The following is a 57,671-nucleotide window of genomic DNA, read 5'->3' as shown; positions in this document are numbered from 1 at the left end:
TCCTTAGAGGGAGCTTTTTTAAATAAAGACTGAATCTTGCTACTAAAGAATTTAAACATTGATTAGAGCAAAGTTAGTTGAAGTAAAAAGAATGATACAAGATAAAAAGGAAAATTTAAAGGACTATTTATGCACCTTCATGAGTATCAAGCTAAAGATTTACTCGTATCTTACAAGATCCCTACTCCTCCCTACCGAGTACTATCTTCTCTTTCAGAGAGTGAGGACGTTATTCAGGAAATGGGTATAAGCTCTGGGGTAGTTAAGGTACAAGTGCATGCGGGAGGAAGAGGAAAGAATGGAGGAGTTCGGATTGCCCGCTCTGTGACAGAAATTCAAGATGCTATTCGACAATTGCTAGGGATGCGTTTTGTTAGCGATCAAACTTCTGGGGAGGCTCTGCCCGTAGAGAAAGTTTTAATTACACCTTTAGTTGATATTGCCACTGAGTATTACATCGCTATCTATGTAGATAGAAAACATCGTTGCCCAGCCATCATATTGTCCAAAGCAGGTGGAATTGATATTGAAGAGGTTGCAATCAAATCTCCAGAGCAATTATTAACTGTTTTTCTCTCTCCTTATGCGCGTATATATAATTATCAAATGCGAAGAATTCTTAAGTTCATGCGTTGGGAGGGAGAGCTAGGGAAACAAGGGACGCAGTTAATTCACAAGTTAATCCAGTGTTTTTATGATAACGATGCTTTTTTGTTAGAAATTAATCCTCTAGTCCTAACTACAGAGGGAAATCTTTTTGTTTTAGACGCTAAAATGACCATTGATGACAATGCTTTATACCGTCATCCTAAATTAGAAGTCTTGTATGATCCTTCTCAAGAAAATATTCGAGATGTTCTTGCCAAACAGATGGGCCTTTCTTACATCTCTCTAGATGGGAACGTTGGTTGTTTGGTTAATGGTGCGGGGTTGGCAATGAGTACATTAGACATTCTGAAAATTCATGGAGGGTCAGCTGCTAATTTCTTGGATATTGGAGGGAGTGCTTCAGAAGAACAAATTCAGAAAGCAATTTCTTTAGTGCTATCAGATGAAAATGTTAGAGTCCTGTTTATTAATATTTTTGGAGGAATTATGAATTGCTCTGAGATCGCCTCGGGGCTTGTGGCTGTGATGCAAGAAAGAGAAAATAGCTTGCCTACAGTTGTACGCTTAGAAGGAACAAATTCGGAGCAAGGAAAAGAAATTCTACGGCGCTCAGGGATTTCTTGCCAATTCACGGATTCTCTGGATGAAGGTGCAAAATTAGCCGTAGCATTGAGTAAATACATTTAGGAAGTTTTATGTTTTGTTCGTTAAGTAAAAATGTCCCTATAATTACTCAAGGTATTACAGGAAAAGCTGGTTCTTTTCATACCGAACAATGCTTAGCTTATGGATCAAATTTTGTTGGTGGAGTCACTCCCGGGAAGGGAGGAACTGTGCATTTGAATCTACCAATTTATGATTCTGTTTTGGAGGCAAAACGAGCAACTAATTGTCAGGCAACTCTCATCTTTGTTCCTCCTGCCTATGCTGCAGAAGCGATTCTTGAAGCTGAGGAAGCGAAAATTCCTCTTATTGTATGTATTACGGAAGGGATTCCTGTTAAAGATATGCTTGAAGTAAGTAATGTCATGCGTAGGAGTTCATCAAGACTTATTGGGCCGAATTGCCCAGGTATTATTAAACCTGGCGCCTATAAAATTGGTATTATGCCCGGGTATATCCATCTTCCAGGAAATGTGGGAGTTGTTTCAAGATCGGGGACTTTAACTTATGAGGCAGTTTGGCAACTCACTCAAAGGAGTATAGGGCAAAGCCTATGCTTAGGAATAGGTGGGGATCCTTTGAATGGAACGTCATTTATTGATGTTCTTGAGGAGTTTCAACATGATCCTCAAACAGATCTTATTTTGATGATTGGGGAAATTGGAGGAAGTGCCGAGGAAGAAGCTGCAGAATGGATTCAAAAGCATTGCACCAAGCCTGTTGTCGCTTTCATTGCAGGAGAAACAGCTCCTAAAGGAAAGCGTATGGGACATGCGGGAGCTATTATTTCTGGAAATCGTGGTGATGCACGAAGCAAAAAACAAGCATTAAGGAGTGCTGGGGTTACAGTAGTAGAATCCCCAGCTTGTATTGGAGAGACAGTAGAAGAAGTTTTGCGTTCCTCTCATAATTGTAGTTGATAGATTCTAGACTTGTCAGTGTAAATTATTCGCATTTAGAGGATTTTATTAGCATGGTTGTGAGAAAATAGCTGCTGTTATTTTCAAATTTTTAAGAGAAAAATCATTGTAGTAATCTCTGCCTGCAATATAATTTACTTTTCATCATTGTTCTAAAAAAGTTTATAAAATAGTAGATTTGAATTTGAAACTCTCTGAATGCAAAGAATTCAGATCTCGTACACGTGAAGGTTCCATGGTTGTACAAGTAGTCAGGAGCTTATCGTAGGTAGGGAAGAAAAGTATGATAAAGAAGCCATTATATATAGTATTAGCTGTAATAAGTTGTTTAAGTATTTCTCCTTCTCCTCTAGGATTTGCTGCTGGGAAAAAGGATAGCCGTGTATCTGAAGTGCCTCAAGAAATGCTTTTAAAAGAGATTTCTGGAGGATTTTCTAGAGTTGCTGAACAAGCAACTCCAGGAGTTGTGTATATTGAAAGTTTTCCCAAAAGTAGTCGTTCTGTACAGCCTACTCCTGGGCGCAAGGGACCTTATGACAATCCTTTTGATTATTTTAATGACGAATTTTTTAATCGATTTTTTGGTTTGCCTTCGCAAAAAGAACGCCCTATATCTAAAGAAGCCGTGCGAGGAACGGGTTTTATTGTATCTTCAGATGGGTATGTAGTAACGAATAACCATGTGGTTGAAGATACAGGGAAAATTCATGTTACTCTACACAATGGTCAAAAGTATTCTGCTAAAGTTGTAGGACTCGATCCTAAAACAGATTTAGCTGTGATTAAAATTAATGCAAAAAATCTTCCCTACTTAAATTTCGGGAATTCTGATGATTTGAAGGTAGGTGATTGGGCCATTGCTATTGGTAACCCTTTTGGATTGCAGGCTACGGTGACAGTGGGTGTGATTAGCGCTAAGGGGAGAAATCAGTTGCATATTGCTGATTTTGAAGATTTTATTCAGACAGACGCTGCAATTAATCCAGGAAATTCAGGAGGACCTCTCCTAAACATTGATGGAAAGGTTATAGGAGTCAATACAGCTATTGTAAGTGGTAGTGGTGGTTACATAGGCATTGGTTTCGCTATTCCTAGCGTAATGGCTAAGAGAATAATTGATCAGTTAATTAGTGATGGTCAGGTAATTCGAGGCTTTTTAGGTGTTACCCTTCAACCTATAGATGCAGAGTTAGCAGCTTGTTATAAGTTAGAGAAAGTTTATGGAGCTTTAGTTACGGATGTAGTTAAAGGTTCTCCTGCTTATAAAGCAGGATTGAAACAAGAGGATGTAATCATCGCTTATAATGGTAAAGAGGTTGAATCTCTTAGTGCTTTCCGTAATGCTATTTCTCTCACAGATCCAGATACTCGTGTTTTGCTTAAGGTTGTACGTGAAGGAAGGATTATTGAAATTCCTGTAGTGATTTCTCAAGCTCCTCAAGAAGATGGAGTGGCCTCGTTACAACGACTAGGCATTCGTGTACAAAATTTAAATGCGGAAACAGCAAAGAAATTAGGGATCTCTCCCGATACGAAGGGTGTTCTGATTGTAGCTGTAGAAGCTGGGTCGCCAGCAAGCTCTGCAGGGATTGCTCCAGGGCAAATCATTCTTGCTGTAAATAGACAGAAAGTATTTTCTGTAGAGGAACTAAGCACTGTGTTAAAAGATCAGCATAATGAAAATATCCTACTTATGGTGTCTCAGGGAGAAGTCATTCGCTTTATTGTTTTAAAACCAGACGAATAACCTAGTTTGTATATTCTTAGTTTACGCTAAGAATAGCGCCTCAGATATTGGGCGTTTTTTCTCAATCTATTGCGAAGAAAACGGCAATAAAGAATTCTATTATATGGTTGCTTTTTTACGGATAGTAAGCAAGGTGTTGGAAACACTAGGAAGATCTGTTGTCTGCTATCCAGATGGTTCTTTAAGTTCATGGTATTGTGCTGTTAAGTAGGATTATTATATTCTTTTTCATTCAATAATCCATGTGAGATGGAAGATCAGCAGATATAGAAAAAATGAGAAAGTTCTGTGAAAATGTATTTGTAATAACTTTCAAAAGATTGTAGGTTATTGTTCATAACTTTCCTAGGAGTTATTGAAAATAATACCTAAGTTAAATTAACTTTGTTTTGCTAGAAGTTAAAGGCACAAGCATACCATTAATCTTATCGATTTAAAAATAGTAGGAAGACCTGACGGTATATTAAGGGATTTAGGTCAATGAAGGTTGGAGATACCTATAGAAATTTTGTCATTAAGTTAAGCAAAGAACTCCCTGAAATCGAGAGTAAATTACTTGAGATTGAACATAGGCCTTCAGGTGCTTCTATCATGATGATCATTAATAATGATGATGAGAATGTGTTTAATATTTGCTTTAGAACATGCCCTCAAACGTCAAATGGAGTAGCGCATGTTTTAGAGCATATGGTCTTATGCGGATCAAAAAATTATCCTGTCCGTGATCCCTTTTTTTCTATGACGCGGCGTAGCTTAAATACATTCATGAATGCATTTACAGGAGCAGATTTTACTTGTTACCCCGCAGCATCGCAAATTCCTGAGGATTTTTATAATTTACTTAGTGTGTATATTGATGCTGTTTTTTACCCCTTACTTACAGAAAATAGCTTTTTACAAGAAGGTTGGAGGTACGAATTTACTTCTGAAAATACTTTGACGCATACGGGAATTGTATTTAATGAAATGAAAGGGGCAATGATGTCGGGCGAAGCACGATTATCAGAAGCATTAAATTCTGCATTGTTCCCTTCAGTTACTTATGGAGTAAATTCAGGAGGCAATCCTAAAGACATTCTTACGTTGTCTCATGACAGTATCATTTCTTTTCATCAGAGCCAGTATACCCTAGGGCGCTGCTTGTTTTATTTCTATGGCAATATTAAGCCTTCACGACATCTTGATTTCTTGGAAGAAAAGTTACTTAGACATGTAGGAAAATTAGAAAAACAAACAGTTTTGGTCCCTTTACAGAAGAGATTTAAGGAGCCAGTAAGAAACATTTTGAAATATCCTTCAGATAACCATAATCAGGATAAAGTACTTTTTGGTTTGTCTTGGCTAACCTGTTCTATATTGGATCAGCAGGAGTTACTAGCTCTGTATGTATTGGATATTGTTCTCATGGGTACAGATGCTGCACCCTTAAAATCTCGATTGTTGAAATCTGGATTTTGTAAACAGGCGGATATGGGGATTGATGGGGAGATCCGAGAAGTTCCTGTAACGATTGTATGTAAGGGCTGTTCCCATGGAGGAGCACAAAAGTTAGAATCTTGGATTTTTGCTTGTTTAGAAGAGATAATTCGAGAGGGAATTCCTCAACATCTTGTTGATGCTGCCGTTCATCAGTTAGAGTTAAATCGTAAAGAAATTTCAGGATATTCTTTACCCTATGGGTTGTCCCTATTTTTCCGCTCTGGTTTATTAAAACAGCACGGAGGAAATGCTGAGGATGGGTTGCGTATTCATAGTTTATTTACAGAACTTCGTGAGAAGTTACAGGATCCTAAATATCTTGAGAAATTGATTCGAAAATACTTTTTGGATAATCCTCATTTTTCTCGAGTTATTCTTCTTCCCGATGCAGATCTTTTATCTATTGAAAATCAAGAAGAACAAGCTTCATTGAAGGAAGTGGAGAGTAACTTATCTCCTGAAGCAAGAGAAAATATTTATCGTGCTTCTAAAATGTTAGAAGAATATCAGCATCAAAATGAGGATCTTGATAGAATCCTTCCTAATTTTTCTTTAGATAAAGTTTCTCATTCAGGGAAAGAGTATAATTTAGTTAAAGAGACTATTGCTCACGGAGAAGCTCTTCATCACGAATGTTTCACAAATGATTTAATTTTTGTGGAACTTGTTATGAGCACTCCTCCTCTGTCTGTTGAAGAACTTCCTTGGTTACGTCTACTTGTTTTTCTCATGCCACAATTAGGGTCGGGAGCGCGATCTTATAGAGAAAACTTGGAATTTCTTCTTGAACATACAGGGGGAGTAGATGTTTCTTACGAATTTTCTCCCCATGCAAATAATAATACCGTATTGTCTCCTTCAGTAAGCATTCGAGGGAAGTCTTTAGAATTTAAAGCAAGTCAGCTATTTCATGTTTTGGGGGATATGTTAACCCACATAGATTTTACTGATATTGCAAGAATTAAAGAATTGCTGATGCAACACAATGAGGCTTTAACTAATAGTGTGCGTAACAGTCCTATGGGTTATGCTATTAGTACAGCTTGTATGGACAAATCTTTAACAGCATCGATGTCCTATTTAGCTTCTGGATTGCCCTATGTAAAGAAAATCCATGAGATTACAGTAAATTTTGATAGAAATGTTGATGAGATTATTGCTATTTTACAAGCTTTGTATAAAAAATGTTTCTTTGGTAAACGCCAGTTAATTATTAGCGGAAGTCAAAGTAATTATCAGCATCTAAAGCAACATGAGTTTTACGGAATTCTAGATGCAGAAGTAGCACAAGTGGCTTCTTGGGAAAATCCTGTTATTGATTATACGTTAGCTTCTCAAGGATTTTCGATACCTGTGCGTGCAGCATTTAATGCATTGGCCTTTCCTATTGGAGATCTAGCTTATGATCATCCTCATGCTTCTGCATTAACTGTAGCCGCAGAAATCTTGGATAATACTGTTTTGCATACCAAAATCCGAGAACAGGGTGGAGCTTATGGTTCTGGAGCTTCTGTTAACCTTGGTAAAGGAGCATTTTATTGTTATAGTTATCGTGATCCAGAAATTTTCCATAGCTATCAGGTATTTTTACATGGCATTCAGGAAATTGCTCAAGGAAACTTTTCTGATTCGGATATTCATGAAGGCATTTTAGGGATCATCCAAAACTTAGATTCTCCCATTGCTCCAGGAAGTCGTGCTTCTACAGGGTATTATAGATTACGCTGTGGTAAGGTTCCTGCTTTAAGACAAGCATTTCGTAGGTCAATTCTTAATGTTACTAAAGAACAAATCTGCACAGTAATGACACAGTACTTAAAAGATGCTGCGAATAAGGCGACATTCATTTCTTTCGCAGGAGAAGAGATGCTTCGTGCAAATATAGCAAACTTTGATCAAGAGTTTCCTATAGTCCCTGCAGTATAAACTTTACAAATTCTCTTTTAATGTAGGTATTTCAGAAGATGAATTTTCTTGTTCCAAACCAGGCAAGAAAGGCTGGATAGGATTATGAATAGTTGAGGGATCCTCAATTTTGTGTAAAGAAGAAGAGACTTCTAAATCTTCAAACTTTCTTAATGTGGGAAGTACTCGATGTTGTAAGCTAGAAGACAAATCGTTATAGCTTTGAACAGTAAGATTTAGGTGTTTGCCAAGCTTGTGAAAATGATTAAAAACATTATATAAGCGATGATGGAGCTCCTTACCCAATCGTCCTATTTCTTGAATTTGTTTGTGTAGGTTTTCTTGTTTCCATGTATGAGCGATTGTTTTAAGCAAAGCCAATAATGTTAAAGGGCTTGAGAGAATAACGTTGGAAGAAGCTGCAATATCAATCAGTTCAGGAGCGATACGCAAAGCATCGTTAAAAATACTTTCTCCAGGAAGGAAAAGAATAACAAATTCAGGAGAGTAATGAAATTTATTCCAATAGCTTTTTGATTTTAAGGTTTTAATATGTTCTTTAATTTTTTTAATAAGATCAGATCTATCTGCATTTTCTTCAGAAAAATATGTTTCGGAAAACGGAGCTTTAGCATCAATAATTACACAACGATCCTGAGGAAGGCGAACAATCATATCCGCACGTACAAGGCCTTGAGGATCGCTAGCTTGTATTTCATAATCGCAGTATTTAATCATTCCTGAAAGTTCTAAAATTCTTTCGAGTTGTATTTCTCCCCAACGACCACGAGTGCCTGGATGTTTTAAAATATTTGTAAGAGCTTGTGTTTCTTTTTCTAATTTTTTTTCTACAGAAAGTAAGTGGGCTATTTGTTCTTTTAATGTACCGCGATCTTCAGCGTGCTGCGTTTCAAAGGTTTCTAAATTTTGTTTAAAAGCAAGTAAGGTAGCTTGAACTGGTGATAACAAAGATTCTATAGTTTTTGATTTCTCAGAAAAATACATCTGGCTTTCCATTTTCATCTCTTTAACAAGAGAATGACAAGTTACAGAAAATTTGTTACTCAAGTTCTCTAGTAATTGGTCTGATTGACGACAGCGCTCTAATGAGTTCTTTAGAAAATTATTCTCCTGCTCGAGTTTACTTTGTTTTTTCAGGTAGTGTCTTGCTCGTTTACGATAAAAAAGTGTTGCTAGAAAGAACCCCAAGAATAAAGAAAAACCACAATAAGGAATAACCTGTTCAGAAGAGGTATTGGGTAATGTAAAACATTGTGATGGTTCTTTACTAGAAATAGCATGCATTTTTGATGACTTGGGGGAGACTTTTCTTACAGAGTTTGAGGTTGAATCAGAGTGAATTGATATGGGACAATCCTTCAATTTATCTTTACAAGACAAGGTGATCATGACCGCTTCGTCTTTCTGTGGTAAGCAATAGCAAAAATAGGAAAGATTGCACAAACGTACAACCAAGAAACTAAAAAAAATACTTCAATGAAGTGATCTACAAGACCTAAGAAAAGTAGGCAAGCAACGAGTCCTGTAGTTGCTACAAGTGTAAATGAGGATACTTTGAAACGTAAATTTTTAATTCCAGGGAACTTCCAAGGAGAAATCATAAGACTGCCGGAAAAAAGTAAACTTAAAGGAATTAAAATAATGCGTACTTGCTTGGGTAATATAGTTGAAAAATTGGAAGCAAGTAACAAAGATAAAGAAACAACACAAGCTGCTGCAGCAGGAATGGGTAGACCGATAAAACAAGAAACTCGCGTTGTATCTGAAGACTTTTTAGAAAATAAATTATAGCGGACTAAGCGTAACACTCCGCAAAGAGAGTAGATAATGGATGTAATCAAGAGCAGTAATGAATAAAAACCTTCTGTAGGCACTCCATCAAGACTACGAATGGCAATTAATGGTGGCGCTATACCAAATGTAATGGCATCAGAAAGAGAATCAAATTGTGCTCCGAATGCACTTTCTGCTTTCATAATGCGCGCGATAGCCCCGTCGGAAAAATCCGCTATCATAGCACTAATTAATAAAAGAGATAATCCCTGCAGGCGGTGCAAAAGCTCAACAGAGGAAGAAGTTTTTAAGATGCTTTTGAAGATAATAAATAGCCCACAACATAAACCAAATGCAGTAATAGCATTAGGAGTAACTGCAAGACGCTTACCTCGAATATCGGATTCTAATTCTACCATGAGAAATGCGGAATTTTAACTATCGCTTTAGCATAATATATTCATCTAAAATCAACAAGTTTTTGGCAAAAAGATCGTTAGAAAATTACTTAGAAAATTACAGAGAAGAAAGCCTCTAGGCCTTACATTTTTTCTGGAGAAAGAGGTGACTTTTCAATTGCATGAAACAGAATCTATTCCTATATATAGTATACAGGCGCATAATGTTTCACTACATATTGGGTTTTTTGAAAAAATATCTTTGAGGAGCAGGGGGGGCTTTGTGTTTTTCTTAGGTGTTTAGTTAGGACTTTTTTATTCCGAAAATATGTAGGAAATGAGTCGCTATTTGTTTGATTTGGATATACATGTTGGCATCGAAACTCGTGGTTAGGGGGGCATATGGTCGAAACAAATGAGAAGCATTATACTATCGTGAAGCGTAATGGAATGTTTGTTCCCTTTAATCAGGAGCGCATATTTCAGGCTTTAGAAGCTGCTTTTCGTGATACGCGTGATTTGAAAGATGGTTCTCCTTTGCCTAAAGATCTTGAGGCCTCTATTTCTACCATTACTCGTCAAGTGGTAAATGAGGTCGTGAAAAAAATTCGTGAGGGTCAAGTAGTTACTGTTGAGCGTATTCAAGACATGGTTGAGAATCAGCTGTATATCAATGGCTTACAGGATATTGCTAGGGATTATATTATCTATCGGGACCAACATAAAAAACAGCGCGAGGGATCTTGGAGTCGAACTTCCGTAGTACGTCGAGATGGACATGCCGTGCGCTTCAATCCGATGAAAATTTCTGCAGCTTTGGAAAAAGCTTTCCGTGCTACAAAACAAATTGTTTCTATATCTCAACAAGAAGTTCTTTCAGAAATTAATATTTTAACAAATAAAATTGTTGAAGAAATCTTAGCAGTGAGCTCTACAGACAAAAGCATTGATATCGAGGTTATTCAGGATATTGTTGAAAAACAACTAATGGTTGCTGGCTATTATGAAGTTGCAAAAAATTATATTTTGTATAGAGAAGCCCGAGCAAGAATTCGCAGTCGTCATGAAGAAATACCTGCAGAAAGACAGCAGAAGGAAATACAAGAGGAAGAGTCTTATGAGGTTGTTCGGGTTGATGGTACACGCTATTGCATGAATAAGGCCCAATTAACAGAAAAGCTATTGTGGGCATGCCAAAGATTCTCAGATACAACAGATCCTCATTTGCTTGCCGAAATGGCATTTGCTAATTTTTATTCAGGAATGAAAGAATCTGAAGTTGTTTTAGCTTGTATCATGGCAGCTAGAGCCAACATTGAAAAAGAACCTCATTATGCTTTTGTCGCTGCAGCCTTACTTATGAATGTTGTGTACGAAGAAACATTGAACAAAAGTGCTACAGATCCTGATCTTATTGCATCGCAAAAACAGTGGTTTAAGGAGTATATTCTTCATGGCGAGCAGTATAGGTTGAATCCGCAGTTAAAAGAATATGATCTTGATGCTTTAGCAGAGGCTTTGGATATTTCTAGAGATCAGCAGTTTTCCTACATGGGGGTACAAAATCTCTACGACCGTTATTTTAATCAACACGAAGGACGTAGATTAGAAACAGCACAAATTTTTTGGATGCGTGTCTCTATGGGATTAGCATTAAACGAAGGTGAAAATAAAACTGCATGGGCAATTACTTTTTATAATCTTCTTTCTACATTTCGTTATATACCAGCAACACCTACGTTGTTTAATTCAGGAATGCTTCATTCGCAATTGAGTTCTTGTTATTTATCTACCATACAAGATGATCTAGCGCATATTTATAAAGTGATTGCTGACAATGCTATGCTTTCTAAATGGGCAGGAGGTATTGGAAATGATTGGACAGGAGTTCGTGCTACAGGAGCTCTAATTAAGGGAACTAATGGGAAAAGTCAGGGGGTTATTCCCTTTATTAAAGTTGCTAATGATACAGCAATTGCTGTGAATCAAGGTGGTAAACGTAAAGGGGCTATGTGTGTTTATCTAGAAATCTGGCATCTGGATTATGAAGATTTCTTGGAATTAAGAAAGAACACAGGCGATGAGCGTCGCCGTACCCACGATATTAATACAGCCAGTTGGATCCCAGACTTGTTCTTTAAACGTTTACAGCAGAAGGGCACATGGACGTTATTTAGTCCCGATGATGTTCCTGGGCTACATGAGTCTTATGGTAGGGAATTTGAACGGCTGTATGAAGAATATGAAAGAAAAGTTGATGCGGGGGAAATTAAATTATACAAAAAAGTTGCTGCAGAAGATTTATGGAGAAAAATGCTGAGCATGCTTTATGAAACAGGTCATCCTTGGATGACATTTAAAGATCCTTCAAACATTCGTTCCGCTCAAGATCATGTAGGTGTTGTTCGTTGCTCCAATTTATGTACCGAAATTTTGTTGAATAGTTCACAAACAGAGACAGCTGTCTGCAATCTAGGATCTATTAATTTAGTAGAGCATATTCTTGACGGCGCTATTGACGAAGAAAAACTCAGCGATACTATCTCTGTAGCTATTCGTATTTTAGATAATATTATCGACTTGAATTTCTACCCCACTGTAGAGGCAGCGAATGCAAATTTACAGCATAGAGCAATTGGTTTGGGAGTTATGGGCTTCCAAGATGCTTTGTATAAATTGAATATTAGCTATGCTTCCCAAGAGGCTGTGGAATTTGCTGATCGTAGTTCAGAGTTGATTGCTTACTATGCTATTCTCTCTTCAAGTTTATTAGCAAAAGAGCGCGGCCCTTATAGCTCGTATAAAGGATCAAAGTGGGATCGTGGGTACTTGCCCTTAGATACTATAGAATTGCTCAAAGAATATCGTGGAGAAGAATATCTAGATATGGATACTTCTTCGTATAAGGATTGGACTCCTGTAAGAGAATCTATCAAGGCTTATGGAATGAGAAATAGCCACACCATGGCAATTGCTCCCACAGCAACTATTTCCAATATTATTGGGGTAACGCAATCTATAGAACCTACATATAAGCATCTATTTGTAAAATCGAACCTTTCTGGAGAATTTACAGTACCCAATGTGTATTTAATTCAAAAGCTCAAGGAATTGGGACTTTGGGATGAGGATATGTTAGATGATTTAAAATATTTTGATGGTTCTTTACTGGAAATAGAACGCATTCCTGATGACTTGAAGAAGGTTTTTCTTACAGCATTTGAAGTTGAACCAGAATGGATCATAGAATGTGCTTCTCGAAGGCAAAAATGGATCGATATGGGCCAATCTCTCAATTTATATTTATCAGAACCTAATGGTAAAAAATTATCATCAATGTATCTTACTGCCTGGAAGAAAGGATTGAAGACAACTTATTATTTAAGATCTTCAGCAGCAACTTCTGTAGAAAAGTCGTTTACCGATATCAATAAGCGGGGAATTCAACCGAGATGGATGAAAAATAAGTCTGCTTCCACAGGTATTGTTGTAGAACGAATTAAAGAAATGCCAACTTGCTCTCTCGAGGAGGGGTGTGAGTCTTGTCAGTAACGAAAAAAGAGGAAGAATTATGGAAGCAGATGTTTTTGAAGGGAAGTTGAAACGTGTTCAGCTAGATAGTAAACGTTTAGTCAATTGTAATCAGGTAGATGTTAATCAATTAGTTCCTATTAAGTACAAGTGGGCTTGGGAGCACTACTTAAATGGATGCGCAAATAATTGGCTACCTACTGAAGTTCCTATGGCTAGAGATATTGCTTTATGGAAGTCAGAGGAGCTTTCAGAGGACGAGCGTCGGGTAATTCTTTTAAATCTAGGGTTCTTCAGTACAGCAGAAAGCTTAGTGGGTAATAATATTGTTTTAGCTATTTTTAAACATATTACGAATCCCGAAGCACGTCAGTATTTGTTGAGACAAGCTTTTGAAGAAGCCGTGCATACACATACGTTTCTTTATATTTGCGAGTCTTTGGGGCTTGAAGAATCTGAAGTATTCAATGCGTATAATGAACGAGCAAGTATTAAGGCAAAAGATGATTTTCAAATGTCTTTAACTGAAGATATACTTAACCCGAATTTTTCTACAGAATCTCTTGAGGGCTTGCGTAAGTTTGTTAAAAATTTAGTGGGTTATTATATCATTATGGAAGGGATCTTTTTCTATAGTGGTTTTGTCATGATCCTTTCTTTCCATCGTCAGAATAAGATGACGGGCATAGGAGAACAATACCAATATATTTTAAGAGATGAAACCATCCATTTAAATTTTGGTATTGATCTTATTAACGGAATCAAAGAAGAAAATCCTGAAATCTGGACACAAGAATTACAACGTGAAATTGTTGATTTGATTCAAAGGGCTGTGGAATTGGAAATTGAGTATGCCCAGGATTGTTTACCTCGGGGGATTTTAGGATTAAAATCTTCCATGTTTATTGACTATGTTCGTCATATTGCTGATCGTCGTTTAGAAAGAATAGGTTTGAAGCCTATTTATAATTCAAAAAACCCTTTCCCTTGGATGAGTGAAACTATAGACTTGAATAAGGAAAAAAACTTTTTTGAAACTCGTGTTACGGAATACCAAACTTCGGGAAGCTTGCTTTGGTAAGGGGCATTTAAACGTGTATTTCTAATTCTTTTTTCGATTTTTAGGGTTTTCTAAAATATGTTTTTTCTAGAGCAGTTATCCTAGATAAGAAAAGCTTACAGAAAAACTGAACGAGGTTTTATAATTCTTTGAGATAAAATCTGACTTCCTTGAAATTCAGTATAGATCTTGTTTAATGAAACCTCGAGATTTACAATTTCCTTTTCTGTGGAAAGAACGTTGTCCTAAGATTCAGGATTGTGTTCTTTATGTTCCTGAGTATTATTTTGAGCATAAGCACTTTCTCATGCCTTCATGGCATGACTTTTTTGGAAATTCCCATCCGATGATTTGTGAACTTTGCTCTGGGAATGGTGATTGGGTAATTTCTCAAGCCCTGTCCTCACCACAGACAAACTGGATTGCTGTTGAAAAACGATTTGATCGAGTCAGGAAGATTTGGTCAAAAATGAAAAATTTCCAAGTAAATAACTTAAGGATAGTCCATGGTACAGCGCAAACATTTTTGCATTATTATGTAGGTGATGCGAGTTTACAACGTATTGTAGTAAATTTCCCCGATCCTTGGCCAAAGATGCGTCATCGGAAGCATCGTTTGTTTCAAACAGAGTTTTTACAGGATGTTTTTAGAGTGCTACAAAATCAGGGTAGCCTAGCTCTTGCTACGGATAGTAAAACATATCTCATTGAAGCTATAAATATGATGCAGCGCCATTTCACTTCTTTAATCCAGGAGCCGTATTATCAATCCGTAAATGATTATGGAGGATCTTGGTTTGAAAAGTTATGGAGATCCAAAGGTCGAGAAATCTTCTACACAGAATTTGTAAAAGACTTGGGATATAGCTGACTTGAACAGCTGACCTTCACGATGTCAACGTGACGCTCTAACCAACTGAGCTAATACCCCAATAGTATTGAGACTACTATGTTATTGAGAAAAGAGTATCTTTGCAATAGGCATTCTATATGTTTCGAGAAATAAGTAGATGTCAAGGTAACGTTGTTCGCCTTGCCCATATAATTTTTCAAGAAATTCTTATTCCTGGAGATTGTGTTGTTGATGCTACTTGTGGCAATGGTCAGGATTGTTTGTTTCTAGCACGCTTGTTGCAAGGAAAGGGGAAAGTTGTTGCCTATGATGTGCAACAAGAAGCTCTGGACAGGGCTAAGTGCTTATGTGCGGCATCATTATCAGAAGAAGAATACAAAACTATAGAATTTAAAAAACAATCACATGAATATATTAATGAAGTGGGGGCGCGACTTTTTCATTATAATTTAGGTTATCTTCCTCGCGGAGATAAGTGTATTACTACCCTAAAAGAAACTACCATCGCTAGTATTCAAAAAGCTTTAACTTTAGTCGCAAACCAGGGAGTAATTACCGTAGTATGTTACCCAGGGCACAGAGAAGGAGAAAAGGAAATGACCGCATTAGAAACGTTGGGTAAGGAGCTCGATGTCCAGAAATGGGAAGTGGGGACATTTTATGTTATAAATAGGAATAAAGCTCCTCGATTATTAGTATTTCGCTCTCTTTAAGGAAGACGATAGGGAATAATACGAATTTCTTTTTCTAAATTGATTCCTTGAGATTGTAATTTATTTTGTACAATTTGAATCAGTTGTTTCACCTCGTAAGCAGTAGCTCGACCTGTGTTTACAATAAAGTTGGCATGTTTAGGTGAGATTTGGGCGTCTCCAAAGGAAAAGCCTTTAAAACCTGCTTCATCAATTAATTTTCCTGCAGAATTTCCTTCTGGATTACGGAAGATACAGCCTGCAGAGGGTAGTTGATATGGTTGAGATGCGAGCCGATGCTGTAATAGTTGTTTTGCTATTTGCAAGGCAGACGAATTTCGAGTGACCCTAAAGGTAGCGGATAAAATAAATTCTTTGCAGTAGTGAAATCGTGAGGAGCGGTAGCTAAAATCAAGTTGGTCTGCTGTATAGGAAATGATGTTTCCTTGAGAATCAATAGCCTCAACACTTTCAATAACTGAAGCAACATCTTGTTCCCCTACACCTGCATTCATGAATACTGCACCACCGACAGATCCAGGAATACCTAAAGCAAATTCTAGGCCGGAGTACCTACAGGAGGAAAGAGTTTTCCCAAGATAGGAAAAAGACATACCAGAATATACCTTCACAGTGGTTTCAGAAAGAAATTCTTTGCCTTGGATATTATTAAACAGGATAAAACCATCGAACCCTTTGTCATCAAATAAACAGTTTGATCCTTTGCCTATAATGACAAAGGGATAATTATGACTATAAAGGAAACGAATTACTTCTTGAGCTTCACTTACAGATTGAATTTCTTTAAAGTAATTTGCTGGTCCTCCAATGCGAAACGTGGAGTATTTGCTTAACCAAACACCACGACGCACAAAAAAGGGAAATTGCATAATAGTAGATTTTTTCACGTCGTGTGTTCTCATTGAAGTGCTTAAGACAGGATATAAATTAAAATCAATAGATTAACCACATATTAGCCTTTCTGGATTTTCTATAGTAGGTAGGGATAAACGAAAAATGTCATTTAATACTGCATAAATAAGAGAGCAGGCTTCTATATAGCTAAATTTTTTGATGAGTCGAGTGGCTTCAGTAATTAAAATAGCAGAATTAATGGGTTGATCATTATAAAAATGTTCGAATAGTGTTAAACGTAACACGTTTTTTTCTATTAAAGCTAATTTACTAAACGAAGTTGTTTTAATGGTTTGAGAAATTAATGTGTCGAATTCTGGTGCTTTGGCAAGGATTTCTTTAGAGATGTTTAAAGCAAGAAGGACATGCTTTTGCGTTATCGCAGTTTCAGACATGACTAGAGGGACCAGGACAGCTTCTTCTAATGTAGAATCTATACTCAAAGCGTATAATATTTGCAGTACGACTTCTCGCATTTTCCTTTTGGGGAGAGGACGAGGGAGCTTAATGCAAGCCTTTGAAGACGCCGGAGCTAACGTAGGCATGGGGACACACCAAACAAGTAAATAAACAGTTCTTTTGATAAACTATAAAGTGCCCCTATCAGCTTGCTATTACTTAGCGTAGCCAAAGGTGCGAAGACATTAAAGAAACCATTCTATAGTTAAGAAAGTTTTCATCGCAATAAAAATTATGATTATTAGTGTGTTATAATACATTTATACTGATATTGATATAGAGACTTCAATGTACAATAATTTTTTAATCAAAAGATGATTTACCTCAACTCTGGGTGAGAAATAGAATAGACAAATTTTGGACAGTTAGGATTTCAATTGCTTTTCTTTTGAAGATTCCCTAAGATCTTATGCTTGCTTGTCTGGGTGAGTTGGGGCTATTCCCATAAAGCTTCTCAAAAGATGAGTACCGGATTCTGATCATTGTAGGGTCATATTAACGAGTAATCGGGATAGAGTGTGGTATTAAATTTAAAAATTAATAGACAAATACGGACACCTAGAGTTCGCCTAATAGGTTCTGGTGGCGAACAGTTAGGCATATTAAGTCTTAAAGAGGCTTTAGATTTAGCCCGAGAAGCGGGTTTAGACCTCGTGGAAGTTGCTTCTAATAGCGAGCCTCCCGTATGTAAGATTATGGATTACGGTAAGTACCGCTATGATGTAACGAAAAAGGAAAAAGGGAGTAAAAAGGCTCAGCATCAGGTACGTATTAAAGAAATCAAGCTAAAACCTAATATTGATGATAACGATTTCTTTACTAAATTAAAGCAAGCACGAACTTTTATAGAAAAAGGGAACAAAGTAAAGATCACCTGTATGTTTCGAGGTCGTGAACTCGCGTATCCCGAACACGGGCACAAGGTTGTACAAAAAATGAGTCAGGGATTAGAAGATGTTGGATTCATAGAATCGGAACCTAAATTAAATGGTCGTTCTTTAATCTGTATTGTAGCTCCCGGAACAGTGAAAACCAAAAAAAAGCAGGAAAAATTACATGCCCAAGATGAAAAGCAATAGGTCTGTTGCGGCGCGTTTTAAACTGACCGGTTCAGGTCAATTAAAGAGATGTCGCCCAGGGAAAAGACACAAGCTGTCAAAGAAGTCTTCACAAGAAAAACGTAATCTATCTAAGCACCCCTTAGTAGATAAGGGACAGTTAGGTACGTATAAGCGTATGATGCTTGTTTAACGTAAAGGATTTATTATGGTAAGAGCAACAGGTTCAGTAGCCTCTAGACGTCGTCGTAAGCGTATATTAAAACAGGCTAAAGGTTTTTGGGGAGATAGAAGGGGGCACTTTCGTCAGAGTAAATCTTCTGTAATGAGAGCCATGGCCTTCAATTATATGCATAGGAAGGATCGTAAAGGCGATTTTCGTAGTCTTTGGATAGTCCGTCTAAATGTAGCAGCAAGAATTCATGGTTTATCTTATAGCCGTTTAATTTGCGGCTTAAAGTATGCAGGGGTAAGCTTAAATAGAAAAATGCTCTCAGAAATGGCTATTCATAATCCTCAGGGTTTTGCTGAAGTAGCAAATCAAGCTAAAAAAGCTTTAGAGACGGCTGTTTAGGAGAGAAGTCTCATGACAATTCAAGAGGAGCTTGCAGCTACTAAGCAGCAATTTTGTACTGAATTAGATCAAGTACACTCTTCGAAAGATCTTTTCGATCTTAAAGTACGTTATTTAGGGAAGAAAGGAGTTTTTCGAGGTTTTGCTGAAAAGTTACGCGATTGTCCTATAGAAGGAAAAGCACAATTAGGCGCTTCTATAAATGCTTGTAAGACTTATATTGAAGAGTCAATTCAAAATAAAAGTCACAGTATTCTTCTTTCTGAAGAACGTGAAGGGTTTTTAAAAGACAAAATAGATGTAACTCTACCGGGAGAGCCTTTTTGTTCAGGTGGCAGGCATGTTATTAAGAAAGTCTTAGATGATATTGTCGATATCTTTGTGTGTCTAGGATTCTGTGTTCGAGAAGCTCCTCATATTGAAAGTGAAGAAAATAATTTTTCATTGCTTAATTTTGAGGAAGATCATCCTGCGCGCCAGATGCACGATACATTTTATTTGGATCCTGCTACACTATTACGTACACACACTTCTAATGTGCAAGTTCATGAACTCAAGAAACAAAAGCCACCTATAAAAGTTGTCGCTCCCGGCCTGTGCTTTCGTAATGAAGATGTTTCATCGCGGTCTCATGTCATTTTTCATCAGGTAGAAGCGTTTTATCTTGATTGTCATGTAACTCTTTCTGACTTGACAGCCATGCTTACGGAGTTTTACCCCGCTTTTTTTGAAAGGAAAGTAGAATTGCGTCTGCGACATAGTTATTTTCCTTTTGTGGAACCGGGTATAGAGGTAGATGTTTCTTGTGAGTGTCAGAGCAAGGGATGTTCTTTATGCAAACATAGTGGTTGGTTAGAAGTAGCCGGTGCTGGTATGATACATCCTGAGGTTCTACGTAACACTGGGGTAGATCCAGAAAAGTATTCAGGTTATGCTGTTGGTATGGGGATTGAAAGATTAGCCATGTTAAAACACGGTATTTCTGATATTCGTTTGTTTTGTGAAAATGATCTCAGGTTTTTACAGCAATTTTCTTAAGGAAGAATGGCAGAGCGGTTTAATGCACCTGTCTTGAAAACAGGAGGCCTGAAAGGGTCCGGGGGTTCGAATCCCTCTTCTTCCGTTTCTTTTATAAATCAGTGGTTTAAGTTTACGTCTAAAAGTTATTCCCTTCTTTTTATTTCTTTTCTTTTTTTTTGTTTTTTAACTTGCTTAATTTAAGTTTTTAATTGCTTTTTTGTTTTAAAATGAATTGATTGTTAATTTATTTTTGTAATAAATTATAAAAACGATCGAGTGATAATTAATTTAGTTTTTTGATCCTTTTTGAGGAACTATGAGAAAATCTAATTATAATTTCGAGACAGCACTAGAGCATTTGGAAAGACTAAAAAAGATTTCTTATAGCTCCCTACCCACGCATATTTCTCATTCGCAAAATAGTATTACTTTAGGCAAGGGTAGTAATATTGATCAGATGAAGCAATCTCTTAAGAATATAGAGAGTTATCTTAAGAGAGCGGGAGATCTACCTAGAAGTGAAGCTAATAAAGCTTTGCAAGAATCTCATTTTCTTATTTCTGGTGTTCAAAATGTATTTTCATTTTTGGAAAACAGAGAACAGCACCTTTACCAAAGTTTAGTTCATGATTATTCTGAATTGAATAAGGTTTATAGTAAGACTCAAGAAGATCTTAGCCATAAACTTGTTGATGAACATACTAGTGATGAGACTTCAAGGCCAGAAGTAAATGAATCAAGTGAGGAAAGATTTTTAAATAACCTGGTAGAGGTGAAGCAAGACCGTTCGTATGAGCTGTTTTATATGTCTGATGAGGAAAATAAACGGTTTTATACGGATACACTCACTCAGATTATCTGTAAGCAGGGAAAGCTACATGAAACAGCATATGAAGGTGATCCATTAATAAAAACAGTTTTATGGCACAGTGAAGAGGTACATCATATAGTTTCTTCCTTGGTATTTACCAATGATATGCCGATGAGAATTTTTTATAAAAGCGCATTGAGTAATTTAGAAATAGAAGCAGTAGAGAAAACACATAATGCTGTTATGGCTCTATTTTTCTCTAGGTATAAAGAAACTATAGTAATAAACAATCCTACTAAGGATAACATAAGCTATTTTCATGATTTCTTATATTTTCTTAGACAAGCATGGAAGGCTTTAAGTAGCACAACCACTCAAGAAGAGTTAATAGAAAAACAGTCACATCAATTAGTTTCTGCATTAAGTAATGGGCTATTTGAAAGTAAGCTTATGTTTACAGAAGCTGCTCGCTATTTGTATTTTCATATACAAGTACACCCCAAAGAAGAAAATAGAAAGTCATTGTTATCTGGTCAGTACATTAAGGAAATGTACGACGATTTATACCGCTTTTTATCTAAATATCCCAATGGTCCTTTATTTAAAGCGATCGATAGGTTGTTAGAACCACGTGCTATAGCTTTTGATCCTATTATTTTAGGAATGCTCCCTAGCTGGGAAGGAACACTAAAACTAGGAGATAAATCAATACGTATTATTCGTTCTCCTAGCCCAATAACCCAGGGATCTATACTTTATGCAACTTGTAATGAGGAGTTTTTGGGTTTCTTAACTGCTAAGGAGTACCTCCAAGAGACAACATTAGTATTAAATATTCAAAACCGTACATCTCGAAAAGATCGCGCACGCAGTCGTGTTATAGAGGAAAGTATAGAGGGAATTTCTCGCACTTATGTATTTTCATTCCCTGAGCCGGAAGAATTGTTAAAAAGTTTAGAAAATATTCATGGAGAGCAAGAAACCTTTTTTGAAATTTTCTCTACATTAAAAGAAGAATTCCATAATTCAGGTTCTTTATCACTATTCTCTATTCCCAAAATAGTTCAAGAGGATATGCATCAGTTTCTTGATTATAGTTTAGACATATTAAAGGACACCCTATTTTCTAAGAAAAAAATTCTCTTTAAAAAAGATAAGCTTCTCTTACTCCATATGGTGGCATATCTTACAGTTTTTAAGTTAATAGAGCTTATTAATCCTAATAACCTCCTAGTTATATCTAAGGATGGATTAGATTATGCTTCCGTATTCATAGCCGGATTTTCTTTCTTCTCTAATGGGAATGACTGGGATGAGCATAAATTAAAATTGCTTTTAGTTAAAATTCTTACCCCTACTTTAGTTGCTAGAGATCGTTTGGTTTTTGTCCAACATATTGAACTGTTAAGTAAATTTGTAAATTGTTTAAGAAAAAACAGACAAAATTTAAGTAACTTAAAGCAGTTTTTCGAGTATGACCTAGAAAAATGGGATTTCTCTGATTATTTAAGTGAAATTACTGAAGTTTCACATAAGCAAGACCAGTAAATATAGCAAGAACCACTAGAGGAAATACCATCACAGGTAATGTAGGTAATACGCTACTATTGGCAAGAACGATACCCGCTTTTAGAAATACAAAAAAAGTATTGATGGAGCTTAAAGGTACAATATACGCAAGTGAGACTTTAGGTATACGACTAAATCTTAAGCAAAGATATGCAGAAAGAATCATAGATGAAATACAGGCTAAGGGGGAGATAAGCATATAGTAAAATAGCGATAATAAAGACAAAATGCGTTGAGGAATCTGTGTAGATAACCCGAGCCCCGTAGCATTCCAAGGGATAGCTCGAAAAGATTCTGAAAATCGATTTTTTCTTCCAGCTGTAAAAATCTTAGAAAAAGGATTTTCATAAAACCCAAATTCAATTTCGGGGAATTCTTTCATATCTGAGAATTCGCTAAGTTCCATTCCTCCAGATTCTGTTCCGGCAAAGCGGATAACGTCCAAACCAATGGGTAAAGAAGGAGTAGTAAAAGCAAGTTTTTCCATGGTGTAAATAGTATGAGGATTTTTAATCCAAAAGACTTTATTAAGAGTAAAAGTTTTAAGATCAATGGAAGAGTAAAGGAGGATGGTCTGGTCTTTAAGGTAAAGAGCAGGGATTTTGTCTTGAGCTTTATCGAGGGTACCTCGATCTATATGTTCTTTGGTTGTTGAGATTTTTTCGCATATGGGGTGTAGCCATTGAAAATTTCCATATAGAAGTAAAGTGATAAAAAAGCTTGAGTGGATTAGCGGAGCTGTTAATGCTTTTAAGGATAATCCAGAAGCCTGTAGTACAAGTACCTCTCGCTTGTTTTGCATGGAGAATAGGGTCATGGTTGTTGCGACAGCAACAAGTTGAGGAATCAGAAATTCTGCTTTTAAAGAAATTTGAGCAAGATAGTATAAAATTGAAAGTTTTAAAGAGGCTCCTGAAGCAAGAGTGTGCGTATTGCCTTTAATCGCATGTAAAGCATAATGGATAGAGGCATAAAAAATAAATGTGAGTAAAATAAGAGATAGTAAAGACAGCCAGAATCTCGTTAATAAATAGCGTTTCCAAATGTACATGGCTTATGCGTAACCTCGGTTTTCTCGATAGGCACGAATAGTGAATACAACCCAAGAAATTAGCTGAGGTATAATAAATAACATAAGTGCAGAAAAGAGAGAATTGGTGTTTTTTCCAACAATGAGTAGGACTAGATCTATTATAGGAAATAGGCAATACCGAAGTATGGATTTTCGAAATCGAGGTTTATACGTACCTAAAACCATTCCGGAGTATGTTAGGGTAATACATAATAATCCGATACCAATTCTTCTTAGTGTCTCGGGTAAATGAGCATAGTTACATGATTGTTTGACAAGCTGTTTCCACGGTAAGTAATCCGTTCGTGTTTTCATATAGGATTTCCCAGCAAATAATGTAGAGGTAATCTTAGGAATGAGCATTTCATCTAAGGTTTCGATATAATACTCTTTAGTATTTGTACCATCTTGTGTTGTTGCTAAGTTATCTGGAAGCTTTGAAATCATAATAATTTCTTTAGCTGTAACACTGTCGTTAGCAACGTTAGGGATAATAGTTTTAATAATGCCTACGTTAGCAATTTCTTCATCTCTTTTTAGAGCAATAATCACATTATCGAATTTACTTTTTGCACAATGATCTACAGCAATGAAGATACGGTTATTTTCTTTCTTTTGTAGGGTTTGTAGTAAAAGAGTTGGCGAAGTCATTGCCATGTGAGCAATTTCTTTACATGATTGGAATCGGCAGATAGAGGCCAGTTCGGAGCATGTATAAAAATTTATACAACAAATAGCACAAGAAACCATCAGAATAGGGAAAGTGATGATTCCTTGAGAAGCCCCCGAAGCTTTAAGGAAAGTGATTTGATTATTGTCAGATAGTCGGCGAAAAAGGGAAAAAGAGGAAATAAAGCAAGAAATAGGAAGAATAAAGGGTAGCAAATAGGGGATCTGGTACGCAGTGAGCCTTAAGACTGTAGAATAAGGAACATCTTTTGCTATATAACTAACAATTTCTTGAAGGGAGCTAATAATAGAAATACAAATTAAGCTCAATGTGCAGAAGATCGCAGTTTTTAAATAACGGAAAATTAATACTTTCCATAAAATGGGCATGATCTACCTAATTAGAAATCCTTTAAAGTTACAGAGTTACGAAGTGTGGCAACATCATAGGTATGTCGATAATCTGAATTTATTGTGCAAAGCAAAAATTTGTACGGACTATTGAGTTATGTTATCTCGCCTACTCAGAAATGATAAGCAATTAGAAGTTTTTTTTTCTTCTTTAGATATGAAAAAAAACTATTTATTAGCTTTGTCAGGAGGAAGTGATTCATTGTTTCTTTTATATCTCCTTAAGTCTCGAGGAGTAGCGTTTGTTGCTGTGCATATCGATTATGGTTGGAGAGAAACTTCGTTTATTGAGGCTAGAGAATTAGAAGCGAAGTGCTTACAAGCCCGTGTTCCCTTTATTCTGGACCGCGCTCCTTCTGGGGAGATGTCTCGGAATGCTGAGAATTCAGCTCGTCAATATCGCTATGCTGTTTTCCATAGGCTGTGTTTAGAAAAAGATTTATCGGGAATATTTTTAGCTCATCATGCTACAGATCAAGCGGAAACTGTGATGAAACGGTTATTTGAAGGAGCGCATCTCAGTAATTTAAGGGGCATGGCTCCTCGAGCATTTTATCAAGGAATTCCTCTTTTACGGCCTCTGCTGCATATTCCCAAGTATGTGTTATCAAATACTCTAGATTCTGCTAACATTTCCTATGTTCAAGATATCACGAATACTGATGAACGTTATCTTCGTGCACGCATGCGTAAAAAGATCTTTCCCTGGCTAGAAGATGTTTTCGGGAAGAAGATTACGCAACCATTACTTACTCTGGCTCAGGATTCATCAGAACTTTGTCAATATATTCAAAAGCAAGCACAACCTTTTCTTGAAAATATAAGTCAAAAAAATGCAAGTTGGTCTCTTAAAGTACCTAAAGAATTATTAGAGCATGTTTTTCTTGCTAAATGGGTGCTTAAAGAATTTTTTTCCAAAGCAGATATTGTTGCTTCAAGACATACTTTGCAAACAGTTTATGAGCATTTAGTTCGTGGATTTTCAGTACAAATGCGATTGCGTAAGAAAAGATTGATCGTGAAAGCAGGGGTAGTAATGATAGAGTAGAAAGTATATACTGGATGCCTACACGTGATTAAGGATGAGTGAGTATTAGCTTATGATCGTGTAGAATTTTATATTTATAATTGGGTTTTATAAACAAAATAATAAAAAAATTTGATATATTTAGTAATTACTTGTCAGATTGATTAGCTTAGTTGTGTAGTTTATGTCTAAAGATAAAAAAATGAAGCCCGAATCGAAGAAAAATTTTCCTACGGTCTTTTTTTTCCTTTTATTTGGTGTGATTTTTGGTGTTGTTGCTATTCAAAATTTCTTGGTTGCCAAGAAGGCTCGGGTGAATTTTAGCCATCAGTTAGAGCATTTAGTTAACTTGAAGTTAATTTACCCTGAAGATAGTCGTAAAGTTGCTTTAAATGATAATTTAGTTTCATTTAGCGGACGTTTTTATGAATCTGCACCAGCTGAAAGTCAGGTCCGCTATCACTATCTAGAGCTGATCAATCAAAGGCATCAACTCAACTTTGATCTTCATGAGACAAATAAAAATTTAGCACATCTTGCGAAGGAAGTCGAAAATTCTATTAATTGGTTTTCCGCTATTTCAGGATCACCAATTCCTGAAACAGGATATTTAATTTCTCCTAGCGTAGAGTGGGGGGAATTTTCCTTGCCAGCTTTTATAGTCCACGGAGAAAGTAATGGACAAATTATCAATTTACGCGCTTTAGAAAAACGTTTCTCTACTCTACCTTCATCTCATTATGACAGTTTACGTACTTTTGGTTCAGATTTATATGAGCTTATAGGAAAATATTTATCTCCCGCATTAGGGATTGGTTCCGATGCCTTAAAGCGTGAGTTAAAGGATTTATATCAGCAAGTTGAGTCTTCTTTGACTCAGGCCATGGATACTGAGCAGTTGCGTACATTGTACCAGAAAGTGTTAGGTTCTTTACTTAGGGTTTCTTCTTCTTTGTCTTTGCCAGAAAGTGGGAATCAGTTTGAGCAATTACGTTCGGTCCGCTTGTATCGTGAAGAACGTAGTAAATATGAGAAGCTTATAGAAGATAGCCATATTAATCAGGCGCAGCTAGATAAGATTCGTGGAGAATTGAACCAAGTTATTTGGTACTTTAATAATCAGGAGTTATCTTCTAGAGCCTTGGAGAAGCAAGATCCTGATGTATTTGCTCATTGGTATGCAGGAGCTAAGCAAGAATGGGAAGGGTTTACTCATAATCGTTCCTTAACATTTAAGGCTCCTGATCAACCTAGAAACTTAGTACTAGAAAAGACCTTTAAGAGTGAAGAGCCTTCTCCTCATTATATAGGATATGTATTTACATTCTTGCCCATTGTTCTTGTTCTTGCTTTTGTTTATTTTGTTTTTTCCCGCCAAGTACGGGGTATGAATGGTTCCGCAATGTCATTTGGAAAGTCTCCGGCACGTTTGTTGATGAAGGGACAAAATAAAGTAACTTTTGCTGATGTTGCTGGTATTGAAGAAGCAAAAGAAGAGTTAATAGAAATTGTTGATTTTCTTAAGAATCCAGCGAAGTTCACAAGTTTAGGAGGAAGAATTCCTAAAGGCGTGTTATTAATAGGTCCTCCTGGGACTGGGAAAACTTTGATTGCCAAGGCAGTTTCTGGAGAAGCTGACCGACCCTTTTTCTCTATAGCGGGTTCTGATTTTGTAGAGATGTTTGTGGGGGTAGGAGCTAGTCGTATTCGCGATATGTTTGATCAAGCTAAGAGAAATGCTCCTTGTATCATATTTATTGATGAAATAGATGCTGTAGGACGGCATCGCGGGGCAGGTATTGGTGGTGGACATGATGAACGTGAGCAAACTTTAAACCAATTACTTGTTGAAATGGATGGTTTTGGAACGAATGAGGGAGTAATTCTCATGGCAGCGACTAACCGTCCTGATGTATTGGATAAGGCATTGTTACGTCCTGGGCGTTTTGATCGTCGTGTGGTTATGAATCTCCCAGACATTAAGGGAAGATTTGAAATTTTATCTGTTCATGCGAAAAGAATTAAACTTGATCCCACAGTAGATCTTATGGCAGTAGCGCGTAGTACTCCAGGGGCTTCGGGTGCAGATTTAGAGAATTTGTTAAATGAAGCAGCTCTTCTTGCTGCGCGTAAAGATCGTACCGCAGTAACTGCTGTAGATGTTGCTGAAGCTCGTGATAAAGTTCTCTACGGTAAGGAGCGCCGTAGTTTAGAGATGGATGCTGAAGAGAGACGAACAACTGCTTATCATGAATCAGGACATGCTGTTGTTGGTTTGTGTGTCCAGTATTCAGATCCTGTAGATAAGGTCACAATTATTCCTCGAGGTCTTTCTTTAGGTGCTACGCACTTTCTTCCAGAAAAGAATAAGTTAAGTTATTGGAAGAAGGAACTTTTTGATCAACTAGCTGTTCTTATGGGTGGGCGTGCCGCTGAAGAAATATTTTTAGGAGATGTTTCTAGTGGGGCACAACAAGACATTGCTCAGGCTACAAAACTTGTACGTAGTATGATTTGTGAATGGGGAATGAGTGATCAACTAGGTACCGTAGCTTATGATGAGCGTTCCGATATGTCTACAGGTTATGGAACTTATCATGAAAAAAATTATTCTGAAGAAACAGCGAAGTCAATAGATGGAGAACTAAGGTCTTTATTAGACGCTGCCTATCAGAGGGCTTTAACTCTAATTAAAGAACACCGAGATGAAGTCGAGCTCATGACTCAGATGCTTATTGAGTTTGAAACTCTGGATGCTAAAGATGTTAAAGAAATTATGGATCATACTTGGGATCCTGAAAAGAAGAGAGCGCGACTAAAAGAAGAAGGGATGATGTTTAAGAAAACATCAGATGACCTACCTCCACCTCCTCCTCAAGAAGATATCGTGGATAGTACTTTAAAGCTAAATAATCATCCTACAAGTTAAACTGCTATCTGTCGCCTTGTTTTTCTTTGGGGGAGTGCAAAAGCCCCCCCTCTCAAAGCAAGTACCACCTATTTATTCACAAGCAGTTTTTCATATTTTATGGTAGTTTTAGCTTATAGGTTTTTAGAAAAACTAGTCGCAGAGAGTTGCTTTATGACTAAGTTTATATTGACCTTTGTCATTAATACTTAAAAGCTTTACAGTTAACGTATCACCTTGTTTTACGAAATCGCTAATGTTTTCCACGCGTTGTTTAGAAAACTCAGAAATATGACATAACCCTTCTTTTCCGGGTAAGATTTCGACAAAAGCCCCAAAAGGCACGACAGAAGTTACACGACCTTCATAGATTTTCCCTATTTCTACTTCGCCGACTAAACCTTCAATAATAGACTTTGCTTTCTCTATAGCTTCTAGTGAAGAGGCTGAAATACTTACAACTCCTGCATCATTGATATCAATTTGTACTCCTGTTTCATCAATAATTTGGCGGATTTGTTTTCCTCCAGGTCCAATAACAGTCGCGATTTTATTGAGTTTAATCTGCATGGTTTCAATACGGGGAGCGTACTGAGATAAGTCTGTTTTAGGGGCCGCTAGAGCTTGTTTCATAATATCTAAGATATGTTGACGGCCTTCTTTCGCTTGAGCTAAAGCAGATGCCAAAATAGCAAAGGTTATTCCCTCTACTTTAATATCCATCTGAAATGCAGTAATTCCTGTAGAGTTACCCGCTACCTTAAAGTCCATATCTCCGAGGTGGTCTTCTAATCCTGAGATATCGGAGAGGATGACAGCACGATCTTGATCCAAAATAAGACCCATAGCAATACCAGCTATGGGAGTTTTAATAGGAACTCCAGCATCCATTAAAGCTAGACATCCACCACATACGGAAGCCATAGAAGAGGAGCCATTAGATTCTGTAATATTTGATTCTATACGGATTGTATAAGGGAATTTCATAGAATCAGGAAGAGCGTGACTTAAAGCTTTCTCAGCTAATTTACCGTGGCCAATTTCTCTTCGTCCTGGAGAACCGATTCTTCCCACTTCTCCCACAGAAAAAGGGGGGAAGAAATACTGTAAATAAAATTTAGACTGTCCTTCACCATTTAAATCTTCATAACGCTGAGCCATCGCTTCATTACCTAAAGTACATACAGCGACAGTTTGCGTCTCACCTCGAGTAAATAAACAGCTCCCGTGTGTTCTAGGAAGGAAGGCTGTTTCAATAGTGATAGGACGAATTTCCTTTAGAGTGCGCCCATCAGCACGGATTCCTTGTTTAAAGATTCTCGAGCGTATGTAATTGGACTTTGCCTGTTTATAAGCTGATTTAATGTTAAAAGGCGTATAGATAGCATCTTCTTTTTGAAGTTTTTCTATAAGTGATGTCTCTAGCTCTTGGGAGGCTGCCTCAAATGCTTTTTTTTCTTTTATTGTTAAGAGCTTGACTAGCTGCTCTTCTGATAAGAGATCATGCACAGAAGACTGTACTTCTTCTGGTAAGGGGAGAATATATTGAGTATTTTTTTCTTTCCCTACTTGCGTTTGCCATTGTTGTAGTGCACGGCAAATAGTTATAATGTGCTTATGGCCATATTCTATAGCTGCAAGAACTTCATCTTCCGTAAGGAAATCACAATGTCCCTCAATCATTAAGATTGCGTTCTCCGTTCCAGACAACACAAGGTCAATGGTAGAGACATCCATTTCTGCTTTTGTAGGGTTAACAATCCAAGTATTATCTACACGACCAACACGAACACCGGCCACAATGTTAGTTTGAGGAATATTGGAAATAGCTAGGGCTGCGGAAACGCCACAAATGGCCAGAGGATCTGGAGAGTTGACACCATCATAAGACCATACATAGGATAAAATTTGTATATCCTGCATTAGCCTATTGGGAAGAGAAGGACGCATAGAGCGGTCTATAAGCCGAGAAATTAAAATTTCTTTTTCTGTCGGTCTGCCTTCGCGCTTAATAAAACCTCCAAGAGTTTTTCCTACAGCTGAAAAACGTTCTTGGTAGTCTACACGAAAAGGCAAAAAGTCAACGGCTTCTTCTAAAGGGGCTGCACAGACAGAAGAAAAAACCCAAGTTTCTTGCATATGAACAAGAACGGCGCCATTAGCCTGGCGAGCGATTTTCCCTGTTTCAAATACTAATGTTTTACCCTCCTCAAGAGGAATAGAAATCGTTTCAAATGCCATGCAGGTTTCCTCTACTTAGATCATTTATCAAGAGAATAAATAAAACTACTTTCTTAAATTCAATCTAGTAATTAAATTTTTATATCTTTCCGTATCCGTAGAGTTTAGGTATTCCAAAAGCTTTCTCCTTTGCCCTACCAATTTGAGCAACGCCAATCGAGAATTTTGGTCTTTAGGAGATCTCTTTAAATGCTCTTTGAGTTCTGCAATGTGTTCAGTTAATATAGCAATTTGCACATCCGCTGAACCAGTATCTTTTTCGTGCAGTTGAAACTTTTTTGTAATTTCTTCTTTAATTCCCTTATCCAAAGACATGGGATGTCTCCTTAAAATAATTGCCAAAAAAATCAATTATACTTGAGAAGACTGTTAATGTACATCTTTTGTATAGACAATTGATTTTTTTTAAATTGATAGGTGGAGGTTTTTACGTTTTTTTTGATCATAAACACGTTTAAAAAGTAATATCAGGTTATTTTTAACGTAGTAAGCGATGTTTTATAATTTAATTTAAAATAAATTGAAAATTTGTGTTGCATAGCCCATGGATATAGAAAAAGACATATATTTTATGAATCAAGCTCTGAAAGAGGCTAGAAAGGCATATGATCAGGACGAGGTTCCTGTGGGATGTGTGATTGTTCAGGGAAATACGATCATTGCTCGAGGACATAATGCTGTCGAAAGGCTTCAAGATCCGACAGCTCATGCAGAAATTTTATGTATAGGTGCTGCAGCACAATATCAGAATAATTGGCGATTATTAGATACTGTGCTTTATTGTACTCTAGAACCTTGTGTCATGTGTGCTGGAGCTATTCAGCTAGCAAGAATTTCTAGGGTTGTTTGGGGAGCGCCCGATATACGTTTGGGAGCGGGGGGAAGTTGGATAAATGTTTTTAATGAGCAGCATCCATTTCATAAAGTGACTTATCATTCTGGAATTTGTTGTGAAGAATCAGAACGACTAATGAAACAATTTTTCAAAAATAAGCGTGATATGAAAAATGAAGAAAAAAATCTTTGAAATACTAGATCAGCTCTATGAAAATCAAAAATCTCGTTTGCAAAATGTAGGAGAATCTATCCTTCCTAATGTAACTTCTGATGATCTTTTACAGCCTATGGATTTTGCTGACTTAGAAGAACACCCTATTTTTCGTTTCGAAGAGGGGGTACTTTCTGGACTTGGTGAAGCTAGAGCTGCAATTTTCGCGTTATTTTCTGAAGAGAGCTAGAAAGTGTATTCGATAAGGATTGGGAATTTTTTCTTTATAGCAAAATATAATTCCGAGCAGCATTGAAAAAATGGAACCAAAAAGCAGGGGGAATGCTCCCGAAAGTACCAGCATGAAGAAATAGAAAAAACTTAAAATAGCAAAGGCCCATTTTCTTGATATAGTAATTGGCAGCGTAGGAAATACAAGATGTTTTTCGGGATCAAGAAATACCCAGATAAGAAGTAGAAAACTAATGAGACATTCAGGACCAAATAAGGCATGTGAACTATGAAAAAGCTTTAAAATTACCCATGTGGCAATTCCTGTCAGTAGAGTTTGCGTCACTACGAGGAATAAAAAAGTCGAAGATCCTAATTTTCGAATAATCTGGTGAGTTGCTTTATATAAGAAAATAAAGCAAAGAACATTCCTCATAAGTAACCGCTGAGTAATTTCTAGACACCTATCACTATAAATTCTTAATGAATCCGCAGTAACTAGAGGGTAGGTAATCCATTGCCAAAATTGATGTTTTTGGATGCCTTCCGTAGAAAGAGCTAAAGTTTCAAGAAGTCCAGGGACGGCAAATATTTTTTTTAAAACATAAGAAATAAGAGGTGATAGGCAGGAGGTGATTAAAATAAATAAAGGAAACTGCTTAAGCACACGAGTAAGTAGTGGGCTTTTGTCTTGTTTGTCGGGGAAGATAACCCTCATAGAGGTTGGTCCTGACTATTGCCTTTTCTAATCATGTTTCATATTAGATCATCAATTGTTTTAGTAGAAGTTATTCTATTCAGATGGAGATGTCGTTAGGTTTGCTTTAATAGTATATTCTACTAATGCGCTTAGAATGGCCGAGGTTGCTTGTAGTAATTTCATAGATGTTGTGGAAGTAGCGTTTACTGATTTTTGATTTGCTTGTGCTCTCTGCTGAGCAGTAGAAAGTTCTTGTTGAATTAGTTGGCGGTTTGCAGAAATTTGTTGGTTAGAGGTTTGGTAGGATTGAATTTCTGTTTGGTTTTTATATTCGGGTTTATCGGGGTTGAAGTTGTCGGCTTGTTGTAAATCAGGAACTTTTAATAGGGGAAGATTGATTAGCTCTTTAGTTTTCTTTTGTTGAGTTAATGTGTTGTCTTGCAATACGGTCATAATGGCTTTGGAAAATTCTGTCGTTGATGTGGATAACTGTAGCATGACAGAGATACAGAAATAAATGGCTGACTGTTTATTGATTTGAATCTCATCGGAGACAACTTTAGTAGATGCAGGAATGACAGTTTCGACTTTGTTATCCATAGGTAGGTAGATACTCATTTGAATGATTCCTTGTTAAATATTTGCAATGAGACTTACGATTTGGGAGAAGGTTTGGATTAATGCCTGACCCACTTGTAAGGATTGTTGGATAATGTTGTTGTTTGTGTTTAGGTTACTAGAAATAACTTGAGATGCATTGGACAATCCGGAGATTTGATTTTGTAATGCTTGCCTAGATGCTCCCACAGCTTGGTTTATAGATTGTACGTCCTGTAAGAAAGCAGACGAGTTATCATTGAGTTTATTTTTAGGGATCGTGGTATATTGGTATAATGCTTCTTGGTTATTTAAAAATGTTTGAGCTGAAGCATTGGCCTGGAGTTCTTTAGCAATGATCGCGAGGTTATCTTGGGCTATTAGTACAGATTGGTATACATAGTATACAGTGACAATCAGGGGGTTAGAGTCTTTAGAGAATTTTTCGATGATTTCATCAGCAGTCGCTGTATTCGCTCCTCCTATAACTCCTGAACCAGGAACATTGATAGCTGCTTTAGGAAGGTTGTGTAGTTCTGTTGAGCGGAGCCACATAATTTTCTACCTATTTTCTTTGATTACCTTTAAATTACTTCCCTTGTTTATGAAAGAGGTTTATTCATCTGGTTAACTGTGCTGCCAATGGCATTTGTTGTTTTTAGGAACGAAGAATCTTGAGAAGCTAATTGTTGCATAATATTGATGTTAGTAGATGCATGTGAGAGGATAATTTGTCCATTTTGTCTTGCGGTTACTAATTCATCTTGAATGTTGGATCGTTGTGCGGAGTAGTTTTGGTTTTGGTTTTGTACACGGGTAATTTCGTCTTCTTCTGCTCCTGCGTTTACTACTGCAAATTTAATTTGATTAGTTTCTTGGTTTAATTGTTGTTGGATATTAGTATTATCATTTAATTGTTGTGATTGGGTCAGAACTGTTTGTTGGCGAATTTCAATTGCTTGTAAAAGAAGCTCATAAATGCTAAAAAGCAGAGCTCCGATAGGAGGGGTATTCAATGGGGCTAAAGGTGGAAGGTTAGATTGGGATATTGTTGTAGCAGGAATTGTATTTGTGGCTTGTACTGTCATAATATAAAAAAATTAGTTTTATTTAGTTTTATTTTATCAAATAAATGGGGAGGTTATTAAATAAATTTTTTAATAAAGTTGCAAAATAGCTTAGTAAGCTACTTGCTTTTAGTGATAAATAGAGTGAATAAAATTATTAGCAATTAAACAAACAGAGATCTCTAATTAAAATTTCTACAGTTAATTGTTTGTCTTTTGATGAAAAAAGTTATTTTTTGAGAGAGAAAAAGCAAATGTCTGAAAACGAGTTTGATGACAATACAGGAACTTTTCAAGAAGAGGTGAAAGCCTATGTATTGGTGACGTGTGGGCACGTATCTTCGGATGGTAGGATGAAGGTAGAGATGACCTATGAAGGAGATCCTGCTTTAATTAGCTATTTATTAACCAAAGCTCAAGATTCTTTAGAAGAGTCGTAGAGGAAGTCTTGTATAGATAGATTTGAAGCCATGCTCGTTTTTAATAAGTGTCTGTATCACAAGATTTATCGAGGGTTAGCTCAGGGTTGTATTATTGCTAAGGATAGGTTGTTTTCTCCAGAGAGTGTGTGTTTATTTCCCATTGGTTTATTGTTTGGGGGACTTGCCTGTGCTTCTTTAGTTGACTTAACCTTAGTGTGTTTTTTAACCTTGTTTTCTGTCTTTGTATTGGCTGCTTCTATATGCGGTCGTCTTTGGGGATGGGGGGTCATTTCTTGCATATTTATTTTTGTATACTATGAGTATTTTTCTATCGATTCTTCCGCATTATGGTCTTTAGGATTAGTGAGTTCTTTTGTGTTGTCTTGGGGAATTTGTACTTTGGGTATTTCTTTAATTTCTGAGGAGCGTACTAAGAAAAAGCATCAGTATGACCGTCTATCAGAAGAGTATGCTGAGGTACAAGCTTCTTATGATCAAGCTGTGCGTGATAAGGCTATAGCCTGTGAGTTTTTAGAAAAACGTACTCAATCTTTGGAGTCGGATTTAGAGAAGTATCGAGCTTTATTACAGGAGTCTTGCAAGAAACAAGAGAATATGGCGTTAGATTTTCAAATTCTTGCTGATCAGAAAAATAGCTGGTTAGAAGATTATGCGCTTTTACATAATGAATATGTGCGTCTTGTTGCAGGGGATGAAACTACCTCAGTATTTTCCTGGGTGTCTAGGAAAGACATGTCCTCAACTATACAGAAGCAAGGAGAGGCGACTCATTCATGGATTCATATCTTACAAGAAAAAGATGCTAAACTGGCTTCCTTGGAGGGAGATCTTCAGAAAGAAAGATCGTTACGAGAAAATTTAGAAAACGAATGTTTGAGTTTACATTCTCGAGTGCAAGAGAGTAAGGATTTGCAGTTACGATTTGATGCATTGCAAAGTCTTTTAGAGAAGAAGGATGGGGAGTTAGAAAAGCTTCAAGAGAAGCTACATGAGTATTTGTCTTCTGAAAAAGCCTTGCTTGACGCTCAGGATAAGTCTTATAAAACAAAATACTTACAATTAAAAGAGCAATTTGGTGCTAAAGCAGAAGCATTAGTAGAAGCCCGCAAGGAACTATTTTTAGTTCGTGAAAATTACTTAACTTTACAAAGGCAAGAAGAAAATTCCTTAAGTTTTATAGATATGAGTGATATTGAAATCATTGAAAAGCTTTTAGAATATGTTGAAAACTTGGAAGAAGAGATTACTTCTCTAGAAGAGTTAGTATCTCATACCCTGTCTCGGTAATTAAAACAGTATGCTCCCACTGAGCACTGGGCTTGTTGTCACAAGTTCTTGCTTCCCAATGATTTTTTGGGTCAATGACTCCTTCTTTCTTCCCAACATTGATCATAGGTTCTATAGTGAAAATCATTCCTGGAACCAGGGGAATGTTGCAACGATTTCTATAATGAGGAACGTGAGGATTTTCATGAAATTCGATACCTATGCCGTGGCCAACGAATTGATCCACTACTGAGAATCCATAACGATCAGCGCAATCTTCAATAACTTCACCGATTTTATATAGGGGGAGATTGGGCTTTAAAATAGCGATAGCTGCATCTAAACATTCTAAAGAAGCTTGGCATACACGGCGTTTAACTTCAGAAACCTCTCCGATCATGACCATTTTGCTACAGTCTCCATAGTAGCCGTCAACAATACAGGAGACATCTATATTCATGATATCCCCATTTTTTAAGGGAATATCATTAGGGATGCCATGACAAATTACTTCGTTTAGAGAAGTACAAATCGTTTTTGTAAATGGGGGAGAGCCGTAATTTAAAGGGGCAGGAATTGCCTGATATTCTTTATGTAGTTTGCGTGACAATTGATCCAATTCTTCTGTTGTTACACCCTCTTTAGCTGATTGGCAGAGTTCATATAGAATTTGTGCTGTTACTTGGCAAGCAGTGCGAATTTTATCTATTTGTTCTGGAGTTTTTAAAATAATGTTGTATTGCGAAGCATAATAGTTTTTTTGTTGTATCCAGGATGCTTGGGAAGATCGTTGGGGATAGTGGCAATGTTTCCATTTATATTGACTCCCGCACCAACAGGGATCGTTTCTTTTCATATAACCACACTATTTAATGTAAAACCCGATGTTAAATGCTACGGACAGGCCTTTAAGGATAAGGTTTACGGACATTAATAATAAAGTGATACTAAATAGTCGTTCTAAAGCGACAAGTCCAGCACTACCTAAAATACGGTTGAAAAAGCTCGAACTAAGTAATGTAAGTACGGACAATACCCAGGCAATAATCATAGCGCCGAGAATAATTTCTTTGGGAAATAGCTGCTCTTCCATATAACCCAACAATGCCGTAATTACAGCCGGACCCGTAATAATAGGAAAAGCTAAAGGAAAGAAAATAGGCTCAGAACAATCTTCAATTTCAGAAATAGAGTGATCAGAGGAAATAGGTGGAGCAAGCATCATTTTTAGTGACACAGAAAATAGAAGAACGCCACCTATAAATTGAAATGCATACAAAGAGATATTAAAAAAATGAAAGATTTTTCTTCCGAAAGTAATAAATAGTAGTAAGGTAACCAGCGCAAAAACACATTCTCTGAGAATAATCCGCTGTTGTTTTTTTACTGAATAATTTTTCAATAGAGATACGAAAACAGGAATGGATCCTGGAGAATCAAAAAGTACATAAAATAATAAACTAAGATTGAGTAGAGTGAGCATAAAGTCTTTTTATAAAAAAGCTTGTTGTAAACCAGAAATTAGCAGTTGAGCTCCTATGATTGTTACGAAAAGACCTAAAATAGTTTGTACTGCTAACAAAACCTTAGTCTTTTTCTTTTTTTCCTGTCCTCCTGTGATACCTACCTGCACTAGAATAGTTGCTAGAGAAATAAGAAACCAAGAAAGCACGAGAATACTACAAATCTGGGAAAAATGATACTGTTTCCCTACTAAGATACAGAAAGCAGCTAACCACGAAGGTCCGATGATTAAAGGAAGAGCAACTGGGGCGATGAAAGGTAATGAGGGATATGTAAGTAGTTTTTCCCAATGATTTTCTTTACTTAAATTTAATACTGCGCGCATTCCTGATAACATGACTACGGCACCGCCTACTGTTTGTATGGCACAAAAAGGAGAATTAAGTACATAGAGGACGCCTAGAGCAGCTCCATAAAGAGCGAACATGCTAATAAGAGCGAAAACGCTCTCTCGTAGTAACAGCACAAAGCGTTTTTTTCTAGAAAATTGAGAAAGAACAACATTAAGTGCCAAGACGTTAGTTAATGTATCGGCAGCTAATACTAATACGCTTGCCTGAGAGAATAAGAAAAAAATGTGATTCATAGGCAAATTTTGTATATTGCGGGCTATTATTTTTCAAGTTAATCAATTAAGTTAAAGAAAAGAAGAACGACTGGGCTAATTGTATATGGTAGACAAATCTATTGCGAATAGTATAAAACTTTACGCCAAACCTTTTTCTTCTATTCTTTTATTTGGCCCCCCAGGAGCAGGTAAAGATTTTTTGGGAAATTTCATTGCTCATGGAGGTAGCCAGGTATATGTTTCCTTGGGAGATATTTTTCGTTGTTATCCTATTTGGTCTCCTATTCGTCAGCTTTTCCATAAATATGCAGTTTCTGGGACATTAATTCCTGATGATGATGTGATTGCCGTGTGGAATTACTATGTTCAAGGATTAATTGCTGTAGGAAAATTTCTTCCAGAGCGTCAGGATTTATTGATTAGTGGTTTGCCACGAACATTGGAGCAAGCAAAGCTTTTAGAGTCCTACATTACTGTGCGTCATGTAATTATTTTAGAGGTTCATGAAGAAGCTACTTTACTCGAAAGAACGCAACATTCTTTGTATAGTAAGGGAAGAATTAACGAGGTGGGGATTGATGTTTTGCAAAAACGTTTAGAATCTTATAAGAAGGATATTGATGCGCTTATTCGTTATTATCCTCTTCATAAGGTGTCCCGTATTAGTGCAGATCAGAGGCCAATGGAAGTCCTTCGTGATATTTTATCGCGTTTGGCTCATGTGTTTTCCCATCCAGGCAAGCCTGTAGATTAGGGTATAGGGTACTTAAGGGAAATTCTGAATTCTTTTGTGCTAGCTGAGGGTAGCGATAGATAATGGCTTGTACAAGAGTATTTTTTAATTGCTCACTTAAAGGGTTTTGGGATTGTGCCAGAAGAGGACGAGTTACTTGCCATTGTAAAAGCTCATCTTTGATAATTTTTGGAGTATCCCGCGTCGCTTGAATATAGGTTTCGAAAGCTATTTGGGGATGTTCTTGGCAAAAGTCGATACTTTTCTGTAGAGCTGTTTGTATAGCATGTATGATCTCTGGTGATGTAGCTCGGGTATTTTTTTTTCCACAGATGAGCATTTGTGGCCCTGTAGGAAGGCCATAGGAATCGGATAAAAAGCAGCTCACAGGCATCCCTAAAGTATGTAGCTTTACTCCTTCAATGTTGTAAAACGCCCCATAGAGAAAATCAATTTTTTTTAATAACATGGGGGAAATTAAATCAGAACTTACGTTTTTAACTTCTGAAGGAACTATTCCTTGCTTGCGCAAGACAGTAAGTAAACAAGAAAGATCTCGAGAATTATTTAAACAAAATCCTAAGACTTTATTATTGAGGTCTTGAATTGAGGAAATATCATCATCTAACCTATAGATAAACCCTTGCAGAGTAGAATTAATAAGCGAACCGACTATTTGTATAGGAACGCCTTGCATAGCTACTTTTATTATTCCCAAAGCATGATAAAGGGCTAAATCTACCTTTTCAAACAAGATGTGGGGAATGACAGAACCTGTGTCTGTATTTTTTTGAATTTTTAATTTTATGTTTTGCTCTTCAAAAAATCCTTGGGCTACTCCTACATACAAGGGAATATGATTAGGATTCGGCGTCCAATCTAAAAGCAGTGTAATGGGGGTAAGAGGTTTTTCAGTAGGATTTAGGGAAGGTTTGGACTTTTCTAAAATACCTAAAAGAAGAAAGGGCAGAAGGCAGGAAAGAGCAAGTTTTAATTTAGTAGTTCTACGTTTTTTTATGTTTTTGATTCTAAATAATGCAAATAGGAGTTTTTCACTAAGAACGACCAATTGAAATAAGGTAAAGGTAACAATTGTTAATGCAAATAAGCCGGAAAACATCATTTCCATATCGTAGTTTCTTCTACTTTCTAAAATTAGAATTCCTAACCCGGACTGAGAAGCTACCCATTCTCCTGCTATAGCTGCAAATCCTGCAGATCCCATGGCTATTTTTAGTCCTGAAAAGATATGAGGAAGTGCATGGGGTAAAAGTAATTTGATAAAGATTTGTCTTTTTGTTGCTTGATGTAGATAAAACTGTTCGAGCAGTTCTTTTGGAGGTGAGGATATCCCTTGATAAATAGAAATAGTAAGGGGGAAAAATACGGTAAGCGCTGTGGGAATAATGACAGCACTAATCCCCCATTCGAACCAGAGAACAATTAGAGGGGCTAGAGTGAACATGGGAGTACATTGTACAAGGATAAATACAGGATGGAGAAGATCTTTAGCTGACTTATTCACCAACATAATAATGACTAAGATTAGAGAAAGTAGTAGGGCTAAAAAAAATCCTCCTAAAATACCTTGTAAAGTATACCAAGAAGAGGAAAGGATGAGGGGAAGGGACTGAAAAAAATTAGTGAATATTTTTGATGGGGGGGGGCAAAGAAAGGAAAGAGAGATGTTATTTTTAGCAAAAGCTTCCCAAAAGCAAAGAAGTAGTGTGGTAGAAAGAAAATAACATAATAATTTTTTTTTCATCTTACTAGAAATTAAGACAGATAACAAAAATTATAGGGGATATGGATATATGCGACAAGAGAAGGATAGCTTGGGAACAGTTCAGGTTCCCGAGGGCAAATTGTATGGAGCTCAAACAGTACGCTCTCAAACGTATTTTTCCTGGTCTCCTGAGGTGATGCCTCGTGAAGTGATTCAAGCTCTAGTTTTGATTAAAAAGTGTGCTGCTAAAGCTAATGGGGATTTAGGTGTTTTGGAACCTAAGTATTGCGACATGATTGTTTCTGCTGCTGCTGAAATTTTGCAGGGAAATTTTGAAGAGCATTTTCCTCTAAAAGTTTGGCAAACAGGTAGTGGGACACAATCTAATATGAATGTTAATGAGGTAATTGCCAATTTAGCTATTCAAAGGCATGGAGGAATTTTAGGAAGTAAAACTCCGATTCATCCTAATGATCATGTGAATAAGTCACAATCTTCTAACGATGTATTCCCAACAGCTATGCATATCGCTGCTGTGGTGAATATAAAAAAAAAATTGATTCCCGCCATGGAGCATTTACAAAAGGTTTTGGATGCGAAGAGGGAGGAGTTTCGTGATTGTGTGAAGATTGGGAGAACACATTTAATGGATGCTGTTCCTATGACTTTGGGGCAGGAATTTTCGGGATACAGTAATCAAATACGCCAATGTCTAGAACGCATGGCATTTTCTCTGACTCATCTGTATGAGCTTGCTTTAGGAGGAACTGCTGTTGGTACAGGATTGAATGTTCCTCAAGGATTTGTAGATAGAGTGATTTACTATTTACGTAAGGAAACAGGTGAGCCTTTTGTACGTGCATCGAACTATTTTTCTGCGTTATCCAATCATGATACTTTAGTACATACCCATGGTGTTTTAACTACTCTAGCTTGTGCATTAACAAAAATTGCTACAGATTTGAGTTTATTAGGTTCTGGCCCTCGTTGTGGCTTAGGAGAGCTCTTTTTTCCTCAGAATGAACCGGGTTCTTCTATCATGCCTGGGAAAATTAATCCTACCCAATGTGAAGCATTACAAATGGTTTGTGCTCAGGTTTTGGGTAATAATCAAACAGTAATTATTGCTGGAAGTAGGGGAAATTTTGAATTAAATGTGATGAAACCTGTCATTATCTATAACTTCTTACAATCTGTAGATATTCTTGCGGGGAGTATGCATGCTTTTGCAGATTATTTTGTTTCTGGATTACGTGTGAATAAACAGCGTCTAAAAGAATTTTTGGATAACTCGCTCATGCTAATTACAGCTTTAACTCCTGTTTTAGGATACGACAAGTGCTCAAAAATTGCCTTGCATGCTTTTCATAAAAATTTGAGTTTAAAAGAAGCATGTGTGGAAATGAGTGCTTTATCAGGGGAAGAATTTGATCGTCTTGTTATTCCTGAATCTATGGTAGGTAATCATTAGTTAGATGCTTTATTTTCTAAGTTGATTAAAGCTTGGGCGAATAGAAGTGAGCTTTTGGTATTGGAGAAAATATGATCTGTACCAATGAGTTCATCCAGATGGTACCGTTTAAGATCATTAAGAGGTGTTTTTTTCACTCCTGCAAGAAGTAATAATGTCCCTTGACGATCACATTCTAAGAAAAATTCTTCCAAGGCATGCATGGCTGAAGCATCGATAGTGGGAACACGACTCATACATAGGATGAAGATTTTCGGAGGTGTTTCGATTTCATTTAATAAATTTTTTAATCGATCAGCAATTCCAAAGAAAAAGGGACCATTAATTTCATATATTTCTGTATGAGCAGGAATTTCTGATTTTGTGAATACATCATCATCTTTTGAGGAAGTGTCATCATCGAAATATTTTGCTGTAGATATGACGTCCGAAAGATCGCTCATTTGTTTCATGAATAAGAATGCTGCGAGCATCATTCCTACCTGTACGGCAGAAGTAATAGTTGTCATTACTGTGAGAATAAATACTGTCAGTAAAACAATCACATCTTTTTTAGGCGCTGTAAATAAATGAATGAAGTGGTGAATTTCACTCATATTCCAGGCAATAAGGATAAGAACAGCGGCTAAGCAGGTTAGAGGGATTTTTACTGTTAAGGGAGCAAGTACAAGAAGAATTATGCAGATAAATACTGAGTGAATGAGACCAGCAATAGGTGTTGTTGCTCCTGACTTAATACTTGCTGCCGTTCTTGATAGTGAGCCAGTTACTGGCATACCTGCAAATAGTGATGTACCGATATTTGCAATCCCTTGAGCAACAAGCTGACAGTTAGATTGATGGCGCCATCCCGTCATACCATCTGCCACTACTGCTGCGAGTAAGGTTTCTATACCGGAAAGAACGGCAATTGTGAGGGCTTCTGGCATAATTTGCAGAATTTTTGTCAGACTTAGGTGCGGGAGTGAAGGCAAAGGAATTTTCTGTGGAAGGGCTCCATAACGGCTTCCAATAGTAGGTATGTCGATTTTAAGAAGCCAGACTAGAGTAGATGCTACGATAATAGCAATCATAACTCCTGGGTAGCGTGGTTTGTAGTTTCGGAAGTAGATCATGATGAGTAAAGTAAATAATCCCACAGCAAAAGCTTTACTGTCCCATGTCCATAAATGGTCCCAATAAGCTACCCATTTTGCAATGAAATCCGAAGGAATGCTATCTCCCATTTGTAACCCGAGAAAATCACGGATTTGAGAGGAAAAAATGATAACAGCTAATCCTGTAGTGAGTCCAGTAACTACGGGATACGGCATATATTTAATGAAGGTCCCTAACCCTGCAAGCCCAAAGGAAACAAGGAAAATCCCCCCCATTAGGGTAATTACGAAGAGTCCTTCTGCTCCATATTTAATTGAGATACAATAGAGTATTGAGATGAAAGCACTCGTAGGCCCAGAGATTAATACACGGCTCCCCCCCAATGCTGAGGCAATGAAACCTCCAATAATGGATGCTAATAGTCCTTGAACTGGGGAGACTCCCACACCGATGGCAATAGCAATGGCAAAAGGAAAGGCTAAGATCCCTACGGTAATTCCTGCAAGGACATCCTTTTTAAATGTATTGAAGGTATAGCCTTCCTTGATGCAGGTATAAAGTTTGGGAACAAGATGCTTAAATGATAAGGCGACTTTCACAAGGCTCCTAAAGTGAATCCAAGATTCAAGAGTTTCATTATGTTCTTTTCGATAGTATCTTTGTCAAATGGTTCGTTACTTCTGTCTATAAAAGTTTAAGGGGAGGACATGAGATACAGAAGATCTATTTAAGAATAATTTTAAAAGTAAATTTTTGATTTGGCAACAGAAAGAAGTTTTTTAACCTATAGAACTTTTCTTACTTTACCTAACTTATGAATAAGAGTAGATTAATTCATGGAATTATTTCGAGGTCAGTTATGTTGAAGTTTCAATTGTGTGCTCTGTTTTTATTTGGGTATGCTGCAATTGTTTTTGAGCACATTGTTCGGATAAATAAATCCGCCATAGCTTTAGTTATGGGAGGATTAATGTGGTTGGTGTGTTTTTCTTACATACCTAATGCGGATCATTTGATCTTAGCCGAAGAAATTGCCGACATGGCTCAGGTTACTTTTTTCTTATTAGCTGCCATGGCTATAGTTGAACTTATAGATGCTCATAAAGGATTTTCTATAATTATGCAATGTTGTGACATCCAGTCACAAAGCTTACTTCTTTGGGTATTAATCGGTTTTTCTTTCTTCTTATCTGCTGCATTGGATAACTTGACCTCGATTATTATTATCATCTCTATTTTAAAGCGTTTAGTGAAAACACGAGAAGAGCGACTGCTATTAGGAGCAATTTGTGTAATTAGTGTCAATGCTGGAGGAGCATGGACTCCTTTAGGAGATGTCACAACAACAATGTTATGGATTAATAATAAAATTACTTCTTGGGGAATTATTAGTTCTTTATTTGTTCCTAGTTTGGTGTGTGTAGTGATTTCCGGGATTTGTGCGCAATTTATCCTTAAGAAATGCTCTAAAGGAGCACTGACTTCGAAATCTGTTGCTTGTAAGAATGTTGATGCCGAGCAATCTCCCAAAAGAAGTGGGTGGATTGTTTTTATTGGCTTAGGATCTTTATTAATGGTTCCTGTGTGGAAAGCTTGTTTAGGTGTTCCTCCATTTATGGGGGCGTTATTGGGATTGGGTTTAGTATGGCTAGTAAGCGACTGGATACATTCGCCTCATGGAGAGGATCGTCATCATTTACGTATTCCACATATCTTGACTAGGATAGATGTTGCTTCAATTACTTTCTTTATAGGTATTTTGCTTGCTGTAAATGCGCTAACTTTTGCTAACGTTCTTTCTGATTTTTCTTTAGCAATGGATAAGCTATTTTCTAGACATGTCGTTGCTGTGATTATAGGTCTTATTTCCAGTGTTCTGGATAATGTTCCCCTTGTTGCTGCAACTATGGGAATGTATCAAGCGCCTGTAAACGATACTTTGTGGAAATTGATTGCTTATGCTGCAGGAACAGGAGGAAGTATTCTTATTATTGGTTCTGCTGCAGGTGTTGCTTTCATGGGTATGGAGAAGGTGAGTTTCTTATGGTACTTTAAGAAGGTATCCTGGATTGCTTTGGTAAGTTATTTTGGTGGATTATTGGCGTATTTCTTACTTGATGGAGTCATGATATCTCTGTTGTAGGCACATCTTTTTCGAATTCAAAAAAAAATTTAAAAACTTTGTTTTAATTAAACGTTCATCAGTTTTATCATGTTGCCTCCTTAATTGAATTTCTATGTCTAATAGAAAGAGGTCGATATGAAATTGAAAAAAGTAGCCGCGTTACTATGTACTTTATTTATTGGGATACAGAGTTCCCCAGGATTTTCTAAGACATTAGTACATCAACATGCATCAGCCGATTTAGATTTTTTGGCGCACTTACTTAATACGAAATATGCTCCCAAGCCCTGGAAAGAAACTCTTTTCGGCTGGGATCTTCAAGATGCTACGAATTCTGCTCGTTTAAAATTAATTTTAGAAGAAAATCCATCAACAGCATATTGTCAGCGTGTTTTGGCAGATTATGTTAGTGCTTTGAATGATTATCACGCGGGAATTACTTTTTTCGCGACTTCTCGGTCTTATCTACCTTATACAGTAAAACTTAGTAGTACAGGAAGATGTTATGTTGTTGAATCCTTTACTTATACTTCGGATATTTCTGTTCATGATGAAATTTTAGAAATGGATGGCGTTCCTGTAAGTCAAGTTATTGAAGGATTACGCCAAGGTCGTGGAAGTGCTGCTGATTATGCGGCTGCAGCACGCGCATTATTTTCTCGTTCTGCGGCGATGGGACATACTGTTCCTTTAGGTGGGGTAACTTTGAAGGTACGTCGTCCTAGTGGTTTAGTACGTACCGTGCGAGTAAAATGGCGTCATACTCCTGAACATATTACGGATTTATCTTTGGTTTCTCCTTTAATTAAGGATACCAAGTTAGATATGCGTAAGGCAAAATCTTCATCTTTAGTTAGAGATAGTCAGAAATGTTTATTTACTAATGAGATGGTTCCTTATTTTTGGAAAGAGCTTCGCGAGGAGTATAAGCGTCGTTCTGCAGGAAATTACGATATCGGAAGCAAAAAAGGTTTCTTACCAGAATATCCTGTAATTACTTGGAGATGTAAGGAAGGCCCTTACCATGCCTATGTTTTCACCTGCCAGGATAGCCTAGGGAAGAGTTACAATATAGGATTTCTTAGAATTTCTACATATTCTTGGACTGACTTGTCAGATCTTAATGAAGACACTCGTGATTGCCCTTGGTTAGACTTAGAGGAAATCATTAGGGAATTAGAGACAAGAACGGACGGCTTGATTATTGATCAAACTAATAATCCTGGGGGGAGTGTCTTCTATCTTTACAGTATCCTTTCCATGTTAACGAATAAACCTTTAGAAACTCCTCGTCATAGAATGATTTTAACACAAGATGAAGTACATGCTGCTTTGCATTGGTTGGATCTTCTTGAGGGTGTGGATACAGATAGGGAGGCAGTAGCTGCTTTAGGAGAGACTATGGAAGGGTATCCCATAGATATCATGGCAGCAGGATATATTCAATCTTTCTCAGAACAAGTGTTGAATTGTTGGAATTCAGGAAATATTAATCTTACTACTCCTATACCTTTGTTAGGGTTTTCTCATGTTCAGCCGCATCCTAGAGTACAATATACTCACCCCATTTGTACGATTATTAATGAAGAAGATTTTTCTTGTGGAGATTTATTCCCCTCGATTTTGAAAGATAATGGACGTGCTATCATTGTAGGTAATACTACAGCTGGTGCCGGAGGGTTTGTATTTTCTGTTGAATTTCCTAACAGAACGGGAATTAAAAATTGTTCTTTAACCGGATCTTTAGCTGTAAGAAAAGATGGTATGCTTATAGAGAACTTAGGAGTATCTCCTGATATATATTTGGAGATTACCGATGAGGATCTACAATCAGGAAAATTCGGAAATTATATGCAGAAATTACAAGATATTATGATCAAGCTTATAAGTGAAACTCAAAAAAAATCTACAGAAGAACAACATTAATAAGAGCTTAGATATACCAAGTTCTGGTATTCTGCATACCCTTAGAAAAGATTCTTTTCTAAGGGTAATTTTTTGGAGAGGTTTTAGTGCGTCAATTAATACTTTGCAGCCCTCGTGGGTTTTGTGCTGGTGTGGTTCGTGCTATTCAAGTGGTAGAAAAAGCTTTAGAAACTTGGGGAGCTCCGATTTATGTAAAGCATGAGATTGTCCACAATAAGCATGTAGTTGATAGCTTGAAACAGCGGGGAGCAATTTTTGTTGAGGATTTAAGAGGGATCCCCAAAGGTTCTAGAGTAATTTACTCTGCTCATGGGGTATCTCCCGAAGTACGTGAAGAGGCAAAGGCCTGTCATCTAATTGATATTGACGCTACTTGTATTTTAGTCACTAAGATTCATTCGGCTGTTAAGTTATATGCATCTCGAGGGTACCATATCATTTTGGTAGGTAAAAAGAAACATGTGGAGGTTATTGGAATCTGTGGGGAAGTTCCTAGACAAGTGACTGTAGTTGAAAATGTTGCCGATGTATCTAGGCTAAAATTTGGTCCTAAGGACCCTCTATTTTTTGTTACGCAAACTACACTGAGCTTGGATGATGTCAGTGAGATTACCCAAGCATTGCAATCACGATACCCTCAAATAGTTACTTTACCTAGTTCTTCCGTATGTTACGCTACGCAAAATCGACAAGAGGCGTTACGAGCTGTATTGCCTAGAGTGCGTTTTGTTTATGTTGTTGGAGATGCCCAAAGTTCGAATTCTAACCGTTTACGAGAAATTGCTTCTAAGCGAGGTATTCCTTCTAGGTTGATTAATAGTCCTGATCATATTTCTGATGAAATTTTAAATTATTCGGGTGATATTGCAATCACAGCAGGAGCATCCACTCCTGAGTATGTTGTGCAGTTGTGTGTATCTAAGTTAAAAGAACTTATCCCTGACTTGCAGGTGCAAGAAGACGTATTTGTGGTAGAAGATGTTGTGTTTCAACTTCCAAAAGAAATTTATAAATAGAAAGTCTTTGGTCAACCTTATTTCTGTACTAAAAGTAGGGATTTTTCGATTTCTTTTTTTTATTCAAGAAAGCATTTATCTACTGAGTTCATTATATGTACGCTATCCTAGATTATTATTGTACGATCTCACCAAATGTATGTATTCTTTATTAAACAATCCTTATACGCATTTACGCCGCTCAGGACAATCATCATTATTATATGAAGGTAATGTTTATGGAGAGACTCCTTGGTCTGTTTTAAATAAAATTAGCACGGAGTTTGGCATTACTTCAAAAGATGTTGTTTATGATTTAGGTTGTGGATTAGGAAAGGCATGCTTTTGGTTTTCTCATGTTGTTGGTTGTCAAGTGATCGGAGTGGATAATCAATCAGCTTTTATTTGCTTTGCTTCTCGCTTTCATAAATGGTTATCTTCACAGCCTACATTATTTTTTCAAGAAAGTTTTGATGAAATACAGTTGGAACAAGCTTCTTGTGTCTATTTTTATGGATCTTCTTATTCTTTGAAGGTTTTGAAAAGAGTATTAAAAGCTTGTGAAAGTTTATCGTCTGGAAATATGGTGATTAGTATTTCCTTTCCTTTAAGTTCTCTTCCTCAGGGGAATGAATTCTTTTTTACAGAAAAGAGCTGCGATGTACGCTTTCCCTGGGGGAAAACAACAGCATATAAAAACATACGTAAATAACTGTAGGTAAGTACCTATTGGTATAGGCTGCGAATAGCATCATGCTCTGTTTGTAGTATTTGTAATAGGAAGTTATCCATATTTTTCCAATGATCTTTTACTTCTTCAATTGATCGTGTGATTTCGTCATGCTCTATTCTAAAGATCTCTTTGTAATTTTCTGCAAATGTACGTGATGCTGTTTCTTTTAGTTCATAAATTTTGGAGGAGGCCTCAGTGAGCTGAGACAGTGAGGAACAGATTTTCCCAGCACTTTTAAAGAAGGTTTTTGATGAAGCGTTTTTAAATAGACCCATGTTTTTCTGAAGAAATTCTAAAATACGATCACCAGAAACTTCACCTACTAAGGGGGACGCAGCGCTTATGATGCCTAAGGTGGCAGTTGCTACCCCTAGCCACTGAGTAAGTTTTGCTTGATTTTCATAACTTTCTACTAACTCTTTTGCTTTTTCTATTAGGTGCTTCCTTGCTTCTAAGCGGGCAAGAGAATCTTGTTCGCGGCTATTTAACATGAGCTTCATAATTTCAGCGCAAATACGCAGAATATCTAAATGGGATACTCGCATACGCATTAAAGAACTTAATTGGGATTCAGAAAGAGCAAAATCAATAATTGCATCTGGAAGCATAGGAGAATACGTATATTGAATCGAACAACCAGAGGAAGTCAGTTCGCCAATACGCATATCTTCCTTTTGTTTATGTTGTTTGTGCTCTTGGTGCTCTTGGTTTCCATGTTCTCCCCTTCCTTCTTTTTCTTTATCTTGCGGTTTTATGTCAGAACGCAATATTGGAGTTTCTTTTTGTAGGTCGCTAAATAGCGCCATAGGACTGAGAGGAGATAATAAGGATTTTTGTTGTGTTGTTAGTGATTTAGTAGGCTCCTTGGGAAGAGATGGCGTATGCTCTCGAGAACTTTGTGTTTTTATAGTTGTTTTGTTGTAAGTAGGCACAGCAAGTGACGTCTGACAGAAAGTCAGTGATGAGTTTATCGGACTTGAAGAATGATTTTCTTGTGATTTAGGGAGATGCAAGGTAAGGGTTACTATTTTTTCTGGACTTGCTGTTTTTGGGGCTAAGCATGAAGAGAATGTAGGGGTGGAGGCATGCTGTTCTTTTATTGTTGTTTGCGTAGTTGATGATGGTTGTGATTGTTTAGCTGGGTGATTATCCTGTGAAGAAAATACATTTGAAGATTCATGAGTTTTTAATGTAGGTAATGATTGAGATTTCACCATCATTCCTGTTTTTGCTGTGAGGACTTCTGTGGGGTTAGGTAAGGCCTTACCCATAAATTGTAGAAATGTTGACCCGTTTTGATTTAATAAGCTCAGACAGCTCTCGGATAGGGAGCGTACAATCGCAAGTTGTTGATCACTTGCAGCGCTAATTTCTGTTGTTATTGAAGAAACTTCTTCTTGTTGTGCAGACTCTAGAGTTGCATTCGTCAGGTCGGCTTCTTCTGGATTTACCCGAGTAGTTGAGGAACAACAAACTGACATGATTTTCCTTAGAAGTTTATCTGAAAGATTCTAGAAATATTCTATCCATTTCTCTGCATAACTGTAGCACGCGAGAGAGATTTTCGAAAGAATCATGAAGATTTTCTAGTAATTCTTGATTGCTCTCCATATAACTATCACGTTCAATATTGAGAATTTCAATGGTAAGTTCTAATTGAGAAAGACGGGCTTTTACTTTAAATAAGCGCGCGCGAATCCATAACATGGCTCCACGTATTGTTCCTAAAGCGCCTTCTAGTGCAGGACTAATACCTCGCATAGCTCCTTCAATAATTGGTGAGAAGCCTAGGCGTTCGATTCTTAATGCTGCTAGTGACAGGATCGTAGCAATGATGTATAGAGAGATTTTTACTGTATGTAAAATCGAATGTTTAAGTTTTTTATTTTGTCCTGGTAAGAACCTTTCTAATCGTTCCCAACCGTTGAGTTGGTCTACGAGTGTGATAGCTAGAATGATTAATCCGCTGATCAGGGCTAGACTAGAAAATACACCCCCTCCTGATGTTACAGCGACTATACCGATGCATACACTGATCCATGGAGAGATCCACTCGACAATTTGTAGTAGAGTTCCCCAACGAGCTTCTTGTTTTTCTCGTTCTATAGACTGTTTGATGTGTTTAATGCGTTCTTCATGAGTGGCGTTAAGTTCTTTCTGTGTATATTCTATAGAATCCTTATAGGAAGCATAGGCAGCAAAATCAGATAAGATACCTTGTTTTGTTAATAAGTAACTTAGGGTAAATACACCAATACTAGGAGGAGTAATAATAGGAACAATAGCAGAAGCTCGTTCTTTTTTTCTTTTTTGGATTTTTTTAAAGAAACATTCTTGATGTTGTTGTTTTCTCGAATGTTCATCCTGCGATAATCCTTTACTATATTTTTCTTGGAAGAATTTTAAAGAGAGTTTCTCTTCTTTTTGTTTTTGTAGTTCATTATTTTCTTTCAGTTGAGCATACCGCTTAGATTGTATTTTTTCTTTAGTATACTCTTCTTGGGGCTTTCCTTTATTAAGGGTGATTTCTTTAGGAATCAATTTTTTGGAATGATTTACTTGTTTTTCTGTAGGACGTGTGGGAGTAGGTAGAGAATCTTTAGATTGAGAACTCTGGGCTTCATGTTGCTCCTTAAGATTAGGCATTATTAACTCTTGCAATAAGACGAGTCGGGATTCTTGAGAAGAATTATTTTGAGAAAATAGATGCCATGGAGAGGAAGCTGAAGCATTGCTCTTTTTTGGTAATTGGGAATTTATAGAACTACCAAAGTTCAAAATTTTTTCTCTAGTCGTCGCTGGGAAAAGTTGTTTGTTTATTTTCATCAAAGAGGAGTGATATGTATTTGCTATCTTCCTTATAGGAATAAGAAATTGTGCTGGAGGTAGCATCGTAGTGTCTTTAGCTAGAGTAATAGAATACTTTATCCCAGATGTATTTGCGCAAGGTTCAGGACAAGAGGGAGCAGAAGGCATTTGATTTAATAGGATTTCCGTAGATTGTGCTAACCAAGATGACATAACTTTAGGATTAGGTAAGATTTTTTATATGTAGAATTTCTGCTTTGAGATCTTGGTACGCATGATGATGTTTCACGCGTTGCCAAGCAAGTTCTAAAGCTTTATCTGCTTCTTGAGGTTTGTCCATCAGAGTATAGCAAATGTAGGCATAATAATGAGGATAAGGATCTTTTTCTCTGAGAATCGCAGTGACTCCATACGCATGTAAAGCTTCAGAATACAACGTACGCATATGCAAAGAAGCCCCTAAAGAAAACCAAAATTTAGAAACAAAAGGGTTAAAAAAAACAAGCCAACGAAAAATAGTACTACTTTCTTCATATTGTTGATTTAAATAAGCAGTATAGCCTTCCTTATACACGCGTTCTAAATCCTCTGCGGATATCTTAAACACTTTTTGATAAGTATCTAAGGGAATGTCTTTATTCGGAATGTATCCCGAAAGATAACTTTCTAGATCATCGGGAAAGGGATAGTCTTCCTTATGAGAAGAGGCAATTTTTTCTAATAAATAATTTAAATAAGATGTCATGGTCGTAAATTATAAATAAAAGTATCCATGAGTTCTTTAAGTAGCTTCAAGACATTAGAACGTGCTTGATGGCATTGAGAAACTTCCTGCAAGTGTCTTTGCATATCCGTACGCTCCAGTTGTGTAATTTTTTCCATGTTTTCTTTACGCATTTGAATATTTTCTTTAAGAAGTTTCTTTTCTTCTTCAGACCAACAATACGTAGCAGTGTCTATGGTTACCCCGAGTTGTTTTACTTGATCTACAAGAGCTTTCATTTCCGCATCTTTTTCCCAGTTGATATCTCCTTTTTCTGTGTTAATTTTTGAAAGTAATAGGGTGAGTTTGTCTACATTATCTGTACGTTCTTTAACACGAAGATATAACTCATGAGCTTCTGCTTCTGCTTGACCTAAGATACGCGCCATTAGTTGCATGAAACTAATAAATACATTTTCGATTTTTGGGGTCTGTAGGGGTTGGAACTCTGAAGAAGATGATTTAGTAGTAAAAAGAGCCATTGGAGATGGAGCTTTTTTCTGGCAAATTTTTCCTTTTTCCTTTTGCGAGTCCCGTGATGTTTGGCGCATATCTGCAGCATAGCGCAAGTGACTAATGGAGAGATTTAGAGAACTTTCTTCAATGGTAATCTTTGACTGAGAGTTCTTTTTATTCTGGTGCTCCTCTTGCTCATTATCTTCTTGTTGTTCTTGATGTTGCTTGTGTTTATTCTCTTTATGTTCTTGGTTTTGTTGAGATTCCTGGGATTTTGTTGTGCAAATAGCTTCGTATTTCTTTTCTGCAAGCGCTGAGGACATAGTAGAGGTTTTTATAGACCCCTGCTGATCACTTTCTTTTTGTGTGCGTGGTAGCTGAGGAGAAGGAAGCTTAAGGAGAGTGGAGGCCTGGCGTAAGGGGAAAGAAGCTAAGGTAGGAGAAGTAGATGCCGAGGTTTTAGATGATGTTATAGGAGAGGTCAAATCTTTTCGTGAGGCAGACTTTGGTGTTTCCTTGGGGGATGGGGCAACCTGTTTTTTCCCGGTCATTGATGTGGGTGTAGAAGAAGCATGCCTTGGATGAATATTAACTTTTGGTTGCGAAACCTCATTGGTTTGCGTCTCCACAGTTTCCATAGTTTCTAGGGTGTGTAATAGTTCTGCAAGTTGGATTTCAATTTCAACAAGTTCAGGAGACAAGAATACTAGGCTATGTGAGCAAGGTTCCTGGAAAGGTAGGGGGAGTGTTTCTCCAAAGATCTGAGCAAAGGCTATCTGATTTAAAGAGTTTAAGGATGAGGAATTTAGGTTTTCCGATGGGAGTAAGGAGAGAGTTACATCTCCCGCTACCGTTTTCAATACATTACTACTAGCAGTAGAAGGTCCTCCCAAAGAAGATGCGTCTTCTTTTAATGTCACATTCGTAGAAGGAACGGCAGAGGGCAAGGGGGTATTCATACTAAAATTACGTTGGAGCAAAAACTTTATAGAGACTAAACAGGAGGAAAATTATAAAAAACCTTATTTTCCTGCAAGTTTGATTATCAGAGGTTTAGATAGCCTACAGGAGAGAGGTTTCTATTCTGGGTTTTTTATTTACAAAAACAAATATTGTGACCACAATTATGGAAGCAAGTTGTTCATTTTGAAATCGTTTGCGCCCAGGTGGTGAAATTGGTAGACACGCTGGATTTAGGATCCAGTGCTTTGCGGCATGTAGGTTCAAGTCCTATCCTGGGCATTTCACTGTTATCCTTCTCTGGAAAATCATAAAATTCCTCATTCATAGTAAAATAAAGACTGGAATTTTTGGATTTTTTTGGGTGGATTTTATGAACAAAATCCTGAAGGTATTGGTTGTTTGTTGTCTAGGTTCTTGCTTCTCCCCGGTTTTCGGAGGAAATCCTCAAGTTTTAGAGTTTAATTCTTCTGCTCGAGTGATTCCAGTTACGGGATTACAGTTTCACGAGCGGGGTGATGTCCCTCCCTATAGTTTTTATTATCCCTATGACTACGGATATTATTATCCAGACACCTTTGGGTCTAGCGCGACAGCAAATGGCAAGGAAGAATGTTATTCTCGTTTAGAGAACGGCGTATTTTTTTATTATTGTGATTAAGGATTATTACGCGGGTGGTAGGTCAGAAAATTTTGCATTAAAGAGTCAGCAGCCACATGGGTATAGACTTCTGTAGAAGCAATACAAGCATGACCAAGCATTTCTTGAATAACGCGGAGATCAGCTTTATTATTTAGTAGATGGGTAGCAAAAGCGTGCCTTAAGGAGTGAGGGGATACACGTTTGTGGGTAACCTGTTTAGCGTAGTAATGGATTCTTCTCCATACACAGGAGCGTTCAAGTTTTTTTCCTCTTATAGAAAGAAAGAGGTGGGGTTCTTCTGGAGAATGTTTTTGAAAATATTCACGAAAGGAACATAGATAAGTATCTATAGCTTGGTTAGCTAATCTTCCTAGGGGAATGAGGCGTGTTTTTTCTCCTTTGCCTGTTACGCGAATATATTTGTCGCTAACATCGCTAATACATAATCCACAGAGTTCAGAAACACGGATACCTGTTGAGTACAGAGTATAAAGAATTGCACTATCACGAGAAGCAATAGCTGGCGTGATTTGCAAGGAGATTGGAACTTGGAGAAGGGCATCGACTTCCTTAAGGGAAAGCACTGAAGGTAGCCGTTTCCAAACTTTAGGATGTTCAATTCTAGGAGTGTGGGAAAGGAGACGCGCTTCCTTGAGGAAACGGAAAAATACTTTTAGAGCAATGAGACGACGTGCTAGGGTAGATTCTGCTTCCTTGCGTTGATGTAATGTTTCTACAAAAAAACAAACACTATCTTGTGAAATTTCTTCGGGTGATGTAATGGCGGTAATTTTTAGAAATAGCTGAATGTCTCGATGATAAGAGGAGATAGAATTTGGACTTAGGCCGCGGTCAACAGATAAAAAAAGGATAAATTGTTCTACAATGGTATTACTAAATTTTGTGATATTCATTTAGGGTCAACTTCCTCTTGTATAATTTGCAGTATATGTAATTATGTAGTTTTTAAGCGATGAGGTAAATCATGGATAGGAAGAGCTTTTTAGATTGCTCCTCAACACAGATATTGCAAGATTTAGCTATAAATCCTGTGGATCTCACTGCTCCAGGTGTGGTTTCTCGTGAGCGTATAGAGAATTTCTCCCTATCTATAGAGGGATTTACCCTAAGTTATGCTACAGAACGTGTAAATGAAGGGATTTTATCAGCATTGTCTGATTTAGCTAGTGAGCGTGGTCTGCATGAGACGATGCAAGCGATGCAAAATGGCGAAGTTGTGAATTATATTGATCATTTTCCTAGTGAGTCGCGTCCTGCTTTGCATACAGCAACGCGTGCTTGGGTAAGGGATTTGCCTTTGCAGGGAGAGGCTGCAGATATTGCATTAAGGTCAAAAATCGAAGTTCAGCGTTTGGAGAAATTTTTAATCAAGACACGCTCTTCTTTTACGACTTTGGTACAGATTGGTATAGGGGGTTCTGAATTAGGACCTAAGGCTATGTATACAGCATTGCTTGGGTGTTATCCTTCGGATAAACGTGTGTATTTTGTATCCAATATTGATCCTGATAATGTAGCAGAAGTTTTACAGCAGATAGATTGTTCTAAAACTTTAGTGGTTACGGTATCTAAATCAGGGACTACCTTAGAAACTGCTGTGAATGAGGAACTGATTTCTGAGTATTTTGAGAAACAGGGATTAAAGTTTCGAGATCATTGTATTGCTGTAACTTGTGAAGGCAGTCCAATGGATACCACAGAGAAATACTTAGAAGTTTTTCACATGTGGGATAGCATTGGAGGAAGATACTCTTCTACTTCTATGGTTGGGGGAGTGGTTTTAGGCTTTGCCTTTGGCATTGATGTTTTTATCCAATTCCTGCATGGCGCTGCCGCTATGGATGCACTAGCTTTGGAACCACGTATGTATAAAAATCTTCCTATGCTGTCCGCCATGCTGGGAATTTGGAATCGTAATTTTCTACGTTATCCTACGGCAGTAGTGGTTCCTTATGCTACAGGGTTAGTTCATTTCCCTGAGCATTTGCAACAATGTGCTATGGAGTCCAATGGAAAAAGTGTTTCTCAAACAGGGGAGAAAATTGGCTTTCCTACAAGTCCGATTCTTTGGGGCGAGGTAGGGACCAATAGCCAACATTCCTTTTTCCAATATCTCCATCAAGGTAGTGATATTGCTCCTATAGAGTTTATTGGTTTTCGTAAGAATCAACGAGGATGGGATCGTGTTCTTGAGGGGAGCAGTTCTTCTCAGAAACTTTTTGCTAATATGATAGCTCAGGCGCTTGCTTTAGCTAAGGGGAAACCCCATACGAATCCAAATAAGACATTCCCTGGTAACCGTCCCTCATCTCTTCTAGTTGCTGATAGACTAGAACCTTATACTTTGGGGGCTCTTTTAGCTTTTTACGAACATAAAATCGTATTTCAGGGTTTTTGTTGGGGGATTAACTCTTTTGATCAGGAAGGAGTTGTTCTGGGTAAAGAACTTGCTCAACAAATTTTGCAGATTATGCAAGGGAAATCCCCAGAAGAGGCTTTTTCTGAAGCAGAGGCCATGCTCAAGCTTTTTAACCTAGATTTGAATGGTTAAGGTTTAAAGTGTAGCTTATCCTTGATACGTTAGTATCTTGATGATTGTTGTCAAGCGTTCCTTATTTTTTAAATCAAGATGAAAAGCTATGTTTTTGTATTCGTATATGTTCTGGATGTTTTTTGGGATGCCTAGGCTATATTGATAAGGGTGAAGAGGGCTGCTAGTAATGGAATTTAGGGCTATGAATTATCGGGGTGTTGTAAACTACTCTTAATTTTTTCTTTTTTATACGTTTAATTACTTTCCTACTTGTGTTTTTATTGTTCATCTTTCAATGTAGCTCTTCTTAGGGATTTAGAGGCAGAACTAGGATGTGACAGGAACAGAATGGAAACATCAGTTGTAAATTCTGATGTGAAGTGCTGTGAAATAAATGTAGAGTTCTTTTAACTTATTTTTCCATGGTGGTATTTAAAAGAGATGCCAGTACTTTTGGTTGTGTATATTTAAAGATGATAATGATGTTTAGGGAGTCATGATTTATGAAGTTATCACGTGTAGTACATGTTGCCGTAACAGGAGGTACAGGACAAATTGCTTATAGCTTTTTGTTTGCTCTTGCTCATGGCGATGTATTTGGTAGTGATTGTGGCATTGATTTGCGTATATATGATCTTCCCGGAATGGAGAGAGCCCTTTCTGGAGTGCGTATGGAGCTCGATGATTGTGCCTATCCTCTCTTACAATCTTTACGAGTAACTACTTCTTTAGAAGATGCTTTTGATGGTATTGACGTTGCATTTCTTATTGGAGCAGCTCCTCGTGGTCCTGGTATGGAACGTTCGGACCTTTTGAAGAAAAATGGGGAAATTTTTTCTATTCAAGGCTCTGTATTAAATACTTCTGCTAAGCGTAGTGCAAAAGTTTTTGTTGTTGGCAATCCTGTGAAT

51 protein-coding genes and 3 tRNA genes (2 of these 54 running past the window's edge) are annotated in these 57,671 nt (G+C 37.2%); 30 read left to right on the top strand and 24 right to left on the bottom strand.

Annotation, left to right across the window (positions count from 1 at the left end; genetic code table 11):
- A protein-coding gene (gene ftsY / locus M787_RS00785) for a signal recognition particle-docking protein FtsY (protein WP_021828566.1) crosses the window boundary here: on the bottom strand, positions 1 to 59 show its beginning. The gene continues 799 nt to the left of window position 1, outside the view; 59 of the gene's 858 nt are visible here — the first part of the coding sequence; the start codon lies at positions 57 to 59; its stop codon lies beyond the left edge, outside the window.
- Positions 60 to 129: 70 nt separating this feature from the next.
- On the opposite strand from ftsY, the gene sucC reads away from it, so the two are divergent.
- The 4 genes from sucC (at position 130) to M787_RS00765 (ending at position 7,344) form a co-directional block, all read left to right on the top strand.
- Positions 130 to 1,296 carry an ADP-forming succinate--CoA ligase subunit beta gene (gene sucC, locus M787_RS00780; RefSeq protein WP_021828565.1) on the top strand — a complete coding sequence of 389 codons (1,167 nt, stop codon included), beginning with the start codon at positions 130 to 132 and terminating at the stop codon, positions 1,294 to 1,296.
- Positions 1,297 to 1,304: 8 nt separating this feature from the next.
- The gene (gene sucD / locus M787_RS00775) at positions 1,305 to 2,192 is read left to right on the top strand and encodes a succinate--CoA ligase subunit alpha (RefSeq protein WP_021828564.1); all 888 of its coding nucleotides are present in this window, start codon (positions 1,305 to 1,307) and stop codon (positions 2,190 to 2,192) included.
- Positions 2,193 to 2,475: 283 nt separating this feature from the next.
- Positions 2,476 to 3,939 carry a serine protease HtrA gene (gene htrA / locus M787_RS00770; protein WP_021828563.1) on the top strand — a complete coding sequence of 488 codons (1,464 nt, stop codon included), beginning with the start codon at positions 2,476 to 2,478 and terminating at the stop codon, positions 3,937 to 3,939.
- A gap of 480 nt (positions 3,940 to 4,419) precedes the next feature.
- Positions 4,420 to 7,344 carry an insulinase family protein gene (locus tag M787_RS00765; RefSeq protein ID WP_021828562.1) on the top strand — a complete coding sequence of 975 codons (2,925 nt, stop codon included), beginning with the start codon at positions 4,420 to 4,422 and terminating at the stop codon, positions 7,342 to 7,344.
- 3 nt (positions 7,345 to 7,347) lie between these two features.
- Here the strand turns inward: M787_RS00765 and M787_RS00760 are convergent, their stop codons facing one another.
- Entirely contained in the window at positions 7,348 to 8,733 is a 1,386-nt protein-coding gene (locus M787_RS00760; protein ID WP_021828561.1) for a DNA recombination protein RmuC, read from the bottom strand.
- A complete protein-coding gene (locus M787_RS00755; RefSeq protein WP_021828560.1) occupies positions 8,730 to 9,536 on the bottom strand; it encodes a CDP-alcohol phosphatidyltransferase family protein in 807 nt (268 codons plus the stop codon). The genes M787_RS00760 and M787_RS00755 overlap by 4 nt, the downstream gene beginning before the upstream one ends.
- Positions 9,537 to 9,917: 381 nt before the next feature.
- Between M787_RS00755 and M787_RS00750 the strand changes: the two genes are divergently transcribed.
- The 3 genes from M787_RS00750 (at position 9,918) to trmB (ending at position 14,977) form a co-directional block, all read left to right on the top strand.
- Positions 9,918 to 13,067, top strand: a complete 3,150-nt coding sequence (locus M787_RS00750) for a ribonucleoside-diphosphate reductase subunit alpha (RefSeq protein WP_021828559.1) — start codon at positions 9,918 to 9,920, stop codon at positions 13,065 to 13,067.
- Between the two features lie 19 nt (positions 13,068 to 13,086).
- Entirely contained in the window at positions 13,087 to 14,127 is a 1,041-nt protein-coding gene (locus tag M787_RS00745; RefSeq protein WP_021828558.1) for a ribonucleotide-diphosphate reductase subunit beta, read from the top strand.
- A 175-nt stretch (positions 14,128 to 14,302) separates the two neighbouring features.
- Positions 14,303 to 14,977 carry a tRNA (guanosine(46)-N7)-methyltransferase TrmB gene (trmB, locus tag M787_RS00740; protein WP_021828557.1) on the top strand — a complete coding sequence of 225 codons (675 nt, stop codon included), beginning with the start codon at positions 14,303 to 14,305 and terminating at the stop codon, positions 14,975 to 14,977.
- Here trmB and M787_RS00735 read toward each other — a convergent pair.
- A tRNA-Val gene (locus tag M787_RS00735) sits at positions 14,964 to 15,037 on the bottom strand. The genes trmB and M787_RS00735 overlap by 14 nt on opposite strands.
- Positions 15,038 to 15,096: 59 nt before the next feature.
- Here M787_RS00735 and mnmM point away from each other — a divergent pair.
- Positions 15,097 to 15,672, top strand: a complete 576-nt coding sequence (mnmM, locus tag M787_RS00730) for a tRNA 5-(aminomethyl)-2-thiouridylate-methyltransferase MnmM (RefSeq protein WP_021828556.1) — start codon at positions 15,097 to 15,099, stop codon at positions 15,670 to 15,672.
- Here mnmM and murB read toward each other — a convergent pair.
- Both murB and nusB read right to left on the bottom strand, forming a co-directional pair.
- A complete protein-coding gene (gene murB / locus M787_RS00725; protein ID WP_021828555.1) occupies positions 15,669 to 16,559 on the bottom strand; it encodes a UDP-N-acetylmuramate dehydrogenase in 891 nt (296 codons plus the stop codon). The genes mnmM and murB overlap by 4 nt on opposite strands.
- 54 nt (positions 16,560 to 16,613) lie before the next feature.
- Positions 16,614 to 17,111 (bottom strand): transcription antitermination factor NusB, encoded by a 498-nt coding sequence (nusB, locus tag M787_RS00720; RefSeq protein ID WP_021828554.1) that lies wholly within the window; start codon positions 17,109 to 17,111, stop codon positions 16,614 to 16,616.
- A 432-nt stretch (positions 17,112 to 17,543) separates the two neighbouring features.
- Between nusB and infC the strand changes: the two genes are divergently transcribed.
- From infC to M787_RS00690, 6 genes are all read left to right on the top strand, one after another.
- Positions 17,544 to 18,104 carry a translation initiation factor IF-3 gene (infC, locus tag M787_RS00715; RefSeq protein ID WP_021828553.1) on the top strand — a complete coding sequence of 187 codons (561 nt, stop codon included), beginning with the start codon at positions 17,544 to 17,546 and terminating at the stop codon, positions 18,102 to 18,104.
- Positions 18,082 to 18,276, top strand: coding sequence for a 50S ribosomal protein L35 (gene rpmI, locus M787_RS00710; RefSeq protein WP_021828552.1), 195 nt, complete (start codon positions 18,082 to 18,084; stop codon positions 18,274 to 18,276). The genes infC and rpmI overlap by 23 nt, the downstream gene beginning before the upstream one ends.
- Positions 18,277 to 18,291: 15 nt before the next feature.
- The gene (gene rplT / locus M787_RS00705; protein ID WP_021828551.1) at positions 18,292 to 18,657 is read left to right on the top strand and encodes a 50S ribosomal protein L20; all 366 of its coding nucleotides are present in this window, start codon (positions 18,292 to 18,294) and stop codon (positions 18,655 to 18,657) included.
- A gap of 12 nt (positions 18,658 to 18,669) precedes the next feature.
- Entirely contained in the window at positions 18,670 to 19,695 is a 1,026-nt protein-coding gene (gene pheS / locus M787_RS00700) for a phenylalanine--tRNA ligase subunit alpha (protein WP_021828550.1), read from the top strand.
- Positions 19,696 to 19,780, top strand: a tRNA-Ser gene (locus tag M787_RS00695).
- Positions 19,781 to 19,993: 213 nt separating this feature from the next.
- Entirely contained in the window at positions 19,994 to 22,036 is a 2,043-nt protein-coding gene (locus M787_RS00690; protein ID WP_021828549.1) for a hypothetical protein, read from the top strand.
- Here the strand turns inward: M787_RS00690 and M787_RS00685 are convergent.
- Together M787_RS00685 and M787_RS00680 are read right to left on the bottom strand one after the other, a co-directional pair.
- The gene (locus M787_RS00685) at positions 22,005 to 23,108 is read right to left on the bottom strand and encodes an LptF/LptG family permease (protein WP_021828548.1); all 1,104 of its coding nucleotides are present in this window, start codon (positions 23,106 to 23,108) and stop codon (positions 22,005 to 22,007) included. The genes M787_RS00690 and M787_RS00685 overlap by 32 nt on opposite strands.
- 3 nt (positions 23,109 to 23,111) lie before the next feature.
- Positions 23,112 to 24,188: an LptF/LptG family permease gene (locus M787_RS00680; protein ID WP_021828547.1), complete on the bottom strand. Its 1,077-nt coding sequence runs from the start codon at positions 24,186 to 24,188 to the stop codon at positions 23,112 to 23,114.
- Between the two features lie 118 nt (positions 24,189 to 24,306).
- On the opposite strand from M787_RS00680, the gene tilS reads away from it, so the two are divergent.
- Together tilS and ftsH are read left to right on the top strand one after the other, a co-directional pair.
- On the top strand, positions 24,307 to 25,257 hold the full coding sequence (gene tilS / locus M787_RS00675) for a tRNA lysidine(34) synthetase TilS (protein ID WP_021828546.1): 951 nt from the start codon (positions 24,307 to 24,309) through the stop codon (positions 25,255 to 25,257).
- A 163-nt stretch (positions 25,258 to 25,420) separates the two neighbouring features.
- Positions 25,421 to 28,165 carry an ATP-dependent zinc metalloprotease FtsH gene (gene ftsH / locus M787_RS00670; RefSeq protein WP_021828545.1) on the top strand — a complete coding sequence of 915 codons (2,745 nt, stop codon included), beginning with the start codon at positions 25,421 to 25,423 and terminating at the stop codon, positions 28,163 to 28,165.
- Between the two features lie 132 nt (positions 28,166 to 28,297).
- Here the strand turns inward: ftsH and pnp are convergent, their stop codons facing one another.
- Both pnp and rpsO read right to left on the bottom strand, forming a co-directional pair.
- Entirely contained in the window at positions 28,298 to 30,385 is a 2,088-nt protein-coding gene (pnp, locus tag M787_RS00665; RefSeq protein ID WP_021828544.1) for a polyribonucleotide nucleotidyltransferase, read from the bottom strand.
- A 45-nt stretch (positions 30,386 to 30,430) separates the two neighbouring features.
- Positions 30,431 to 30,700 carry a 30S ribosomal protein S15 gene (gene rpsO, locus M787_RS00660; protein WP_020356439.1) on the bottom strand — a complete coding sequence of 90 codons (270 nt, stop codon included), beginning with the start codon at positions 30,698 to 30,700 and terminating at the stop codon, positions 30,431 to 30,433.
- Positions 30,701 to 30,929: 229 nt separating this feature from the next.
- Between rpsO and tadA the strand changes: the two genes are divergently transcribed.
- Together tadA and M787_RS00650 are read left to right on the top strand one after the other, a co-directional pair.
- On the top strand, positions 30,930 to 31,412 hold the full coding sequence (tadA, locus tag M787_RS00655) for a tRNA adenosine(34) deaminase TadA (protein WP_021828543.1): 483 nt from the start codon (positions 30,930 to 30,932) through the stop codon (positions 31,410 to 31,412).
- Positions 31,393 to 31,623, top strand: coding sequence for a hypothetical protein (locus M787_RS00650; RefSeq protein ID WP_021828542.1), 231 nt, complete (start codon positions 31,393 to 31,395; stop codon positions 31,621 to 31,623). The genes tadA and M787_RS00650 overlap by 20 nt, the downstream gene beginning before the upstream one ends.
- Here M787_RS00650 and M787_RS00645 read toward each other — a convergent pair.
- The 4 genes from M787_RS00645 to M787_RS00630 all read right to left on the bottom strand — a co-directional run bounded on the left by M787_RS00645 (position 31,603) and on the right by M787_RS00630 (position 33,989).
- Positions 31,603 to 32,322: a hypothetical protein gene (locus M787_RS00645; protein WP_021828541.1), complete on the bottom strand. Its 720-nt coding sequence runs from the start codon at positions 32,320 to 32,322 to the stop codon at positions 31,603 to 31,605. The two genes, M787_RS00650 and M787_RS00645, sit on opposite strands and share 21 nt — an antisense overlap.
- Positions 32,323 to 32,397: 75 nt before the next feature.
- On the bottom strand, positions 32,398 to 32,922 hold the full coding sequence (locus M787_RS00640) for a CT847 family type III secretion system effector protein (RefSeq protein ID WP_021828540.1): 525 nt from the start codon (positions 32,920 to 32,922) through the stop codon (positions 32,398 to 32,400).
- 15 nt (positions 32,923 to 32,937) lie between these two features.
- Positions 32,938 to 33,456, bottom strand: coding sequence for a DUF720 domain-containing protein (locus M787_RS00635; RefSeq protein ID WP_021828539.1), 519 nt, complete (start codon positions 33,454 to 33,456; stop codon positions 32,938 to 32,940).
- A gap of 47 nt (positions 33,457 to 33,503) precedes the next feature.
- Positions 33,504 to 33,989 (bottom strand): DUF720 domain-containing protein, encoded by a 486-nt coding sequence (locus M787_RS00630; protein WP_021828538.1) that lies wholly within the window; start codon positions 33,987 to 33,989, stop codon positions 33,504 to 33,506.
- Between the two features lie 233 nt (positions 33,990 to 34,222).
- Between M787_RS00630 and M787_RS00625 the strand changes: the two genes are divergently transcribed.
- Entirely contained in the window at positions 34,223 to 34,408 is a 186-nt protein-coding gene (locus M787_RS00625; RefSeq protein WP_021828537.1) for a hypothetical protein, read from the top strand.
- Positions 34,409 to 34,549: 141 nt separating this feature from the next.
- Positions 34,550 to 35,698 carry a hypothetical protein gene (locus tag M787_RS00620; RefSeq protein WP_179945616.1) on the top strand — a complete coding sequence of 383 codons (1,149 nt, stop codon included), beginning with the start codon at positions 34,550 to 34,552 and terminating at the stop codon, positions 35,696 to 35,698.
- Here M787_RS00620 and M787_RS00615 read toward each other — a convergent pair.
- The 3 genes from M787_RS00615 to M787_RS00605 are packed head-to-tail and all read right to left on the bottom strand — an operon-like array spanning position 35,655 to position 37,787.
- Entirely contained in the window at positions 35,655 to 36,533 is an 879-nt protein-coding gene (locus M787_RS00615; protein ID WP_021828535.1) for a methionyl aminopeptidase, read from the bottom strand. The two genes, M787_RS00620 and M787_RS00615, sit on opposite strands and share 44 nt — an antisense overlap.
- A gap of 9 nt (positions 36,534 to 36,542) precedes the next feature.
- Complete coding sequence (locus M787_RS00610; protein WP_021828534.1) at positions 36,543 to 37,160, bottom strand: MarC family protein; 618 nt, start codon at positions 37,158 to 37,160, stop codon at positions 36,543 to 36,545.
- Positions 37,161 to 37,169: 9 nt separating this feature from the next.
- Complete coding sequence (locus M787_RS00605; RefSeq protein WP_021828533.1) at positions 37,170 to 37,787, bottom strand: MarC family protein; 618 nt, start codon at positions 37,785 to 37,787, stop codon at positions 37,170 to 37,172.
- 85 nt (positions 37,788 to 37,872) lie between these two features.
- Here M787_RS00605 and M787_RS00600 point away from each other — a divergent pair, with 85 nt between their 5' ends.
- Positions 37,873 to 38,523, top strand: coding sequence for an adenylate kinase family protein (locus M787_RS00600; RefSeq protein WP_021828532.1), 651 nt, complete (start codon positions 37,873 to 37,875; stop codon positions 38,521 to 38,523).
- Here M787_RS00600 and M787_RS00595 read toward each other — a convergent pair.
- Complete coding sequence (locus tag M787_RS00595; RefSeq protein WP_021828531.1) at positions 38,432 to 40,267, bottom strand: ABC transporter substrate-binding protein; 1,836 nt, start codon at positions 40,265 to 40,267, stop codon at positions 38,432 to 38,434. The genes M787_RS00600 and M787_RS00595 overlap by 92 nt on opposite strands.
- A gap of 49 nt (positions 40,268 to 40,316) precedes the next feature.
- On the opposite strand from M787_RS00595, the gene fumC reads away from it, so the two are divergent.
- A complete protein-coding gene (gene fumC, locus M787_RS00590) occupies positions 40,317 to 41,699 on the top strand; it encodes a class II fumarate hydratase (RefSeq protein ID WP_021828530.1) in 1,383 nt (460 codons plus the stop codon).
- Here fumC and M787_RS00585 read toward each other — a convergent pair.
- Positions 41,696 to 43,414, bottom strand: coding sequence for an SLC26/SulP family anion transporter (locus M787_RS00585; RefSeq protein WP_179945615.1), 1,719 nt, complete (start codon positions 43,412 to 43,414; stop codon positions 41,696 to 41,698). The genes fumC and M787_RS00585 overlap by 4 nt on opposite strands.
- A gap of 242 nt (positions 43,415 to 43,656) precedes the next feature.
- Here M787_RS00585 and M787_RS00580 point away from each other — a divergent pair, with 242 nt between their 5' ends.
- The 4 genes from M787_RS00580 to M787_RS00565 all read left to right on the top strand — a co-directional run bounded on the left by M787_RS00580 (position 43,657) and on the right by M787_RS00565 (position 48,555).
- On the top strand, positions 43,657 to 44,940 hold the full coding sequence (locus tag M787_RS00580; RefSeq protein WP_021828528.1) for an NhaD family Na+:H+ antiporter: 1,284 nt from the start codon (positions 43,657 to 43,659) through the stop codon (positions 44,938 to 44,940).
- 117 nt (positions 44,941 to 45,057) lie between these two features.
- Complete coding sequence (locus M787_RS00575; RefSeq protein WP_021828527.1) at positions 45,058 to 46,848, top strand: protease-like activity factor CPAF; 1,791 nt, start codon at positions 45,058 to 45,060, stop codon at positions 46,846 to 46,848.
- Positions 46,849 to 46,934: 86 nt separating this feature from the next.
- Positions 46,935 to 47,864, top strand: coding sequence for a 4-hydroxy-3-methylbut-2-enyl diphosphate reductase (gene ispH, locus M787_RS00570; protein ID WP_021828526.1), 930 nt, complete (start codon positions 46,935 to 46,937; stop codon positions 47,862 to 47,864).
- A gap of 139 nt (positions 47,865 to 48,003) precedes the next feature.
- Positions 48,004 to 48,555 carry a class I SAM-dependent methyltransferase gene (locus tag M787_RS00565; RefSeq protein ID WP_274519006.1) on the top strand — a complete coding sequence of 184 codons (552 nt, stop codon included), beginning with the start codon at positions 48,004 to 48,006 and terminating at the stop codon, positions 48,553 to 48,555.
- 14 nt (positions 48,556 to 48,569) lie between these two features.
- Here M787_RS00565 and M787_RS00560 read toward each other — a convergent pair whose 3' ends face one another.
- The 4 genes from M787_RS00560 to M787_RS00545 are packed head-to-tail and all read right to left on the bottom strand — an operon-like array spanning position 48,570 to position 53,562.
- Complete coding sequence (locus M787_RS00560) at positions 48,570 to 50,057, bottom strand: hypothetical protein (protein ID WP_021828524.1); 1,488 nt, start codon at positions 50,055 to 50,057, stop codon at positions 48,570 to 48,572.
- A gap of 16 nt (positions 50,058 to 50,073) precedes the next feature.
- Positions 50,074 to 51,597: a hypothetical protein gene (locus M787_RS00555; RefSeq protein ID WP_021828523.1), complete on the bottom strand. Its 1,524-nt coding sequence runs from the start codon at positions 51,595 to 51,597 to the stop codon at positions 50,074 to 50,076.
- Between the two features lie 10 nt (positions 51,598 to 51,607).
- On the bottom strand, positions 51,608 to 52,129 hold the full coding sequence (locus M787_RS00550; RefSeq protein ID WP_021828522.1) for a SycD/LcrH family type III secretion system chaperone: 522 nt from the start codon (positions 52,127 to 52,129) through the stop codon (positions 51,608 to 51,610).
- A complete protein-coding gene (locus tag M787_RS00545; protein WP_021828521.1) occupies positions 52,126 to 53,562 on the bottom strand; it encodes a hypothetical protein in 1,437 nt (478 codons plus the stop codon). The genes M787_RS00550 and M787_RS00545 overlap by 4 nt, the downstream gene beginning before the upstream one ends.
- A gap of 201 nt (positions 53,563 to 53,763) precedes the next feature.
- Here M787_RS00545 and M787_RS00540 point away from each other — a divergent pair.
- Both M787_RS00540 and M787_RS00535 read left to right on the top strand, forming a co-directional pair.
- Positions 53,764 to 53,845 (top strand) — tRNA-Leu (locus M787_RS00540).
- A 91-nt stretch (positions 53,846 to 53,936) separates the two neighbouring features.
- Complete coding sequence (locus M787_RS00535) at positions 53,937 to 54,224, top strand: hypothetical protein (protein WP_021828520.1); 288 nt, start codon at positions 53,937 to 53,939, stop codon at positions 54,222 to 54,224.
- Here M787_RS00535 and M787_RS00530 read toward each other — a convergent pair.
- Positions 54,221 to 55,120 carry a site-specific tyrosine recombinase XerD gene (locus tag M787_RS00530; protein ID WP_021828519.1) on the bottom strand — a complete coding sequence of 300 codons (900 nt, stop codon included), beginning with the start codon at positions 55,118 to 55,120 and terminating at the stop codon, positions 54,221 to 54,223. The two genes, M787_RS00535 and M787_RS00530, sit on opposite strands and share 4 nt — an antisense overlap.
- Before the next feature lie 71 nt (positions 55,121 to 55,191).
- Here M787_RS00530 and M787_RS00525 point away from each other — a divergent pair, with 71 nt between their 5' ends.
- Entirely contained in the window at positions 55,192 to 56,778 is a 1,587-nt protein-coding gene (locus tag M787_RS00525) for a glucose-6-phosphate isomerase (protein ID WP_021828518.1), read from the top strand.
- A gap of 485 nt (positions 56,779 to 57,263) precedes the next feature.
- Positions 57,264 to 57,671 carry the 5' portion of a malate dehydrogenase gene (locus M787_RS00520; protein ID WP_021828517.1) on the top strand. The gene runs 579 nt beyond the window's last position, so 408 of the gene's 987 nt are visible here — the first part of the coding sequence; the start codon lies at positions 57,264 to 57,266; the stop codon falls past the right edge of the window.

The organism is Chlamydia gallinacea 08-1274/3 (assembly GCF_000471025.2).
In the GTDB taxonomy this organism is placed as follows: Bacteria; Chlamydiota; Chlamydiia; order Chlamydiales; family Chlamydiaceae; genus Chlamydia; species Chlamydia gallinacea.
The sequence above is the reverse complement of the archived record's forward strand: the minus strand, read 5'-3'. Positions and strand labels throughout refer to the sequence as shown.

Bases quoted from the DNA above. Each gene is read 5' to 3' on its own strand.
- M787_RS00600 (WP_021828532.1), top strand. From the start codon at position 37,873: ATGGTAGACAAATCTATTGCGAATAGTATAAAACTTTACGCCAAACCT.
- M787_RS00625 (WP_021828537.1), top strand. From the start codon at position 34,223: ATGTCTGAAAACGAGTTTGATGACAATACAGGAACTTTTCAAGAAGAG.
- M787_RS00685 (WP_021828548.1), bottom strand. From the start codon at position 23,108: ATGTACATTTGGAAACGCTATTTATTAACGAGATTCTGGCTGTCTTTA.
- sucD (WP_021828564.1), top strand. From the start codon at position 1,305: ATGTTTTGTTCGTTAAGTAAAAATGTCCCTATAATTACTCAAGGTATT.
- trmB (WP_021828557.1), top strand. From the start codon at position 14,303: ATGAAACCTCGAGATTTACAATTTCCTTTTCTGTGGAAAGAACGTTGT.
- rpmI (WP_021828552.1), top strand. From the start codon at position 18,082: ATGCCCAAGATGAAAAGCAATAGGTCTGTTGCGGCGCGTTTTAAACTG.
- M787_RS00535 (WP_021828520.1), top strand. From the start codon at position 53,937: ATGAACAAAATCCTGAAGGTATTGGTTGTTTGTTGTCTAGGTTCTTGC.
- M787_RS00750 (WP_021828559.1), top strand. From the start codon at position 9,918: ATGGTCGAAACAAATGAGAAGCATTATACTATCGTGAAGCGTAATGGA.
- M787_RS00690 (WP_021828549.1), top strand. From the start codon at position 19,994: ATGAGAAAATCTAATTATAATTTCGAGACAGCACTAGAGCATTTGGAA.
- M787_RS00650 (WP_021828542.1), top strand. From the start codon at position 31,393: ATGAAGAAAAAAATCTTTGAAATACTAGATCAGCTCTATGAAAATCAA.
- pheS (WP_021828550.1), top strand. From the start codon at position 18,670: ATGACAATTCAAGAGGAGCTTGCAGCTACTAAGCAGCAATTTTGTACT.
- M787_RS00765 (WP_021828562.1), top strand. From the start codon at position 4,420: ATGAAGGTTGGAGATACCTATAGAAATTTTGTCATTAAGTTAAGCAAA.
- ftsH (WP_021828545.1), top strand. From the start codon at position 25,421: ATGTCTAAAGATAAAAAAATGAAGCCCGAATCGAAGAAAAATTTTCCT.
- M787_RS00575 (WP_021828527.1), top strand. From the start codon at position 45,058: ATGAAATTGAAAAAAGTAGCCGCGTTACTATGTACTTTATTTATTGGG.
- pnp (WP_021828544.1), bottom strand. From the start codon at position 30,385: ATGGCATTTGAAACGATTTCTATTCCTCTTGAGGAGGGTAAAACATTA.
- M787_RS00610 (WP_021828534.1), bottom strand. From the start codon at position 37,160: ATGCTCACTCTACTCAATCTTAGTTTATTATTTTATGTACTTTTTGAT.
- M787_RS00760 (WP_021828561.1), bottom strand. From the start codon at position 8,733: ATGATCACCTTGTCTTGTAAAGATAAATTGAAGGATTGTCCCATATCA.
- M787_RS00645 (WP_021828541.1), bottom strand. From the start codon at position 32,322: ATGAGGGTTATCTTCCCCGACAAACAAGACAAAAGCCCACTACTTACT.
- M787_RS00680 (WP_021828547.1), bottom strand. From the start codon at position 24,188: ATGCCCATTTTATGGAAAGTATTAATTTTCCGTTATTTAAAAACTGCG.
- tilS (WP_021828546.1), top strand. From the start codon at position 24,307: ATGTTATCTCGCCTACTCAGAAATGATAAGCAATTAGAAGTTTTTTTT.
- M787_RS00555 (WP_021828523.1), bottom strand. From the start codon at position 51,597: ATGTCATCTTGGTTAGCACAATCTACGGAAATCCTATTAAATCAAATG.
- rplT (WP_021828551.1), top strand. From the start codon at position 18,292: ATGGTAAGAGCAACAGGTTCAGTAGCCTCTAGACGTCGTCGTAAGCGT.
- M787_RS00550 (WP_021828522.1), bottom strand. From the start codon at position 52,129: ATGACATCTTATTTAAATTATTTATTAGAAAAAATTGCCTCTTCTCAT.
- htrA (WP_021828563.1), top strand. From the start codon at position 2,476: ATGATAAAGAAGCCATTATATATAGTATTAGCTGTAATAAGTTGTTTA.
- M787_RS00745 (WP_021828558.1), top strand. From the start codon at position 13,087: ATGGAAGCAGATGTTTTTGAAGGGAAGTTGAAACGTGTTCAGCTAGAT.
- M787_RS00615 (WP_021828535.1), bottom strand. From the start codon at position 36,533: ATGAAAAGAAACGATCCCTGTTGGTGCGGGAGTCAATATAAATGGAAA.
- sucC (WP_021828565.1), top strand. From the start codon at position 130: ATGCACCTTCATGAGTATCAAGCTAAAGATTTACTCGTATCTTACAAG.
- M787_RS00545 (WP_021828521.1), bottom strand. From the start codon at position 53,562: ATGAATACCCCCTTGCCCTCTGCCGTTCCTTCTACGAATGTGACATTA.
- M787_RS00560 (WP_021828524.1), bottom strand. From the start codon at position 50,057: ATGTCAGTTTGTTGTTCCTCAACTACTCGGGTAAATCCAGAAGAAGCC.
- M787_RS00640 (WP_021828540.1), bottom strand. From the start codon at position 32,922: ATGAGTATCTACCTACCTATGGATAACAAAGTCGAAACTGTCATTCCT.
- M787_RS00630 (WP_021828538.1), bottom strand. From the start codon at position 33,989: ATGACAGTACAAGCCACAAATACAATTCCTGCTACAACAATATCCCAA.
- tadA (WP_021828543.1), top strand. From the start codon at position 30,930: ATGGATATAGAAAAAGACATATATTTTATGAATCAAGCTCTGAAAGAG.
- M787_RS00530 (WP_021828519.1), bottom strand. From the start codon at position 55,120: ATGAATATCACAAAATTTAGTAATACCATTGTAGAACAATTTATCCTT.
- nusB (WP_021828554.1), bottom strand. From the start codon at position 17,111: ATGCCTACGTTAGCTCCGGCGTCTTCAAAGGCTTGCATTAAGCTCCCT.
- M787_RS00635 (WP_021828539.1), bottom strand. From the start codon at position 33,456: ATGTGGCTCCGCTCAACAGAACTACACAACCTTCCTAAAGCAGCTATC.
- M787_RS00605 (WP_021828533.1), bottom strand. From the start codon at position 37,787: ATGAATCACATTTTTTTCTTATTCTCTCAGGCAAGCGTATTAGTATTA.
- M787_RS00580 (WP_021828528.1), top strand. From the start codon at position 43,657: ATGTTGAAGTTTCAATTGTGTGCTCTGTTTTTATTTGGGTATGCTGCA.
- rpsO (WP_020356439.1), bottom strand. From the start codon at position 30,700: ATGTCTTTGGATAAGGGAATTAAAGAAGAAATTACAAAAAAGTTTCAA.
- M787_RS00525 (WP_021828518.1), top strand. From the start codon at position 55,192: ATGGATAGGAAGAGCTTTTTAGATTGCTCCTCAACACAGATATTGCAA.
- M787_RS00565 (WP_274519006.1), top strand. From the start codon at position 48,004: ATGTATTCTTTATTAAACAATCCTTATACGCATTTACGCCGCTCAGGA.
- M787_RS00755 (WP_021828560.1), bottom strand. From the start codon at position 9,536: ATGGTAGAATTAGAATCCGATATTCGAGGTAAGCGTCTTGCAGTTACT.
- fumC (WP_021828530.1), top strand. From the start codon at position 40,317: ATGCGACAAGAGAAGGATAGCTTGGGAACAGTTCAGGTTCCCGAGGGC.
- mnmM (WP_021828556.1), top strand. From the start codon at position 15,097: ATGTTTCGAGAAATAAGTAGATGTCAAGGTAACGTTGTTCGCCTTGCC.
- M787_RS00595 (WP_021828531.1), bottom strand. From the start codon at position 40,267: ATGAAAAAAAAATTATTATGTTATTTTCTTTCTACCACACTACTTCTT.